The 56,811-nt window shown below is 39.3% G+C and carries 56 protein-coding genes and 2 pseudogenes (2 of these 58 running past the window's edge); 23 read left to right on the top strand and 35 right to left on the bottom strand.

The window, feature by feature from the left end; genetic code table 11:
* On the top strand, positions 1 to 309 hold the 3' portion of the coding sequence (locus EAL44_RS00800) for a hypothetical protein (RefSeq protein ID WP_121073682.1). 123 nt of this gene lie to the left of the window's left edge; 309 of the gene's 432 nt are visible here — the last part of the coding sequence; its start codon lies off the left edge, out of view; its stop codon occupies positions 307 to 309.
* A gap of 186 nt (positions 310 to 495) precedes the next feature.
* Here the strand turns inward: EAL44_RS00800 and metI are convergent, their stop codons facing one another.
* Genes metI through ribE form a run of 4 tightly spaced genes read right to left on the bottom strand, consistent with a single transcriptional unit; the run spans position 496 to position 3,043 of the window.
* Complete coding sequence (metI, locus tag EAL44_RS00795) at positions 496 to 1,143, bottom strand: methionine ABC transporter permease (protein WP_000625450.1); 648 nt, start codon at positions 1,141 to 1,143, stop codon at positions 496 to 498.
* 1 nt (position 1,144) lies between these two features.
* Complete coding sequence (locus EAL44_RS00790; RefSeq protein WP_121073679.1) at positions 1,145 to 2,128, bottom strand: methionine ABC transporter ATP-binding protein; 984 nt, start codon at positions 2,126 to 2,128, stop codon at positions 1,145 to 1,147.
* Between the two features lie 21 nt (positions 2,129 to 2,149).
* Positions 2,150 to 2,422 carry a FlhB-like flagellar biosynthesis protein gene (locus EAL44_RS00785; RefSeq protein ID WP_121073676.1) on the bottom strand — a complete coding sequence of 91 codons (273 nt, stop codon included), beginning with the start codon at positions 2,420 to 2,422 and terminating at the stop codon, positions 2,150 to 2,152.
* The gene (gene ribE / locus EAL44_RS00780; protein WP_121073674.1) at positions 2,423 to 3,043 is read right to left on the bottom strand and encodes a riboflavin synthase; all 621 of its coding nucleotides are present in this window, start codon (positions 3,041 to 3,043) and stop codon (positions 2,423 to 2,425) included.
* A gap of 72 nt (positions 3,044 to 3,115) precedes the next feature.
* On the opposite strand from ribE, the gene EAL44_RS00775 reads away from it, so the two are divergent.
* The 10 genes and pseudogenes from EAL44_RS00775 to EAL44_RS07890 all read left to right on the top strand — a co-directional run.
* Positions 3,116 to 3,880 carry a TatD family hydrolase gene (locus EAL44_RS00775; RefSeq protein ID WP_121073671.1) on the top strand — a complete coding sequence of 255 codons (765 nt, stop codon included), beginning with the start codon at positions 3,116 to 3,118 and terminating at the stop codon, positions 3,878 to 3,880.
* An 87-nt stretch (positions 3,881 to 3,967) separates the two neighbouring features.
* Positions 3,968 to 5,086, top strand: a complete 1,119-nt coding sequence (locus EAL44_RS00770) for a lytic transglycosylase domain-containing protein (RefSeq protein WP_121073668.1) — start codon at positions 3,968 to 3,970, stop codon at positions 5,084 to 5,086.
* Positions 5,086 to 6,030, top strand: a complete 945-nt coding sequence (locus tag EAL44_RS00765; protein ID WP_121073665.1) for a septal ring lytic transglycosylase RlpA family protein — start codon at positions 5,086 to 5,088, stop codon at positions 6,028 to 6,030. Before EAL44_RS00770 ends, EAL44_RS00765 begins: the two co-directional genes overlap by 1 nt.
* On the top strand, positions 6,027 to 6,521 hold the full coding sequence (locus EAL44_RS00760) for a KdsC family phosphatase (protein WP_121073662.1): 495 nt from the start codon (positions 6,027 to 6,029) through the stop codon (positions 6,519 to 6,521). The genes EAL44_RS00765 and EAL44_RS00760 overlap by 4 nt, the downstream gene beginning before the upstream one ends.
* Positions 6,496 to 7,089, top strand: a complete 594-nt coding sequence (locus tag EAL44_RS00755; protein WP_121073659.1) for a hypothetical protein — start codon at positions 6,496 to 6,498, stop codon at positions 7,087 to 7,089. The genes EAL44_RS00760 and EAL44_RS00755 overlap by 26 nt, the downstream gene beginning before the upstream one ends.
* Positions 7,089 to 7,646 carry a lipopolysaccharide transport periplasmic protein LptA gene (gene lptA, locus EAL44_RS00750; RefSeq protein WP_050841499.1) on the top strand — a complete coding sequence of 186 codons (558 nt, stop codon included), beginning with the start codon at positions 7,089 to 7,091 and terminating at the stop codon, positions 7,644 to 7,646. The genes EAL44_RS00755 and lptA overlap by 1 nt, the downstream gene beginning before the upstream one ends.
* Positions 7,643 to 8,269, top strand: a complete 627-nt coding sequence (yihA, locus tag EAL44_RS00745; RefSeq protein ID WP_121073656.1) for a ribosome biogenesis GTP-binding protein YihA/YsxC — start codon at positions 7,643 to 7,645, stop codon at positions 8,267 to 8,269. The genes lptA and yihA overlap by 4 nt, the downstream gene beginning before the upstream one ends.
* A gap of 11 nt (positions 8,270 to 8,280) precedes the next feature.
* Entirely contained in the window at positions 8,281 to 8,724 is a 444-nt protein-coding gene (locus EAL44_RS00740; protein WP_121073654.1) for a hypothetical protein, read from the top strand.
* Positions 8,705 to 10,471, top strand: a complete 1,767-nt coding sequence (mrdA, locus tag EAL44_RS00735) for a penicillin-binding protein 2 (RefSeq protein ID WP_121073651.1) — start codon at positions 8,705 to 8,707, stop codon at positions 10,469 to 10,471. Before EAL44_RS00740 ends, mrdA begins: the two co-directional genes overlap by 20 nt.
* A 209-nt stretch (positions 10,472 to 10,680) precedes the next feature.
* Positions 10,681 to 10,756: pseudogene (locus tag EAL44_RS07890) on the top strand (sodium:calcium antiporter); the annotation flags it as partial.
* 451 nt (positions 10,757 to 11,207) lie between these two features.
* On the opposite strand, the gene EAL44_RS00730 reads toward EAL44_RS07890, so the two are convergent.
* Both EAL44_RS00730 and EAL44_RS00725 read right to left on the bottom strand, forming a co-directional pair.
* Complete coding sequence (locus tag EAL44_RS00730) at positions 11,208 to 12,023, bottom strand: MetQ/NlpA family ABC transporter substrate-binding protein (protein WP_121073648.1); 816 nt, start codon at positions 12,021 to 12,023, stop codon at positions 11,208 to 11,210.
* 146 nt (positions 12,024 to 12,169) lie between these two features.
* The gene (locus EAL44_RS00725; protein ID WP_120868280.1) at positions 12,170 to 12,766 is read right to left on the bottom strand and encodes a peroxiredoxin; all 597 of its coding nucleotides are present in this window, start codon (positions 12,764 to 12,766) and stop codon (positions 12,170 to 12,172) included.
* A gap of 238 nt (positions 12,767 to 13,004) precedes the next feature.
* Between EAL44_RS00725 and EAL44_RS00720 the strand changes: the two genes are divergently transcribed.
* Positions 13,005 to 14,006, top strand: a complete 1,002-nt coding sequence (locus EAL44_RS00720; protein ID WP_121073645.1) for an ABC transporter substrate-binding protein — start codon at positions 13,005 to 13,007, stop codon at positions 14,004 to 14,006.
* Positions 14,007 to 14,204: 198 nt separating this feature from the next.
* Positions 14,205 to 15,212, top strand: a complete 1,008-nt coding sequence (locus EAL44_RS00715) for an ABC transporter substrate-binding protein (RefSeq protein WP_121073642.1) — start codon at positions 14,205 to 14,207, stop codon at positions 15,210 to 15,212.
* Positions 15,213 to 15,235: 23 nt separating this feature from the next.
* Here the strand turns inward: EAL44_RS00715 and EAL44_RS00710 are convergent, their stop codons facing one another.
* Positions 15,236 to 16,402: an FtsW/RodA/SpoVE family cell cycle protein gene (locus tag EAL44_RS00710; protein WP_121073639.1), complete on the bottom strand. Its 1,167-nt coding sequence runs from the start codon at positions 16,400 to 16,402 to the stop codon at positions 15,236 to 15,238.
* A gap of 204 nt (positions 16,403 to 16,606) precedes the next feature.
* Between EAL44_RS00710 and flgB the strand changes: the two genes are divergently transcribed.
* From flgB to EAL44_RS00685, 5 genes are all read left to right on the top strand, one after another.
* The gene (flgB, locus tag EAL44_RS00705; RefSeq protein ID WP_000347750.1) at positions 16,607 to 17,029 is read left to right on the top strand and encodes a flagellar basal body rod protein FlgB; all 423 of its coding nucleotides are present in this window, start codon (positions 16,607 to 16,609) and stop codon (positions 17,027 to 17,029) included.
* Between the two features lie 12 nt (positions 17,030 to 17,041).
* A complete protein-coding gene (gene flgC, locus EAL44_RS00700; RefSeq protein ID WP_000480116.1) occupies positions 17,042 to 17,527 on the top strand; it encodes a flagellar basal body rod protein FlgC in 486 nt (161 codons plus the stop codon).
* A gap of 127 nt (positions 17,528 to 17,654) precedes the next feature.
* Positions 17,655 to 17,984, top strand: coding sequence for a flagellar hook-basal body complex protein FliE (fliE, locus tag EAL44_RS00695; RefSeq protein ID WP_001147918.1), 330 nt, complete (start codon positions 17,655 to 17,657; stop codon positions 17,982 to 17,984).
* A gap of 23 nt (positions 17,985 to 18,007) precedes the next feature.
* Positions 18,008 to 18,133: a transcriptional regulator gene (locus EAL44_RS00690; protein ID WP_097688847.1), complete on the top strand. Its 126-nt coding sequence runs from the start codon at positions 18,008 to 18,010 to the stop codon at positions 18,131 to 18,133.
* A gap of 6 nt (positions 18,134 to 18,139) precedes the next feature.
* The gene (locus EAL44_RS00685; protein WP_121073636.1) at positions 18,140 to 19,987 is read left to right on the top strand and encodes a peptidoglycan D,D-transpeptidase FtsI family protein; all 1,848 of its coding nucleotides are present in this window, start codon (positions 18,140 to 18,142) and stop codon (positions 19,985 to 19,987) included.
* A gap of 194 nt (positions 19,988 to 20,181) precedes the next feature.
* Here the strand turns inward: EAL44_RS00685 and EAL44_RS08055 are convergent, their stop codons facing one another.
* The 18 genes and pseudogenes from EAL44_RS08055 to EAL44_RS00595 all read right to left on the bottom strand — a co-directional run bounded on the left by EAL44_RS08055 (position 20,182) and on the right by EAL44_RS00595 (position 41,533).
* Positions 20,182 to 20,718 (bottom strand): sulfatase-like hydrolase/transferase, encoded by a 537-nt coding sequence (locus EAL44_RS08055; protein WP_340137412.1) that lies wholly within the window; start codon positions 20,716 to 20,718, stop codon positions 20,182 to 20,184.
* Positions 20,715 to 21,838: pseudogene (locus EAL44_RS08050) on the bottom strand (sulfatase-like hydrolase/transferase). Before EAL44_RS08050 ends, EAL44_RS08055 begins: the two are co-directional and overlap by 4 nt.
* A gap of 213 nt (positions 21,839 to 22,051) precedes the next feature.
* Complete coding sequence (locus EAL44_RS00670; protein ID WP_101000073.1) at positions 22,052 to 22,909, bottom strand: cytochrome c1; 858 nt, start codon at positions 22,907 to 22,909, stop codon at positions 22,052 to 22,054.
* Positions 22,906 to 24,144: a cytochrome b gene (locus EAL44_RS00665; RefSeq protein ID WP_000807892.1), complete on the bottom strand. Its 1,239-nt coding sequence runs from the start codon at positions 24,142 to 24,144 to the stop codon at positions 22,906 to 22,908. Before EAL44_RS00665 ends, EAL44_RS00670 begins: the two co-directional genes overlap by 4 nt.
* A 10-nt stretch (positions 24,145 to 24,154) precedes the next feature.
* Positions 24,155 to 24,658 carry a ubiquinol-cytochrome c reductase iron-sulfur subunit gene (petA, locus tag EAL44_RS00660; protein ID WP_000763638.1) on the bottom strand — a complete coding sequence of 168 codons (504 nt, stop codon included), beginning with the start codon at positions 24,656 to 24,658 and terminating at the stop codon, positions 24,155 to 24,157.
* Positions 24,659 to 24,784: 126 nt separating this feature from the next.
* Positions 24,785 to 27,790, bottom strand: a complete 3,006-nt coding sequence (gene mfd / locus EAL44_RS00655) for a transcription-repair coupling factor (protein ID WP_121073628.1) — start codon at positions 27,788 to 27,790, stop codon at positions 24,785 to 24,787.
* 3 nt (positions 27,791 to 27,793) lie between these two features.
* The gene (locus tag EAL44_RS00650) at positions 27,794 to 28,096 is read right to left on the bottom strand and encodes a bactofilin family protein (RefSeq protein ID WP_240448867.1); all 303 of its coding nucleotides are present in this window, start codon (positions 28,094 to 28,096) and stop codon (positions 27,794 to 27,796) included.
* Between the two features lie 26 nt (positions 28,097 to 28,122).
* Positions 28,123 to 29,061 (bottom strand): peptidoglycan DD-metalloendopeptidase Csd1, encoded by a 939-nt coding sequence (gene csd1 / locus EAL44_RS00645; protein WP_121073622.1) that lies wholly within the window; start codon positions 29,059 to 29,061, stop codon positions 28,123 to 28,125.
* A gap of 8 nt (positions 29,062 to 29,069) precedes the next feature.
* Positions 29,070 to 29,996 carry a M23B family cell shape-determining DD-metalloendopeptidase Csd2 gene (csd2, locus tag EAL44_RS00640; protein WP_121073619.1) on the bottom strand — a complete coding sequence of 309 codons (927 nt, stop codon included), beginning with the start codon at positions 29,994 to 29,996 and terminating at the stop codon, positions 29,070 to 29,072.
* Entirely contained in the window at positions 29,996 to 31,165 is a 1,170-nt protein-coding gene (locus EAL44_RS00635; RefSeq protein ID WP_121073616.1) for a bifunctional folylpolyglutamate synthase/dihydrofolate synthase, read from the bottom strand. The genes csd2 and EAL44_RS00635 overlap by 1 nt, the downstream gene beginning before the upstream one ends.
* Positions 31,155 to 31,667, bottom strand: a complete 513-nt coding sequence (lptE, locus tag EAL44_RS00630) for an LPS assembly lipoprotein LptE (protein WP_121073613.1) — start codon at positions 31,665 to 31,667, stop codon at positions 31,155 to 31,157. Before lptE ends, EAL44_RS00635 begins: the two co-directional genes overlap by 11 nt.
* Entirely contained in the window at positions 31,664 to 34,084 is a 2,421-nt protein-coding gene (leuS, locus tag EAL44_RS00625) for a leucine--tRNA ligase (RefSeq protein WP_121073610.1), read from the bottom strand. Before leuS ends, lptE begins: the two co-directional genes overlap by 4 nt.
* A gap of 10 nt (positions 34,085 to 34,094) precedes the next feature.
* Entirely contained in the window at positions 34,095 to 34,433 is a 339-nt protein-coding gene (locus EAL44_RS00620; protein ID WP_121073607.1) for a DUF6394 family protein, read from the bottom strand.
* Between the two features lie 9 nt (positions 34,434 to 34,442).
* The gene (gene secF / locus EAL44_RS00615; RefSeq protein ID WP_121073605.1) at positions 34,443 to 35,414 is read right to left on the bottom strand and encodes a protein translocase subunit SecF; all 972 of its coding nucleotides are present in this window, start codon (positions 35,412 to 35,414) and stop codon (positions 34,443 to 34,445) included.
* A gap of 8 nt (positions 35,415 to 35,422) precedes the next feature.
* Complete coding sequence (gene secD / locus EAL44_RS00610) at positions 35,423 to 37,000, bottom strand: protein translocase subunit SecD (protein WP_121073603.1); 1,578 nt, start codon at positions 36,998 to 37,000, stop codon at positions 35,423 to 35,425.
* Positions 37,000 to 37,293 carry a preprotein translocase subunit YajC gene (gene yajC / locus EAL44_RS00605; RefSeq protein ID WP_121073600.1) on the bottom strand — a complete coding sequence of 98 codons (294 nt, stop codon included), beginning with the start codon at positions 37,291 to 37,293 and terminating at the stop codon, positions 37,000 to 37,002. The genes secD and yajC overlap by 1 nt, the downstream gene beginning before the upstream one ends.
* 47 nt (positions 37,294 to 37,340) lie before the next feature.
* Positions 37,341 to 38,657, bottom strand: coding sequence for a sodium/proton antiporter NhaA (gene nhaA, locus EAL44_RS00600; RefSeq protein WP_121073597.1), 1,317 nt, complete (start codon positions 38,655 to 38,657; stop codon positions 37,341 to 37,343).
* A gap of 23 nt (positions 38,658 to 38,680) precedes the next feature.
* Complete coding sequence (locus tag EAL44_RS00595; RefSeq protein ID WP_121073594.1) at positions 38,681 to 41,533, bottom strand: RecB-like helicase; 2,853 nt, start codon at positions 41,531 to 41,533, stop codon at positions 38,681 to 38,683.
* 250 nt (positions 41,534 to 41,783) lie between these two features.
* Between EAL44_RS00595 and rpsB the strand changes: the two genes are divergently transcribed.
* Positions 41,784 to 42,578: a 30S ribosomal protein S2 gene (rpsB, locus tag EAL44_RS00590; RefSeq protein ID WP_000258276.1), complete on the top strand. Its 795-nt coding sequence runs from the start codon at positions 41,784 to 41,786 to the stop codon at positions 42,576 to 42,578.
* The gene (gene tsf, locus EAL44_RS00585) at positions 42,578 to 43,645 is read left to right on the top strand and encodes a translation elongation factor Ts (protein WP_121073591.1); all 1,068 of its coding nucleotides are present in this window, start codon (positions 42,578 to 42,580) and stop codon (positions 43,643 to 43,645) included. The genes rpsB and tsf overlap by 1 nt, the downstream gene beginning before the upstream one ends.
* Before the next feature lie 326 nt (positions 43,646 to 43,971).
* On the opposite strand, the gene EAL44_RS00580 is transcribed toward tsf, so the two are convergent.
* Positions 43,972 to 44,175 (bottom strand): hypothetical protein, encoded by a 204-nt coding sequence (locus EAL44_RS00580; protein WP_001912263.1) that lies wholly within the window; start codon positions 44,173 to 44,175, stop codon positions 43,972 to 43,974.
* On the bottom strand, positions 44,175 to 45,047 hold the full coding sequence (locus EAL44_RS00575) for a class 1 fructose-bisphosphatase (RefSeq protein WP_121073588.1): 873 nt from the start codon (positions 45,045 to 45,047) through the stop codon (positions 44,175 to 44,177). The genes EAL44_RS00580 and EAL44_RS00575 overlap by 1 nt, the downstream gene beginning before the upstream one ends.
* 70 nt (positions 45,048 to 45,117) lie before the next feature.
* Here EAL44_RS00575 and rpe point away from each other — a divergent pair, with 70 nt between their 5' ends.
* Both rpe and EAL44_RS00565 read left to right on the top strand, forming a co-directional pair.
* On the top strand, positions 45,118 to 45,771 hold the full coding sequence (gene rpe, locus EAL44_RS00570; protein ID WP_121073585.1) for a ribulose-phosphate 3-epimerase: 654 nt from the start codon (positions 45,118 to 45,120) through the stop codon (positions 45,769 to 45,771).
* Positions 45,749 to 46,612 carry a 3'-5' exonuclease gene (locus EAL44_RS00565; RefSeq protein WP_121073582.1) on the top strand — a complete coding sequence of 288 codons (864 nt, stop codon included), beginning with the start codon at positions 45,749 to 45,751 and terminating at the stop codon, positions 46,610 to 46,612. Before rpe ends, EAL44_RS00565 begins: the two co-directional genes overlap by 23 nt.
* A 39-nt stretch (positions 46,613 to 46,651) precedes the next feature.
* On the opposite strand, the gene hcpG is transcribed toward EAL44_RS00565, so the two are convergent.
* The 5 genes from hcpG to EAL44_RS00540 form a co-directional block, all read right to left on the bottom strand.
* Positions 46,652 to 47,629, bottom strand: a complete 978-nt coding sequence (hcpG, locus tag EAL44_RS00560; protein ID WP_121073579.1) for a Sel1-like repeat protein HcpG — start codon at positions 47,627 to 47,629, stop codon at positions 46,652 to 46,654.
* Between the two features lie 137 nt (positions 47,630 to 47,766).
* Positions 47,767 to 48,063 (bottom strand): hypothetical protein, encoded by a 297-nt coding sequence (locus EAL44_RS00555; RefSeq protein WP_000539097.1) that lies wholly within the window; start codon positions 48,061 to 48,063, stop codon positions 47,767 to 47,769.
* A gap of 19 nt (positions 48,064 to 48,082) precedes the next feature.
* A complete protein-coding gene (locus EAL44_RS00550; RefSeq protein WP_121073576.1) occupies positions 48,083 to 49,390 on the bottom strand; it encodes an NFACT family protein in 1,308 nt (435 codons plus the stop codon).
* On the bottom strand, positions 49,387 to 50,961 hold the full coding sequence (locus tag EAL44_RS00545; RefSeq protein ID WP_121073573.1) for a DNA repair protein RecN: 1,575 nt from the start codon (positions 50,959 to 50,961) through the stop codon (positions 49,387 to 49,389). Before EAL44_RS00545 ends, EAL44_RS00550 begins: the two co-directional genes overlap by 4 nt.
* Positions 50,962 to 50,977: 16 nt before the next feature.
* Entirely contained in the window at positions 50,978 to 51,832 is an 855-nt protein-coding gene (locus tag EAL44_RS00540) for an NAD(+)/NADH kinase (RefSeq protein WP_121074150.1), read from the bottom strand.
* Positions 51,833 to 52,016: 184 nt separating this feature from the next.
* Between EAL44_RS00540 and EAL44_RS00535 the strand changes: the two genes are divergently transcribed.
* Positions 52,017 to 52,745: an outer membrane protein gene (locus tag EAL44_RS00535; RefSeq protein WP_121073570.1), complete on the top strand. Its 729-nt coding sequence runs from the start codon at positions 52,017 to 52,019 to the stop codon at positions 52,743 to 52,745.
* Positions 52,746 to 52,755: 10 nt separating this feature from the next.
* Here the strand turns inward: EAL44_RS00535 and EAL44_RS00530 are convergent, their stop codons facing one another.
* The 3 genes from EAL44_RS00530 to EAL44_RS00520 form a co-directional block, all read right to left on the bottom strand.
* The gene (locus tag EAL44_RS00530) at positions 52,756 to 54,501 is read right to left on the bottom strand and encodes a DUF262 domain-containing protein (RefSeq protein ID WP_121073567.1); all 1,746 of its coding nucleotides are present in this window, start codon (positions 54,499 to 54,501) and stop codon (positions 52,756 to 52,758) included.
* A 133-nt stretch (positions 54,502 to 54,634) separates the two neighbouring features.
* A complete protein-coding gene (locus EAL44_RS00525; protein ID WP_121073564.1) occupies positions 54,635 to 55,732 on the bottom strand; it encodes an NAD(P)-dependent alcohol dehydrogenase in 1,098 nt (365 codons plus the stop codon).
* Positions 55,733 to 56,000: 268 nt separating this feature from the next.
* Positions 56,001 to 56,811, bottom strand: partial view of an alanine dehydrogenase gene (locus tag EAL44_RS00520; protein WP_121073561.1) — the 3' portion only. The gene runs 332 nt beyond the window's last position; 811 of the gene's 1,143 nt are visible here — the last part of the coding sequence; the start codon falls outside the window, past its right edge — the gene reads right to left on this strand; its stop codon occupies positions 56,001 to 56,003.

Here is a 56,811-nt window from a genome sequence, read left to right as displayed (position 1 = left end):
ATCCATCAAGCTTATAAAACCTGCATAGAAACCGGGCATGATCGCACCCAAATACGCCTTCAAAGCGCTTTTTTAGAGAACTTGTCTCAAACAGAACAGCAATTTGATGACTATTTTGAAAAGGATTTTAAAAACATAGAAGTTTTAAAAACCTTGCTTAAAGACATCCAATCGTTAGAAAAAGCTTCCAACAAGCTTGCATGCGTTGCCCCAAAAAACGCTAAAAATTTTGAAATTTTAGAGGGAATGATAACGCAAATCATAGACTTAGAAAAACAGATGGATAAATTTATCAATGGTGCAAAATAAAGCCCATTTTCGCATGAGAACTTAATTGAATATTGATTGTAAAAAGCTCTAATTCAGTTTGAATGATAACCTTTTTAAAGCGTTTTTAGAGAGTTGAGTTTCGCCATGAGCAAAGATTAAAAATCCCCTTTAAAAAAGAGCATTAAAGTTGGCTTTGAATATTCGTATTTGATGAAAACCAAATCCCTAATACTTATGCTTTCTTAGGCGTTTCACCACATAATCCCCCGCGCTTTGAATGATTTGCACTAAAACAATAATCACAACCACCGCATAAAAAAGCACATCACCCCTATAGCTTTGATAGCCAATCCTAATGGCTAAATCCCCCAAGCCCCCAGCCCCTAACGCTCCCGCCATAGCCGAATAGCCTATTAAAGAAATTAAGGTGATGGTGATATTATTCACTAAAGAAGGCAGGCTCTCTAAAAGCATCATTTTAATGACCTCTAAGTGAGACGCTCCCAAACTTAAAGTGGTTTCAATCTTGCCATGCTCTACTTCCATTAGAGAATTTTCAAAAAGCTTTGCGACAAAAGGAATGGCTGAAATGGCTAACGGGATAATGCTCGCGCTAGATCCAATGCTTGTGCCAATCAAAAAGCGCGATAAAGGCAGGAGCAAAATAATCAAAATGATAAAAGGGAAAGAGCGAGTCATGTTGATAGAAGTGTCTAAAATCTTATGCAAAAGGGGTTTGTTTAACAAATGCCCTTTTTTACTCACTAACAATAAAACCCCCAAAGGCAAGCCAAAAACAACCGCCAAAAAGCTCGCCACAAACACCATATAAAGCGTTTCTAGCGTGGCTTGAATGAGCATTTGAGAAATCATTTTAATCCTTTAATTTTTCCACTTGTAAGCCTAAAGCGTTTAAATACTCTAAAGCCCTTTGAATCTCTGCAACATTGCCTAAAAACCGCACCACTAAATACCCTATATCTTTAGTCGTAAGCTCTTCAATGTTGCCTGAAATGATACTCACGTCTATTTTAAAACGCCTGATCAAATTAGAAATGATCGGCTCGTCTAAATGCTCCCCTAAAAACACGATGCGATAAATGTCTTGCGATTTTTGATCCCCATGCTCGTTTCTGATGCCAAGCAATTCCTTAGTAACGGCATGTTTAGGGTTAGCAAAAATTTCTTCTACTGAGCCTCTTTCCACGATTTCGCCGCTGCTGATCACACACATTTGATTGCACAATTCTTTAACCACTTCAATTTCATGCGTGATGAAAACGATGCTCAAATCAAGCTTTTTTTGAATGCCGCTTAAAAGCGTTAAAATAGAATGCGTGGTTTTAGAATCCAAAGCAGATGTGGCTTCATCGCAAAGCAACAAATCAGGGCAATTCGCCAAACTCCTAGCGATCGACACTCGTTGCTTTTGCCCACCGCTTAGCTGTTTAGGGTAAAAATGCATTTTATCTTCTAACCCCACTAATTCCAATAATTCATGCACCCTGGATTTAATCTTATTTTTTTCCCATCGGGCGATTTCTAGAGCGAAAGCGATGTTTTCAAACACGTTTTTAGCGCTCAATAAATTGAAATGCTGGAAAATCATGCCTATTTTTTGGCGCGCTTTTTGCAATTCTTTAGGCTTTAAGTTTAACAGATTGACCCCATTGACTAAAACTTCGCCAGAACTGGGGCGCTCTAAACAATTGATTAGGCGAATGAGCGTGGATTTCCCCGCCCCTGAATAGCCTATCACGCCTAAAATATCGCCTTTTTTCAATTCCAAATTCACGCCTTTTAGAGCATGAAACCCGTTTTCATAAATCTTTTCAATGTTTTTTAATTCTACTACCATCGTTTTAACTTTATACCCCGATCACTTGGACATTTGCGCGTTATTTTCCACGCTGTTGAGCCATAAAAACACCTGCACCACGCTTTCATACAATTCTTCAGGTATCGCGCAGTCTAATTCCACCTTTAAAAGTGAATCCACTAGCATGGGGTTAGAAAAGAGCGCTATATCGTATTCTTTTGCTTTTTGAATGATCCTTTTAGCCACTTCACCCACCCCGCTTGCGATCATTTTTGGGGCATGATCTTGCCCCATGTTATAGGCTAGAGCGGCGGCTTTTATGGTTTTATTCATCTAATACCCTAAAGTCAAGGCATCGGTGTCATTCCAAGAGAAATTTTTTTCAAACCCTTTTGTTTTTTTCAAAATAGACGCAACGCTGCGGACTAACATATCCGTTTCAATATTCACGCGCCGTTTGAGTGGGTAAGTTTTAAAAAGGGTGTTTTCTAAAGTGTAAGGGATAATCGTTAGCCAAAACCCCTTTTCTTCTACCTTGCTTAAAGTCAAACTCACCCCATCAACTGCAATGGAGCCTTGCTCAACGCACAACAAAAGCGTTTCTTTAGAAGCGCTGATAAAAAAATCCACTTGATTAGCGTTGTGAATGATTTTTTCAATGACCCCAATAGCGTCAATATGCCCTTGCACAAAATGCCCATCCAAACTCGCATCGGCTTTTAAGGCTGGCTCAATATGGACTAAATCCTTGTAATTTTCTAACGCTACGCTGTTTTGGGTTTTCTGGCTCAATTCCACGCTAAAATGCGTTTTTGAACTTTCTATGGCGGTCAAACACGCCCCATTAACCGCAATGCTGTCGCCAAGCTTGGGATTGAGATCGCTCTCTATACTTAAAATATTGTTGTGGAAACTCTTCACTTTAGCTATTTTGTGGATTAACCCGCTGAACATAATTGATTGTTATTCTCCTTATGTTAGAATGCTTAAATATTGTAACATATTAAATAAAACCATAGGATAAGCATGTTTATTGATACGCATTGCCATTTGGATCACAAGGACTATGAAAACGATTTAGAAGAAGTGTTAAAAGAAAGCCTAGAAAAAGGCGTTACACAATGCGTGATTCCGGGTGCGGACATGAAGGATTTGAATAGAGCGGTAGCAATTAGCGAAAAATTTGAAGGCGTGTTTTTTGCCATAGGCGCTCACCCTTATGATGTGGAAAGCTTTGATGAAAGCCTGTTTGAAAAATTTGTCAGTCATCAAAAATGCGTGGCGATAGGCGAATGCGGACTGGATTACTACCGCTTGCCTGAATTGAATGAAAGAGAAAATTATAAAAGCAAGCAAAAAGAAGTTTTCACCAAACAGATTGAGTTTTCTATCCAGCACAACAAGCCCTTGATTATCCATATTAGAGAGGCGAGTTTTGATAGTTTGAATCTTTTAAAAAACTATCCTGAATCTTTTGGGGTGTTGCATTGCTTTAACGCTGATAGCATGCTTTTAGAACTGAGCGATCGTTTTTATTATGGGATAGGGGGGGTTAGCACTTTTAAAAACGCTAAAAGACTGGTAGAGATCCTCCCTAAAATCCCTAAAAACAGGCTTCTTTTAGAAACGGATTCGCCTTATTTGACCCCACACCCTTTTAGAGGCACCAGGAATAGCCCTACTTATATCCCTTTAATCGCTCAAAAAATTGCCGAAATCATCAACATAGAGACTGAAGAACTCGCTTCTTTAAGCACGCATAACGCTCAAACGCTCTTTAGTTTCCCCTAAAATTAGGGCTTGTTAGAAAGCGTTATTCAAGTTTAGCTATAATCAAGGCTATTTTAAAAGCTGGATAGCTGTAGTTATTAGGATGTGATGCCAAAAAGAATGAAGTGTTTTAGTCAAAAATGGTTGGTTTTTTTTGTTACCCTTTTATTGGCTTCTTTAGGCCATGCGAAAATGGCTTTTGAGTCTAATATTGACACCAAAACGCTAGAGGCCTTTGGGGTTAATGCGAGCTTTTTATCCCAAATGCCCAACGCTTTAAAAAAAATGAATGAAGAAGAAGAATGGAAAAGACTTGTCAAAAGATTTGATGTGAATTACCAATTCATCCCTATCATCAAAAACATGCTCATAGAAGCGAGCGTGCCGCAAGAATTTTTGTTTTTAGCCATGGCCGAGTCTAAATTTTCATCAAGGGCTTATAGCAGGAAAAAAGCGGTAGGGATTTGGCAGTTCATGCCAAGCACGGCCAAAGAGTTAGGGCTTAAGGTCAATCATTACATTGATGAAAGAAGAGATCCCATTAAAAGCACTCAAGCGGCGATCACTTATTTGAAACGGCTCTACAAGCAAACCGGAGAGTGGTATTTGGTCGCTATGGCGTATAATTACGGCTTACGCAAGGTTCAAAACGCTATTAAAGCCGCCGGCACTTCGGATATTAAGATTTTGCTGGATGAAGATAAGAAATACCTCCCTAAAGAGACACGAGAGTATATCCGCTCCATTCTAAGCCTGGCGTTGAAATTCAACAGCCTAGACAACCTCAAAGATAAAGAATATCTGCTCAATCGTGGGGCGAGGGTGAGTTTGGTGGGCGTTCCGTTTAAAAGGCACACTTCTTTAATCCAAGTGGCCAAAAATTTGAATTTGAGTTTAGAAACCTTAAAATCCTACAACCACCAATTCCGCTATAACATTCTGCCCTCTAAAGACCCCACCTACACCATTTATATCCCTTATGAAAAACTCGCCCTTTTCAAACAACGCCAGCTCAAACAAAATAAAAATATTCAAGCTAGCCCTAAAAGCCCTTTTATCACCCATGTGGTCTTGCCTAAAGAAACCCTATCTTCTATCGCTAAACACTATCAAGTCAGTATTTCTAGTATCCAATTAGCCAATGATCTCAAAGATTCTAATATTTTTATCCACCAGCGCTTAATCATCCCCACCAACAAAAAATTACTCGCTACAAGGGAATTTTAATGGGTTTGGCGTTAAAAAAAGTTTGTTTTTTAGGCGTTATTTTTTTGATTAGCGCTTGCGCGGTTAAAAAAGAGGGAATAAAGAATTTGTCTTATAAGCATGAAAGCTTGCGCGCTTATGAAAACGCTAAAGACTATGACCCGACAACCAAAAAAGCCACCTATAAACGCAATTTTTTTGAACGCCATTTCAAACACCACTCCGATTCGCAAGATAGCAATACAAAACAACCCCTAGATAACGGCATGCGCGATTCTAGCGCGATCCAAAGGGCCACCATGCGCCCTTACCAAGTGGGAGGCAAGTGGTATTACCCCACTAAAGTGGATTTAGGCGAAAAATTTGATGGCGTTGCGAGCTGGTATGGCCCTAACTTCCATGCCAAAAAAACCAGTAATGGGGAAATTTATAACATGTATGCCCACACCGCCGCGCACAAGACTTTACCCATGAACACCGTGGTGAAAGTCATCAATGTTGATAATAACTTAAGCACCATTGTGCGCATTAATGATAGAGGGCCTTTTGTGAGCGATCGCATCATTGATTTGTCTAATGCAGCCGCTAGGGATATTGACATGGTTAAAAAAGGCACAGCCAGCGTGCGTCTCATTGTTTTGGGTTTTGGTGGGGTTATCTCCAAGCAATACGAACAATCCTTTAACGCTAACTCTTCAAAGATCTTACACAAGGAATTTAAAATCGGCGAGAGCGAAAAAAGCGTGAGCGGAGGGAAATTTTCTTTGCAAATGGGGGCTTTTAGAAACCAAATAGGCGCTCAAACTTTAGCGGATAAATTGCAAGCAGAGAATAAAAATTACAGCGTCAAGGTTGCTTTTAAAGACGATTTGTATAAAGTTTTAGTTCAAGGGTTTCAAAGCGAAGAAGAGGCCAGAGATTTTATGAAAAAAAATAACCAGAATGCGGTTTTAACGAGAGAATGATTAAATTATTGCTTTTAGATGTGGATGGCACGCTCACGGACGGGTCGTTGTATTTTGATGAAAATTTTCACGAATTCAAGGCTTTCAATGTCAAAGACGGGCTTGGCATGACGCTATGGCAAAAATTAGGCAAAAAAATCGCTATCATTACAGGAAGAACTTCAATCATGGTGAAAAAACGCATGGAGAGTTTGGGCGTTCAGTTTGTTTTTATGGGCGTTGAAAATAAAAGCGTGGTTGTGGAGCGGCTCAAAAAAGACTTGCAGTTAAACGCGCAAGAAATCGCATGCGTGGGCGATGATTATAACGATTTAGGCATGTTTAAGGCATGCGCTTGGAGTTTCGCTCCTTTTGATGCGCACCCCTTGCTTAAAAGCAAGGCCTATAAAGTGTTGCAAAATTCAGGGGGCAAGGGGGCTGTTAGGGAAGCGATTGATTATCTTTTAGAATTAGAAGGCTTGCAAGATGAAGCGCTCAAGCTTTACCTCTAATAGCGTTTTAAACTTTTTTGTGGTTTTATCTTTCATCACTGTGGGGCTAGTTTTTTTCTTTTTGCGTTCCCAACCCACTAGCGTGGTCTCTAAAGAAAATATCCCTAAAATTGAACTAGAAAATTTTAAAGCGTTTCAAATCAACGATAAAATCCTTGATCTGTCCATAGAGGGCAAAAAAGCTTTACAATACGATGATCACGAGATCTTTTTTGATTCCAAAATCAAGCGCTATGATGAAGATACCATTGAAAGCGTTGAGTCCCCTAAAGCCAAGCGGCAGCAGGATTTGTATTTCTTCCCTAATGGGGTTACTTATAAAAGAAGCGATGATTCCAGTTTTTGGAGTGAAACAGGGATCTACAACCATAAGGAGCAAAATTTTAAAGGCAAGGGCCGTTTCATCCTCACTTCAAAGGATAGCAAGATTGAAGGGCTTGATATTTCCTATTCGCATGCTTTAGCCGTTATTGAAGCTCAAAGCATTCAAGCGCATTTATTCTTAGATGAAATCAAACAAAGCCAGAAAGAAAAGAAAAAATTCCCCACTTTTAAAGGAGGTTTTTAATGCGTTGGTGGTGTTTTTTGGTGTGTTGTTTTGGTATTTTAAGCGTGATGGACGCTCAAAAAACAGACAATAAAGGTTTGAAAAAAGAAAGAGAGCTTTTAGAGATTACCGGCAACCAATTTGTAGCGAACGACAAAACCAAAACCGCCGTTATTCAAGGCAATGTGCAGATCAAGAAAGGTAAAGACCGGTTGTTTGCGGATAAGGTGAGCGTGTTTTTAAACGATAAACGAAAGCCAGAGCGCTATGAAGCCACAGGGAACACGCATTTTAACATCTTTACAGAGGATAATCGTGAAATCAGCGGGAGCGCTGACAAGCTCATTTATAACGCGCTGAATGGGGAATACAAATTATTGCAAAATGCGGTGGTTAGAGAAGTGGGGAAATCCAATGTCATCACCGGCGATGAAATCATTTTAAACAAAGCTAAGGGTTACGCTGATGTGCTGGGGAGCGCGAAACGGCCCGCTAAGTTTGTGTTTGATATGGAAGACATTAATGAAGAAAATCGTAAGGCCAAATTGAAGAAGAAAGGCGCTAAGGAAAAACCATGATCGCCATTAAAGACGCTCATTTTCTCACTTCTTCTAGCCAGCTTTTTCAATGCCCCGCAAGCCTGACTTCTGAAATGGTGATTTTAGGGCGCAGCAATGTAGGCAAAAGCACCTTTATCAATACTTTGTTGGGGAAAAATCTCGCCAAAAGCTCAGCGACGCCGGGAAAAACCCGTTTAGCGAATTTTTTTTCCACCACTTGGGAAGATAAAGAAAACGCCTTAACGACCACTTTTAATGTGATTGATTTGCCCGGGTTTGGTTACGCTAAAGTTTCTAAAAGCTTGAAAAAAGAATGGGAGGGGTTTTTATGGGAATTGTTGAGCGTTAGGACTTCAATCAAGCTTTTTATCCATTTAGTGGATGCACGCCATTTGGATTTAGAAATTGATAAAAACGCTAAAGAAAACATTCAAGCCCTTTTAAGGCCTGATCAAGCCTACCTTTCTCTTTTTACGAAATTTGACAAGTTGAATAAAAACGAGCAACACCGCCTTTTTTTAAACGCTCCTAAACCTTTTTTAATCAATACCACCCATTTTAACGCTCTTTCTTCAAAATACCCAACCCTTGAAATAGTGCGCCAAACCCTTTTAGAATACTTGCTCACTAACCCTTTATAAGCCGCAAAACCATGCTCTCTTTAAAACAAGATTCTTTTTTTTTCCTATGTCTAGGGATTTTTGGTTTTTATTTTTATAGCCTTTTAAGAGACTTAATGCCTTTTTTACCCCCTATGATTGGGTTTTTATTCTTGTTTTATGCCAAAAAATACGACCATTTTCTGCCAAACCTAAGCGTATTTGGTTGTTTGCTTTGGTTTGAGAGCATGCATTTAAAGACTTTAGGCGTTTTGGCTTTATTGTTTTTAATCTACCACCAAATCGTCTATAAAAACTCTTTAAAGCTTTTTAATGACGGCTTTTTATTCAAAACTTTGCATGTTTTTTTGGTTTATTACCTCTATTTATCGCGTTTTTTTTCGGTGTCTTTGGATTTGAAGATACTCGGTTTTCTCGCTCTTTTTGCACTCATAGAGAGCGCTTTGTGGGGTTTGTATGAAAAATCTTCGCTATAAGCTTTTACTCTTTGTTTTTATAGGGTTTTGGGGGTTATTGGTTTTAAATTTATTTATTCTAAGCGTTAAAAATCAAGAATACTATGAAAAACTGGCCGAACGCAACATGACCAAAAAGGAATTTTTAGTCCCTACAAGGGGCAACATTACAGACAGAAATGATGAATTTTTAGCCACTAATGAATTGGTGTTTGACGTGTTTTTGCCCAGCAGATTGAAACAAAAAGAGCTTTTAGAAAAAATTGAGGTGATCCAAAAGTTTTTCCCTAATTTTCCCAAAGAAACGCTTTTAAACAATTACCAAAAAGAAAATTCGCTCTATAACCATAACCTCATTAAAGTGGTGGGCTTCATTCCCTATGCCACCATGCAATCCCTTTATGCCAAACTCATTCAAACTCAAGGCATTTTTGTGCTGCCTTTAGACAAGCGCTACTACCCTAATAACGCTTTAGCTTCGCATGTTTTAGGCTATGTGGGGGTGGCAAGCTTGCAAGATCTAAAAGACGATGAAGAGAATCAATACAGCCAGATTGTGGGCAAAACCGGCATTGAAAAAGAATACAACAAGCTTTTACAAGGCAAGGTGGGCTATAAAATCATGCGTGTCAATGCGCTCAATCAAGAATTAGCCACTTTAGAAGTCGTGCCGCCAAGCGCCAATAACCACTTGCAATTGAGTTTAGACAAACGCTTGCAAAAAGAAGCGGACAAGCTCTTTGAAAATAAGAGAGGGGCTATTTTAGTGATGGATGCAGAAAATGGGGAATTGCTCGTTGCAGGAAGCTACCCTGAATACAATTTGAACGATTTTGTAGGCGGGATCAGTCAAGACAAATGGCAAAAACTTCAAGATGATATTTATAACCCCTTATTAAACCGCTTCGCTAACGCCTTGTATCCGCCGGGATCTGTGGTTAAAATGGGCGTGGGCTTGAGCTTTTTAGAAAACCTTCATATCACAGAAAACACCACTATCCCCACCCCCCCTTTTATTGAAGTGGGTAAGCGCAAATTTAGGGATTGGAAAAAAACAGGGCATGGCAATTCCAATTTGTATAAAGCGATTAGGGAGTCTGTGGATGTGTATTTTTATAAGTTTGGGCTTGAAATCTCTATAGAAAAACTCTCTAAAACCTTAAGGGAAGTGGGCTTTGGGGAAAAAACGGGCGTTGATTTGCCGAATGAATTTGTGGGGATTGTGCCGGATAATTTGTGGAAACTCAAACGCTTCAATCAAGATTGGCGCATTGGGGACACGCTCATTACGGCTATTGGGCAAGGCTCTTTTTTAGCCACGCCCTTGCAGGTTCTAGCCTACACGGGACTCATTGCGACAGGCAAACTGGCAACGCCTCATTTTGCTATCAACAACAAACAGCCGCTCAAAGACCCCCTGAATAGTTTTCAAAAAAAGAAGCTCCAAGCTTTGAGAGTAGGCATGTATGAAGTGTGCAACCATAAAGACGGCACCGCTTATCATTCCACAAGGGGTTCTAAGGTTACCTTAGCGTGTAAAACCGGCACCGCGCAAGTCGTGGAAATCGCTCAAAACATTGTCAATCGCATGAAAGAAAAGGATATGGAATATTTCCATCGATCCCATGCGTGGATCACGGCGTTTTTGCCGTATGAAAAACCCAAATACGCTATCACTATTTTAGTAGAACATGGGGAAGGGGGGTCAAAACTAGGGGGCTTGTTAGTGAAAATGAGTAATAAACTCTATGAACTCGGCTATCTTTAATAAAATTCTAAATCTTTTCAAAAACGCAACCTTCTAAACGCTAAAAACCATTAGCCAACTTGTTTCCAAACTTGTTTCAGCGCTCTACAACTCAGTCTAACGGGTGGTTTAAAACTGGCCTTTATTAAAATTTTAGGCATTGGCTGCACTCCACAGATGAAATTGACAATATGAGACTGATTGAGTTCTGCAAAATGATTGATCAAGTTGTGAAACACAACCCTAATGGCACTTATGTGAAGAGGTTTCGTTGCGTTTTCTTCGCAAGTGCGATACAACGAATAATCGTTGTTTGCGAATTGAATGAAAAGCGACACCTTGTTTAAAGGTGTCAGTGAAAATATTATCATGTTAGTGCTAGTGTTAATAATTTCACGCCATGAATGATACCCAAAATACCTCATTGAGTGCAAGCGTTTCATTCCACTAGTGAAAAATAATGTTAAGTATAATTTAAGTATAGTTCCTAGCGGAACTAAAGCATTCATCCCAAACACTAAAGATATTTAGGATTTCTGCTTGGGTGGTTTAAAGGGATAAGGGGGGGGTTATTTTGCTCCATTTCCCCCTTTAAGAAATAACGCTTTTAAGAAATTGCCACTTGATTAGCGCAAGCTCTTTTCGTTTTATTTTAAAAATACTTTTAGCGTTTTTAATACTCAATGAGAAAAGAGCTTTTGATTAGCACCTAAAAGCACCCCCCATTCATCTTAAAGATGAATTTTATCCAAATGGCTTAAAAAGCCGGGATAATCGCCCCTTTATAGGTATCCAAAATAAATTTCCTAGTCTTTTCACTTTGTAAGGCTTCAATCAGCACTTTTATGGCTTCATCTTGCGCATTATCCTCACGAGCGGCTATTAGATTGGCATAAGGCGAGTCCTTGTCTTCTGAAAATAAAGCTCCGGTGAGTTTTGCTTGCAAGGCATAATTCCCTGTTACAATAGCCCCATCCACATCCCCTAAAACTTTAGGCAATAAGGCAGCTTCTAAAGGCTTGATTTTGATGTTGTAAGGATTTTTGACAATATCAAACTCCGTAGCGTATAGATTGCTTGGGTCTTTGAGAGCGATAAGGCCTTGTTTATGGAGTAAAATCAACGCCCTGCCTTGATTGGCCGGGTCATTTGGCACAGCAATCACTGAGCCTTTTTTAAGGTTTTTAATGTCTGTGATTTTTTGAGAATAAAATCTTAAAGGCTCCACATGGATATTGGCCAAACCAACAAGGTGCATTTTTCTGTCTAAATTAAACCGATCCAAATAAGGGCGGTGCTGGAAGTAATTCGCATCTAAAGAGCCGTCATTGAGCGCTAAATTAGGCAACACATAATCGGTAAAAGACACGATCACTAATTTGATCCCTTTCTCTTTCAAATCGTCCACGACTGATTGCAAGATTTGCGCATGCGGCACAGGGCTAGCGCCCACTTTAAGCTCACGAGTGATTTTGTGGTCTTCTTTTTTTTCTTTGTGGTGTTTGGCGTCTAAGAGGTTAAAAAAACCTAAAACAATAGCGGTTACGCAAATAATACGCTTGAATATGTTCATAAAAAACCCTTTATTAAAAAAAATTAATCCAAAAATTATAAAAAGATAAAACGATACGAAAATTTTAAAAACTAGCAAAGAATAAAAAGAAAAGGATTCAACCAAGAAAAACAAAGTTTCTCTTGATCAAACAGCGAATTAAACCATCAAAGGTTAATGGAATTTTCTTTAAGATATTCTGCAACGCCTTTATGGGTAGCTTTCATCCCTTTATCGCCTTTTCTCCAGCCTGCTGGACATACTTCACCATGTTCTTCAAAGTGTAAGAGAGCGTCTACCATGCGAAGCATTTCATCTGCATTCCTACCTAATGGCAAGTCATTGATCACTGCATGTCTTACTTTCATGTTTTTGTCAATCAAAAAAGCTCCTCTCAAAGCGATCGCTTCTTCAAACAGCACATCATAGTCTCTAGAAATGCTCTTAGTAATATCAGCCACCATAGGGAAAGACACTTGACCAATACCGCCTTTTTCTACAGGGGTGTTTTTCCATGCAAAATGCACTTGTTCGCTGTCAATAGACACGCCAATCACATTAAAGCCTTTTTCTTGGAAGTCTTTCACTCTTTTGTCAAACGCAATGATTTCTGTAGGGCATACAAAAGTAAAATCTTTTGGCCAAAAGAAAAGAATCGCACCGCTCTTACCTAAATTCTTAGAAAGCTCAAAGTGTTCATCAACCTCATTGTTTCCTAAAACGGCAGGCGCTTTAAAATCGGGGGCAAGTTTTGTAACTAACATATACAACTCCTTAAGTGTTTTAAAATTTTGTTGGATCAAAATTAAACCTAAAATAGATTCAATTTATTATGCTTTCCACTCAATCAGCGGAAACATAGTGGAGTATAATCTTAAAAAGTTAATGAAAAAATATTTTCTTTAATATTTTAGGATTTTGTGAAAAAAAGTTTCATTTTTACTGCTTGTATTTCCTTAATAGTGTTATAATCGCTTCATAAATCATACGAAAGGAATTGTCATGCTAATCGCTCGCTTTAAAAAAGCTTTAATTTCTTATTCTTTAGGCGTGCTTATTGTTTCATCGTTATTAGGCGTGGCTAACGCTTCTAATCAAGAGGTCAAAGTCAAGGATTATTTTGGGGAGCAAACCATAAAGCTTCCTGTTTCTAAAATAATCTACTTGGGTAGCTTTGCAGAAGTGCCTGCCATGTTCAATACTTGGGATAGGGTTGTAGGCATTTCGGATTACGCTTTTAAATCTGATATTGTTAAAGCCACTCTCAAAGATCCTAAACGCATTAAACCCATGAGCAGCGATCATGTGGCGGCGTTGAATGTGGAGTTTTTAAAAAAGCTTAGCCCTGATCTTGTGGTAACCTTTGTGGGTAACCCTAAAGCCGTAGAGCATGCGAAAAAATTTGGTATATCATTCCTTTCTTTCCAAGAAAAAACCATTGCAGAAGTCATGGAAGATATTGACGCTCAAGCTAAAGCCTTAGAAGTTGACGCTTCTAAAAAACTGGCTAAAATGCAAGAAACTTTGGACTTTATTGCTGAGCGTTTGAAGGGCGTTAAAAAGAAAAAGGGCGTGGAGCTTTTCCATAAAGCCAATAAAATCAGCGGCCATCAAGCCCTTGATTCAGATATTTTAGAAAAAGGGGGTATAGACAATTTTGGCTTGAAATACGTCAAATTTGGGCGTGCTGACATTAGCGTGGAAAAAATCGTTAAAGAAAACCCTGAAATCATTTTCATTTGGTGGATAAGCCCGCTTAGCCCTGAAGATGTGTTAAACAACCCTAAATTTGCTACTATTAAGGCCATTAAAAACAAGCAAGTTTATAAACTCCCCACAATGGATATTGGCGGGCCTAGAGCTCCGCTCATTAGTTTGTATATCGCTTTAAAAGCCCACCCTGAAGCGTTTAAGGGTGTGGATATTAATGCGATAGTCAAAGATTATTATAAAGTGGTTTTTGATTTGAATGACGCAGAAGTTGAACCCTTTTTATGGCATTAATTTTTAAAAAAAGGGCGATATTTTTTAGCCCTTCGTGTATCGCATTAGGATTAGAACAAGCCTTGTAATTAAAATTCTTCTCCATATTTTATCTTATCTTTATCTTTTAAGATTTTATGAAAAATAGTTTCATTTTTACTATTGTTATTTTCTTAATGGTGTTATAATCGCTTTATAAATCATACAAAAAGGATCGTTATGTTAGTCACTCGCTTTAAAAAAGCTTTCATTTCTTATTCTTTAGGTGCGCTTGTCGCTTCATTATTATTGAATGTGTGCAACGCTTCAGCACAAGAAGTCAAAGTCAAGGATTATTTTGGGGATCAAACGATAAAGCTTCCTATCTCCAAAATAGCCTATATAGGGAGTTATGTAGAAGTGCCTGCCATGCTTAACGTTTGGAATAGGGTTGTAGGCGTTTCGGATTACGCTTTTAAAGACGACATTGTTAAAGCCACTCTCAAAGGCGAAGATCTTAAACGAGTCAAACACATGAGTACTGATCATACAGCCGCATTGAATGTGGAGCTTTTAAAAAAGCTTAGCCCTGATCTTGTAGTAACCTTTGTGGGCAACCCTAAAGCGGTAGAGCATGCGAAAAAATTTGGGATATCATTTCTTTCTTTCCAAGAGACAACGATTGCAGAGGCCATGCAAGCGATGCAAGCTCAAGCCACGGTCTTAGAAGTTGACGCTTCTAAAAAATTCGCCAAAATGCAAGAAACTTTGGACTTTATTGCTGAGCGTTTGAAGGGCGTTAAAAAGAAAAAGGGCGTGGAACTTTTCCATAAAGCCAACAAGATTAGCGGCCATCAGGCAATTAGCTCGGATATTTTAGAAAAAGGGGGCATAGACAATTTTGGCTTGAAATACGTCAAATTTGGGCGTGCAGATATTAATATAGAAAAAATCGTTAAAGAAAACCCTGAAATCATTTTCATTTGGTGGGTAAGCCCACTCACGCCTGAAGACGTGTTAAACAACCCTAAGTTTTCCACTATCAAAGCTATCAAAAACAAACAAGTCTATAAACTCCCCACAATGGATATTGGCGGGCCTAGAGCTCCGCTCATTAGTTTGTATATCGCTTTAAAAGCCCACCCTGAAGCCTTTAAGGGCGTGGATATTAATGCGATGATCAAAGATTACTATAAGGTTGTTTTTGATTTGAATGACGCAGAAATTGAACCCTTTTTATGGCATTAATTTTTTAAAAGGGCTAGTATTTTTTAGCCCTTGGTGTATCGCGCTAGGCTTAGAACAAGCCCTATAGCGATACAATTCGCTAAAAGCGAACTCCCTCCATAGCTCAAAAACGGCACCGCTAGGCCTTTAACCGGAAGAATTCCTCCCACCCCAAAAGCGTTGATCACCAAAGAAAAACTGATGAGCAGCACCACGCCCACGCAAAATAGCGAATATTTTGGCTCTTTCAAGCGGTTAGCGATCCTAAAAATCAAAACAATCAAAACAGAAAACAAAATAAAACAAACGCATAGCCCTAAAAACCCCCATTCTTCGGCGATCCCAGCTAAGACCATGTCCGTATGCACTTCGCTCAAAAACCCAAGCTTGATTTGCCCAAGCCCAAGCCCTTGCCCCAACAGCCCCCCATTATGCATGGCATTGCCTGCATGAAAGACTTGATAGGATTCGGGCAAGTCGCTTATTCTAAGAGCGTTCGATAATTTATCTGGCAAGAGCGTAAAAAGCGAGTTTTGCAAATTAGACCACCACAATTTCAGGCGTAAAATCCTATGCTCGCTTGTAACAATCGCTAAAACGCTGATCGCAAACGCCCCTGAAATAATCAAGCCAAACAAATGCGCACTCCCCCCAGAAAAAACCAATAACACCGCTAAAACCGCCCCCAAAAGAACAATCTGCCCCAAATCGTTTTGCAAAACCCCTACCCCAATCGCTAAGGCTACAAACACCACTGAATAAGGCACAAAAGTGATGAGTTCTTCTTTGACATTAGCCTTTTCTTTTGCCACAAAGGTGCGGGACAAACTCCACGCAAGGAAAAAGGTGAAACCAATCTTTAAAAACTCCAAAGGCGCTAGAGAGAAAAACCCCAAACGAATCCAACGCTTCGCCCCCCCTGCGCTGCTAGAAAGGCTTTCTGGCAAAAAAAACATGCCAATAATGAGCAATGGTGGGATAAAAAGAAGAAAAAACCCCAAACGACTAAACCACTTGCTAGGATCAACCCTAGACAACCCCCACATGATAACAATCCCCATGATCGCGCTTAAAAGCTGTCGTATGAAAAAATGGAATTCCCCATAATGATACAGCACCACTGTGGTGTAAGTTGAGAGCGAATAGCTCATCAATACCCCCAAAAAAATCAATAGCGAAGCGCAAAAAAACAGGTTTCTGTCTGTAGTCATTAGGATTTCCTTATTTTGGTTTTTTGAATAGGCGTTATCTTAAGGTATTTTAGGGGTATTTTACACTATAATGGCTCTGAATTGGCTTATCGCTCAAGCTTAAGCATGCTTTGAAATTGATCGCATTCTTTGATGAGAAACAGGCTGATTTTGGAATGTTTTTTGCATGCTTTAATTTTGCAAGGGTTTAAAAAAGGGGTTTTGATGGATTTTTCTAAAGCGTTTGGATTGGTTTATAAAGCGCTAGATTATAGGGCTTTAAGGCAAGATATGATCGCTTCTAACATCGCTAATGTGGATACCCCCTTTTACAGGCCAAAGGATTTGGATTTTGAAAGCGTTTTAGCGGAGAAAAAAGCAGAAATTTTTGAAAACCAGTCTAGTAAAGTTTTGCCTTTAGCCCACACTAACCCTAGGCATTTAGACTTTGAAAATAGCGCTAAAAATGGGGCGAGCCTTTTTTTTAGGGACGGGCATTTGGCTAAAAATGATGGCAACAGCGTGGATTTAGATATAGAAACGAGTGAAATGGGCAAGAACTCCACCATGTATTTAGCCTTGAGTTCAGCCTTAAAAAAGTATCGAGGCGTGATCAATTACGCCATTGATTCCAGCAAGAATTTATAGTTAAGGGGAAGCATGTTTTTATCTTCTTTTGATATTAGCGGTTATGGTTTGTCCGCCCAACGCTTAAGGGCTAATTTGATTTCTTCTAATATCGCTAACGCTAACACCACGCGCACGAGCGAAGGAGGCCCTTATAGGAGGCAAGAAGCGGTGTTTAGGGCTTTTGATTTCAATGAGATTTTGAATCAAAAAATCGCTCAAAACAATCAAATTACCCCCTATGAAGACCCCTTAGATGAAGGCGATGATAACCCCTTAATCCCCATTACAAGCGTGGTGGTGGATAAGATTGTGCGCGATGATAGCGAGCCGTTGATGAAATACGATCCCAGCCACCCTGATGCTAACGCTCAAGGCTATGTGGCTTACCCTAATGTGAATGCGGTGGTTGAAATGGCGGACTTAGTGGAAGCGACTAGAGCCTATCAGGCCAATGTTGCAGCCTTTCAAAGCGCTAAAAACATGGCGCAAAACGCGATTGGCATGTTACAAACATGAATGATTTTCAACAATTTATGGTAGTATAAGGAAATTTAGGTAGTATTAGCCAAAGATCAGTAGAATACAGAAATGAATAAAATATTTAATAGAGTTAAATTTTTAAAAAAGAGCTTAAGGAGGTTCTATGCAAGCCATACACAATGATAAAAGCTTATTGAGTCCTTTCTCTGAGCTTAACACGGACAATAGGACTAAAAGAGAAGAATCAGGTAGCACCTTTAAAGAACAAAAGGGTGGGGAGTTTTCTAAACTCTTGAAACAATCCATCAATGAGCTTAACAACACTCAAGAGCAATCCGATAAAGCCTTAGCCGACATGGCGACAGGGCAAATCAAAGACTTACACCAAGCGGCTATCGCCATAGGGAAGGCTGAAACGAGCATGAAACTCATGCTTGAAGTGCGCAACAAAGCGATTAGCGCTTATAAAGAGCTTTTAAGAACGCAGATCTAGTTTCTTAAGTGGCTTCTCTTTAAATGATCGCTTGGTCCTTTTTAAAGAGAGGGTTTGTTGTTGCTACACCCCCTTTTAACAGATTTTACCATCAAAAATTCATGCTCTCATGCGTTGTGAAAATCCAACGCTACGCCATTTCTAAGTAAGCGTTCATGGATAATAAAAACATTGATCCCAACTTCAACCCAGAGCGATTTTTAGAAACCCAAAAATACAAGGGCTCTGTTACAGCATTAATCTTTTTATTGCTTTTTATCGTTTTTTTAATGGTGGCTTTTAAAAAAGCTTTTTTTTTCCAAGCCAACATGCCCAATCTGGTGATGAGCAAACAAGACACTGCGGCTAGGGGGACTATCTATAGTCAAGACAACTATAGCTTGGCCGCTTCGCAAACCCTTTTCAAACTGGGCTTTGACACGAGGTTTTTAAATCCAGATAAAGAAGATTTTTTCATTGATTTCCTTTCTATTTATAGCAATATCCCTAAAAACTCCCTAAAAGACGCCATCAATACGAAAGGCTATATTATTCTAGCCTATGATCTCACGCCCAATATGGCCGCTAATATTAGAGACTTGAATAAGAAATTTTTAACCTTTGGGGTTTTTCAAAATTTCAAAGACGCGCACGATAAAGTGTGGCAAAAACAAGGGCTAAACATTGAAGTGAGCGGCGTTTCTAGGCATTACCCTTATCAAAATAGCCTAGAGCCAATCATTGGCTATGTGCAAAAACAAGAAGAAGACAAACTCACTTTAACTACCGGTAAAAAAGGCGTTGAAAAATCTCAAGATCACTTGCTTAAAGCCCAACAAAATGGCGTAAGAACAGGCAAAAGAGACGTGAGTTTTAACTTTATTCAAAACCACTCTTACACAGAGGTTGAGCGCCTTGATGGCTATGAGGTGTATTTGAGCATTCCTTTAAAACTCCAAAGAGAAATTGAAACCCTATTAGATAAAACTAAAGACAAACTCAGGGCTAAAGAAATCCTAGTGGGTATCATTAACCCTAAAAGTGGGGAAATCTTATCGCTAGCTTCAAGCAAGCGCTTCAATCCTAACGCCATTAAAACCAGCGATTATGAAAGCTTGAATTTGAGCGTCGCCGAAAAGGTTTTTGAGCCAGGCAGCACGATTAAACCCATTGTTTATTCCTTGCTGTTGGATAAGAATTTGATCAACCCTAAAGAACGCATTGATTTAAACCATGGCTATTACCAATTAGGAAAATACACCATTAAAGACGACTTTATCCCCAGTAAAAAAGCCGTTGTTGAAGACATTTTGATCCAATCTAGCAATGTGGGCATGATAAAAATCAGTAAAAATCTCAACCCAGAGGATTTCTATAACGGGCTTTTAGGCTATGGGTTTTCTCAAAAAACGGGCATTGACTTATCCTTAGAGACCACAGGAAAGATCCCTCCTTTGTCCGCTTTCAAGCGTGAAGTGTTAAAGGGGAGCGTCTCTTATGGCTATGGGTTGAACGCGACTTTTTTGCAACTTTTAAGGGCTTATGCGGTGTTTTCTAATGAAGGCAAATTGACCACCCCTTATTTAGTGCAGCGAGAAACCGCCCCTAATGGCGATATTTACATCCCTAGCCCCAAACCCACTTTTCAAGTCATTAGCCCCAAAAGTGCCAGGAAAATGAAAGAAACCTTAATCAAAGTGGTGCGTTATGGCACCGGCAAAAACGCTCAATTTGAAGGGCTATACATAGGGGGCAAAACCGGCACGGCTAGGGTTGCTAAAAACGGGAGTTATAGCGCAGAGTCCTACAACAGCTCTTTTTTTGGGTTCGCTGAAGATGAAAGGCAGGTTTTTACTATCGGCGTGGTTATCTTAGGCTCGCACGGCAAGGAAGAATATTACGCTAGCAAGATTGCAGCCCCCATTTTTAAAGAAATCACCGAAATTTTAGTGCGTTACAATTACCTATCGCCCTCTATTGCGATTCAAAACGCATTGGAGAAAAACCGCTTTAAGATAAAATAAAAGGCTCTTTTTAACCCAAACCCCAAAAAGGAGTCTTAAGTTGCCGGCTCTGCGATTTGGAGCCAAACTTAGAGAACAGATTAGAAAAAATCTGTTTGAATTAGGTTGATCCCAATTTTAATATTTACCCATACCATAACAAGCAAAGCTTGATTGCTTTTTTAAACTCAAAGATCAAACAATGATAATACCGCTCATTTATTCATGGGATAAACCTTGTTATCGCATGGCTTCCTTGTGCGTTTATCGTTATAACTCTCATTAAATAAATCCCTCGTTTTTTCATAATCTTTGGTTATTATTCCTGCTAATGGCAATACGGTGTGCAATAAATCATCGCTCATGAAAGGCTTGTGTAAAGCTTCTTCAAAGCTTTTTACCATTTGGGGGTGTTTTTGTTTGAATGTATCGCTCATATAAATTAAAAATGGGATTTCTACGCTGGCATTTGAGCATTCATGGGTATTAAAAGTGCTTGATTCAAACATGTCATCGCCATGATCGCTTAGATAAATAACGAGACTATCCTTATCTTTAAACAATTCAATCAAAGAATGCAAAACATAATCATTATAATAAACGCTGTTAATATAATCGGTTACAACTTGCTTATCAGCATTGTTTTTAACCCGCAAAGACTTGTTTTTTGAAAAGTAAGAAGTGTTGTTGAGATTGAAGCGGGAAAATTCTTTAGGAAAGCGATTCTTGTATTCAAAATGATTGCCAATCAAATGAAAAACAACAAAATTTTTACGCTTTTTACTCTCTCTCGTTATCATAATAGCGCTTGAAAAGAGCGGCTAAGTTTTCATCATAAGGCTTATCATTTTCTATATAAGTATCAAAATGCTTAGCTACTTGATAATAGCTATTGCCCCACATGAGTCCATAGCCTTGAGAAGTTATCCAAACGCTTTTATAATCGGTCAGTTTAAGGATATGGGCTAAATTTTTATATTGATACCATGCTTTTTGGTTGAGATTATCCCTATTGGCGTAAGTTAAAAGCATTGTGAAACTTTTATCCGTATAAAAAGCCGGGCTGATCACATTGTCAAACGCTAAAAGCGAACCTTTTTCTTTTAGAGCGCTTAAATAAGGGGTTGTAGGGGCTTGATAGCCATAAACACCCATAAAATTTCTATTCAAACTCTCGCCAAAAACCAACACCACATTTTCAATATTTCCTGTATTTTTGACTAAGTAATCTTTAGGATAAGAAGCTTTTTCTAAAGCTTGATTGGAGTTGTTGCTCTCTCTCAAACTGCTGATATTCCTACCAAAATAATACGCTCCTTTAGCCAAAGCAATATATTCCATCGTCCCATCAGCGTTCAACAACGCTTCATCTTCTTTATATTTTTTGATGGTTTTTATAGCGTGTGGCGCCTCTACAATCAAAAATAAAACGCTTAAAATACTAGCCATTTTTAAAGGAATTGGTTTATTAGGAACGAGACTGAATAGTTTTAGAGAACCTATGGCCATTAAAATAAGTCCTATCACAAAATACCAGTGCGGATAAACATAAGCATGGAGGAATTCTAAACTCTCTTTGTAATGCGTGGTGAATAAAATATTACCCAGCTCATTAGACAAAGGCAAATGAAAATAATACGAACCAAAAATATCTATACAGCTAAACACAATCCCTAAAACTAATATAAAACTTTTTAGGCTTTCTGTTATGAGCTTGTTCTTAATAAAACTAATCGCATAATAAATAATAAAAAGCCATATAAAACTATACAAAAATGCTTTGAAAATAAAGCCGGCACTCACTGAAGAGAGAAAGCATGCTGAAAGTGCATTAAAAAGAATGAACACAAAAAACTTAGAATCTAAAATCATCAAACCACTCCATTAAAGCATTAAGCAACTTGAGCAAGTTTTCTCATATCAATTTCAATCAAACTTGATATAAGTTTTTTCTTTGTTATCATGCCGTCATGCTTAGAAAATACAATTCCAATCATTCCCCCTAATTTAAAAGCCTAAATCAAAGGAAATTCTAAACCCCACCATAAATCAAAATCATAAAACCATGCCCCCCCTTTTTTTAATTCAATGCACTTCGCTCCAAACTTTTCTTTTCCACGCGTAAGCCAAGAACGATAGCACCGCAAAGAAAATCATGATTTTGATCCCTAAAGTATTCCTTTCATGCTTTTTCCTATCGCCCGCTTTTTCCAAATAAGAAATGACTTGTTTTTGAGCCTGTTCATTCAATCCCACTCTAGGCATGGCCGTGCCAGGCAAAAGCTTTTGCGGATCGTTGATGAAAATATTCAAGCCATGTTCGCCCTTAGCTCTAATCATCATGGACAAATCAGGTGCATGAGAGCCTAAATAATTGGCTAAATCTTTAGGATCGCTAAAGGCCTTGTCTTTAGCATAATCCAGGCTATGACACCTTTGACAGCTTTGCGCAAACACTTCCTTATCGCTCAAATTTTTAGGCAAAATAGAAGTGAGATACGCCACAATATCGCTCAAATCTTTATCGCTAAATTGAGAAAACGCCGGCATAGGATAGGGTCTTTCATCGTTGAACTTATGGCTCAATTTCGCCGTTTTCACGGGGTCTTTGATGAAGTGGGCTAAGAAATTCGCGTTCAAAACCCCCGCCACATGGCTTAAATCCGGTGGCACGACCCCAAAAGAGTTGCTCGCGCTAAGGCTGTCCATAGGGGCTGGAATGTTTTGGGATTTAATGCCATGGCAAGCGGTGCAATTTTCGGCTACAAGCTGTTTGCCTTTATTGGCATCGCCATTTTTTAAATCCATCGGCTCTAAATCCTTGAAAGCAAAATCTGCCGGAGCGACTTTAGGGTGCATCACCGAATGCGCATAAGGCTCAACCCCATAATAAATCACGCCTACCACCACAATAAGGATGATTAGAATCTTAAATTCTTTCATCTAACACCCCCTTGTTTCTTGCTCTCAGCGATAGTGATAATGGGCAACACCACAAAGAAAAGGGCTAAAAAAGTGATTGAACCCACTAAGCCAATGTATTTACCAATCCCAAGCGGAGGCAATTTACCATAGATCGTTAAAACAATCATATCAATGATTACAAGCCAAAACCACACCATAAAAGCTGGCCGTTTGTGTGCGGGAGCGACGACTGGGCTTCTGTCTAAAAAGGGCAGTAAGAAGAAAATCACTTGCGCCACGCCAAAGGCCATTAGCCCTAAATCAGCGCTAAAGAAAAAGCCTCTTAAGACTTCATAGCTCCATAAGAAATACCATTCAGGGTAAATGTGAGGCGGCGTTTTAAGGCTGTTAGCCCTTTCAAAGTTGATAGGATCCATCGCAAAATCATAGTGGTAACACACCAAGTAAAAGAAAAAGACCATGAATGCGCAAACCACAAAAATATCTTTAGACAAGAACACCGGCCAAAAAGGAATGACTTTAGATTCTTTTTTCTTGCCTTCAATGAATTTCTTTTCTTCTAGTTCAAAGTCAATCTCTTCGCCTTCTTGGTTATTGACATGCGGGATGCGTAAAGAATAAAAATGCACCCCAACAAGTAGGATAATCGCAATAGGCAGTAAAAACACATGGAGCATGAAAAAGCGCGTTAAAGTGGAATCCGCCACAACATAATTGCCCCTAATCCACTCCACCACATCAGCCCCAATAAAAGGAATGCCTCCAAATAAATTAGTGATAACCGCTGCGGCCCAATAGCTCATCTGCCCCCAAGGCAACATATACCCGCTAAAGGCTTCGGCGCTAAAGACCACAAACAAAATCATCCCGCTAATCCAAATCATCTCACGGCCCTTTTTGTAAGAGCCATAATAGATACCGACAAACATGTGGATATAAATGATGACAAAAATCATGCTCGCTGCCGTGGCATGCATGTGGCGCCAAAGCCAGCCATAAGCCACTTCTTGCATGATGGTGAAATTCACGCTATCAAACGCCATTTTCGCATCAGGCTTGTAATACATGAGCAAGAAAATCCCTGAAACTACAAGCACGCCAAAAAGGGTCAATAAAATCACCCCCATAGCCCATAAGAAATTGATGTTTTTAGGGATCCAATATTCTGTCATTAGCACTTTAACAAGCTTGTTAGTGCCAAGACGCATGTCCAGCCATTCGCCTAAATTCTTCGCTTTTTTTATCTCTGCCATTGGACTCTCCTTACGCTTTAGCCATCATTTTCTTGTATTCAGCCCCAGCTTCACCAAAAGTGATTTTAGTGCCTTCAATTTTAAAAGGCGGAATATCAAAAGGGCGTGGAGGGGGGGTGCCGGCAATATTCACGCCATCAGCAGTGAAACGCCCCCCATGGCATGGGCATAAAAAGCCTTTTTCTTCATCTTGATAAGTGGGGATACACCCTAAATGCGTGCAAATTTGAATGGCTGTGGTAAAAACGCTCTCGCCAATTTTAAAATCGCGCTTTTCATTAAAGCCCTCTTTTTTAGAACGCTTGAGGATATAGACCGGTTTCCCACGCCATTCCACCGTGGAAAACTGCCCTTCTTGCATGTTCGCCACATCTATGGTTGTAAAACCGGCTGAAACAACGCTTGGGAGCGGATCCCAAGTCTTTTTCATCGCTACCAGACTCGCTATCGCCCCTATAGCTGTAACGCTAGCAAGGCTCATTCCTAAAAAATCACGCCTTTGAATATCTGCCATGATTAAAAAACTCCTTAATGAATAATTACCTTTTAACGACTAAAGGCATAGCAAATCCCTATTTTACAACAAACTCTCTTAATAATTTTTTTAAAATAACAAAATTGAGGCTAAAATCAAACGCTTTTAACGCCGTTTTAAAGAAATTTGAGCGCGCAAATGTTTCAAAAGGGTTTCTAAAATATCGTTATCGTCTTTGCTTGGGGCTTTCAGGCTTTCTTTTTTTTCATCGTTATAAGTAATAGTGATGTTCTGATTGAAATTAGAAAGTTTAAGGATGCCAAGCTGGTTGGCTAAGATTTTAAGCGTAATGATTTGCAAAAATTGAGCGCTCAAATCGTCCATTTTACCAAACCTGTCTTCTATTTCTTCATGGATTTGCCCAACCTCATCTACATCCTCACACAAACTCAAACGGCGATACAAATCCAACCTCAAACTATCGCTTGCAATGAGTTCAGGGTTTAAAAAAGCGCTCACGCCAAGTTGGATTTCTACGCTTTTTTCAAGCCTTTTCTTCCCCCCACTCAATTCATAAATTGCGTCTTCAAGCATGCGCGTATAGAGCGCATAACCAATGTTTTTAATATGCCCGCTCTGATCTTGCCCGAGCAAATTCCCGCCCCCTCTGATTTCTAAATCATGATAAGCGATACTCTCCCCACTACCCAAATACGAATTTTTTTCTAAAGCGAGCAAGCGTTTTAAAGCCTGTTCATTCAAACTTTTTTGATCTTCTATGAGGAAATAACAAAAGCCTTCTTTTTTGCCTCTCCCCACACGCCCTCTCAATTGGTGCAAATCAGCCAGCCCGAAATTTTGCACGTTATCTATAATAATCGTGTTAGCGTTAGGCAAATGAATCCCTGATTCCACAATAGAAGTGCATAATAAAACCTGATAGTTCCCCTTAGCAAACTCTAGCATGACTTCTTCGCTCTCGTTAGCGTTAATCTGGGAATGCAAAATAGCGATTTTAAGCTTAGGGATCAACTCTTCTAGCTTGGTTTTGACTTTTGAAATGCTAGCGATGTGGTTATGGATGTAAAAAATTTGCCCGTTACGGCGTAATTCCCTATGAATAATCTCTTTTAAGAGTTCGTCATTTTTTTCTTTCAAAAAAGTGCGGCTGGGCTTTCTGTCTGTGGGTGGGGTTTTTAAAGAGCTAATGCCTTTGATTTGAGAGAGCGCCATGTTTAGAGTGCGCGGGATAGGCGTGGCGGACATGCTTAAAAAATGCACGCTTTTACTCAATTCTTTTAAAGCTTCTTTTTGTTTCACGCCAAATTTATGCTCTTCATCTACGACCATTAAGCCCAAGTTTTTAAATTTCGCGCCTAAAATCGCATGCGTGCCTATTAACGCATCAACTTGCCCTAATTCCACCGCCTTTAAAAGCTTGCTTTTTTCGCTGGTTTTAATATACCTGTCCAAACGAGCCACTTTAACGCCAAATTTTTCAAAACGCGTCCTTAAAGTCTCAAAATGCTGGTGCGCTAATAAAGTGGTAGGCACGACTAACGCGCTTTGAAAGCCGTTCAAAAACGCGCAAAAAATCGCATGCATCGCCACTTCTGTTTTCCCAAAACCCACATCCCCACTCAATAACCTATCCATCACTCTGTGAGAGCTTAAATCCTTTGAGATTTCAGCGATGGCTTTTTCTTGATCGCTGGTGTATTCAAACCCCGCATGCGATTTAAAGACTTCCAACTCCGCTAAATGCACATCCATCTTTTTACCCAGGATCAAATTGCGTTCAGCCGCTAATTCAATGATCTTGCCTGCAATCTCTAAAAGCTTAGTCCTGACTTTAGCTTTTAATTTGAGAAAGCTCCCTTTCCCTAGCCGGTCTTTAACCAGCACGCTATCGCTTTGCGCCACATAGCGAGCGATGAGATGCAAGTTTTCTACCGGTAACAGCAGTTTGTCTTCGCCCAAATAAGCGATTTCTAAAAAATCTCTCTTGCTCCCTAAAACGCTGTGCTGGACTAATTGAGAAAACACGCCCACCCCATAATCATCATGCACCACCCACTCGCCCGCATTCAACTCGTTCAAAGCGAGCTTGGATTTTTGGCGTTTTTTCTTCCTTTTAAAAGAATTGAGCGAAATAAAAATCTCATCAGGGGTTTTAAAATTTAACACAAAGGGGGCGATGACGCATTGAATATGGCTTGCATCAATCGCGCCTAAGGCATTGTCTAAAATCGTTTTATTGGGGGCTAGGAGCGTGATTTTACGATTTGAATGCAAAGCGATAAAGCCTTCTAGGGCATGCGCATGGATTTCTAAATCTTCATAGCCTTGCGCGTTTTCTAAAACCTTTAAAAATTTGAAACGCTTTAAATCCAATTCGTTTAAACTCGCTAATTCTTGAATTTCTTCTAAAGCTCTAGGGCTTATGATGCTTTTATAAACGCTCAGCAAGTCTTGCGCTTTTTCGTCTAAAAACCACAAACCAAAACTGGTTAAATCTTTAGAAAAGCTATTTAGGGGGCTTTGCTCTACTTTTGCTTTTAGATCCTTATAAGATGGTTCGTCCAAACTAAAAAGCGTGGGAGGGATTTCAATTTCTAACAAATCTTCTTTGAGGCTCATTTGCGTGGTGGGGTCAAATTCCTTAATACTCTCGCACTCCGTGTCAAAAAAACTCAAGCGATACGCCTTAGAATTAGGTATATAAATATCCACAATATCCCCCCTAAAGCTCGCTTCGCCCTCCACTTCCACCAAGTCTAAAATTTCATAACCATAATAAAAGAGCTTGTCTTTCAAATCCTTAAGGTCATATTTTTCTAAAAGAGTGATTTTAAAGCTTTTTAAAAGTTCTTTTTTGGGTAAAGGGTGCAATAAAGCGCTAATAGGGGCAATGATGATAACTTCTTGCTTGTTTTCTAAGGCCTGATAAAACTCCCTCAAACCCCCTAAAAGCTGTAAAAATTCTTCAAAAAACGAACGCAAATCGTCGTTTTTTTTAGCCCTAAACTCCGGGAAAAGAATGGCTTTAATATTTGGCTTAAAATAGTTTATGACTTCTTTAGCGAGCTTGGCTTCTTTAAAATCCTTACAAGCGAGTATTTGATAATCAAAGCCTTTGTTTAAGGCTCTATAAAGACTAGATTGGATCATTCCCTATTTATTTTCAATTTTCTTTTCTTGCTCATTGATTAACAACGCCCCCCCTTGAATATTCTTAGGGCGAGTTTCCCCAATCAAAATCCCCTTCCTTTCCACCACAAGCTCCTGGCTAGAGATCTTACCATCAAGGCACCCTAAAGGCATGATTTCTACCACTTCCGCTTCCACCGTGCCAGCAAACTTGCCATTGACCACTAATTTATTAGCAAAAATCTCACCCACCACTGAGCCGGTTTGCCCGATCACCACCGTGCTTTTAGAATGCACCACCCCTTCTAATTCGCCATCTACATGCAAATGGTAATCTAAATGAAGCTCCCCCTTTATTTTTGTGCCTTGAGCGATGATAGTCGCTGGTCCTGTTTTTGCATTAGCTGATTTATTATTGTTATCAAAGATTGCCATCTGATGCTCCTTTCTTTATTGAAAACTTCTTCAAAATTTTTCATGTTCCATTTGGTGAAACTCATGGGGTTTATGGGTTGATCTAAAAACCGCACTTCATAATGCAAATGCGGCCCTGTGCTCATTCCTGTGTTACCACTATACCCAATCAACTGACCTTTTTTGACAAATTCGCCCGTTTTCACGACGATTTTATTCAAATGGGCGTAGTAGGTTTTAAAGCCAAAAGGGTGGAAAACTTTAATCAAATTCCCATAACCCCCATTCCACCCCTTGCTCGCTAACCCCACTACCCCGCTCGCGCTCGCATACACAGGGGTGTTAATAGCGGTGCTTAAATCAAGCCCGGTATGGTTGTGCAACACATGCAAAATAGGGTGGATTCTTTTATTAAAGGCGGCTGAAACGCGCCGATAGGATTCTAGCGGGTAGTCATTGGGGATAAGGCGCATGATAAAGCTTTTTTGAAGCCCGGTAATCCCAGCGACATCCAAGCGGCTGGAAAAATTACCCTCTTCTTTTTCTTCTTCAGGCCTATTCACTCCCACCACTTCTTCTAAATCGTTGATGCGCTCCCCTGAAAGCTGCAAATCGTCTAAAAACTCATCCATTTGCAAGGAAAGCTTTTCATTAGTCTCTCTTTTTTTCTCAAATTCTTTAGTGATTAAAGCATGCTGCTTTTCAATATTTCTAATTTCTTTATTTAAAACCAGTAACGAAATGCCTAAAAACAATAAAGATCCCACAACGCTCAAAAGCGCATACAAACCAATTTGACGGAATAAGATATGAACATTAATGTAACGGCTCCCTTTAGAGTCCGTAACCATCACAATCAAACGCCTGTCTAAAAACACCAAAATCCTTACTGGCTTATGAGCGCGTCTTTATCCACATGCTCTTGGAGCTGGACAATGTCTTCTAAAACCCAAAACAAATTCTTCCATTCAATAAATTTATTTTCTTCTAAAGCGCTTTGAAAATGATCCAAATCCCATGCCAGAAATTTTTGCGCGTCTAAAATTTTACCCAAAAAGCGCACTTCATAATGCAATTTTTCGCCACCGCTATTACCGCTCTTCCCACTATAGCCAATCAACTGCCCTTTTTGGATAAAGCTTTTAGGTTGCACATTGACATGATCTAAGTGCGTGTAAATGGAGCTAAAACCAAACGCATGTTCAATGCGCACCAAGTTCCCATACCCCACATTAGAATTGGTCTTCACAAAATCCACAATCCCATCAGCACTCGCATAAACAGGCGTGTTTAATGGCGCGATAAAATCAATCCCGGATTCAACGCCCTTAATTTTTTTAATGGGGTGGTTTCTTTCTTTGGTGGGTTTGATCGCGCTATAAGTTTTTAGGGGCATGCCATTAGGAATGAGCATGAGCGCTAAATGTTTTTGAGCCAAATTCAAATTTGCTAAATCCACTTCATCATAAAGATGCACGCCCCCATTAGCCCCTCTTTTGACTTCAATCAAGGATTCTATTGTGCGAATCTTTTGCCCCACAATAAAAAGCTCTTCTCGCTTGTTTTTAATCTCTTTTGTCAAAGTGTAATTTTTTTGATACAAATCCCTAAAATCCCTTAAAACCGCATTCCTCTCGCTTGTCATCGTATCCATTTTAGCGATTAAAAATTTTAAAAACCCTACGCCAAGCCCCACGATCAATAAAAAAATGACAACAGAAATGATGAGATTGCGTTTTAAATTTTTAGAAAATTTGAGCTGTTTAGAGCCTGATTCATCAATGATGGTGATCACAAGCTGGTTTTGCGGCATCAATCCCTCTTCTTTTGATAGCGTTCATAAAAAGCGTTGGCTACTAGAAATGAGCCATACACCAAATAATTTTCATTTTCTTTCAGTTCTTCAAACAAAGCGTGTTCTAACCCTAAAGTTTCTAAAATCCCTTTAAGTTTTTCTAATTGGATAATTCTTTCATTATGCAATTCTAAAATCAAAACCTTTTTAACCACAGGCTTTAAAATTTCTAGCACCAAAAAAGCGTCTTTATCTTGATAGCAATTATAAATCAAAATGATTGGAGTATTAAAAACGCGTTTGATTTCTTCTTTTAAGGCTTTGGCGCTATGGGGGTTATGCCCCACATCTATTAAAATGTTAGGGCTTAAAAGCTCGCAACGTCCGATTAAATCCAAAGGCTTTAGATGTTGTAAAACTTCTTGTTTATTGCATGGCAATAGCGTTTCAAACGCTTTTAGAGCCACTTCTAAATTCATCGCTAAAAAATGGGCTAAATGGTAGCGTTCAATATAGGCTTTCACTTCTTGTGAAATCTCGTTTTTAACCACAATCAATTGAGCCTGTTTTTCTTTGGCGATTTTTTGAGCGATATTTAAAACCAGTTCTTGTTGGGGAGCGATGATACTAAGAGAGCCCATCGCTTTTAATTTAGTAGTCGCAATGCTTTCTAAACTATCCCCTAAAAATTCCTTATGATCGTAATCAATGGGGGTGAAAACGCTTAGGGTTTTTTCTAATGCGTTCGTGCTGTCAAACTCCCCCCCAAGCCCTGCTTCTAAAACCAAATAATCGCAATCTTTAGCGAGCATGACAGCTAGTAAGGTAGCGTATTCAAAATACGAGCAAGCGCTGCTGAAAGCGTGCGGTTGCAATTGCTGGTGGGCGTTTTCTAAAACGCTTTCTTTAACAATAGAATCATTCAAAAAAAAGCGCTCCCTAAATTCAAAAACATGAGGGGAGGTGAAATGCAACACCTTAAAATTTTGATCGGCTAATAAAAGGGTTAAAAACCGCCCTGTGCTGCCCTTGCCATTAGTCCCTACCACATGAATGACTTTCGCTTGAATCTCAAAAAAAGCGTTTTTAAAATCTTTATAAATTTGAATGAAACGGCTAGGGTCAAACTTATGGTATTCTTTAGGCTTTGTTTCTAAAAACGCCTTCAATCTAGGGCTATTTTTCATTATTGAATTTCCCTTCATAAGCGATTTGCGCGACGAATTTAGTCAAAGTTTGCTCCACAGCCTGATTGATAGCGTAATAGCGGTTCTGGTAGGTGTTAAGGGGGTCTTGCAAATTCACAGCGTAGTTGTAATACCCGCTATTTTGAAAAGTCTTTTGTGTGCCTCTTTTATTATCATAGGTGTAATTCACAGACACGGTTGCACGATAGAAAGTCGTAAAGCCTTCTTTATTTTGCGTGATGCTCGTATCGGTTACATTCGTGATTTCTATGATAATAATGGAATCCGCATCTTTTTCACTCGCTAAGCGGCTTTGGAAGCGTTGCACCACCAAACGATTCATCAAGTCTTTAAACTCTACAGAGTTTTCAGGGTTAGGCAAATTCACAATGAGCTTCACATACACGCTATCACCTAAAGCGTTTTGAGCGTAAGCGGCGATGGGCTTATACCCACAACCCTTGAACCAAAACAATAAAATCAAAAAAAGTAAAGCCCTCATGCGATAACAAAATTAACAAGCTTATTAGGCACATAAATTTCTTTTTTAACGCTCGCATTCTCTAAATATTTCTCTAATTCTTTTTTAGCCAAAACAATAATTTCTTCTTTGCTGGCGTTAATATTGACTTTCAATTCCGCACGCCTTTTGCCATTAATGGTAAGCCCTAAAGTCATAAAGTCTTCCATCAAAGCGTTTTCATCGATCGCTATAGGCTTAAAATTCTCTCTTTTAAAAAGCCTTTCACTCAACTCCCATGCGGTGTGTGGGATAATAGGCTCTAAAATTTGCAACAACACAAAATAACCCTCGCATAAAATTTGCTCATTATTTTGCGCACTCAAAGCGTTTAAAGCCTCCATACAACTTGCGATCAAAGTGTTAAACGCGTAAGCGCTTTCAGCCTTATTGAAAATTTCATGCGATTTTTTTAACGCTTCATAGACTTTTTTACGAGCTAGTTTTTGTGCTTCATTCAGGCCCACTCCTTTAAATTCAGGCTTAGAAGTGGTAGGGGTAATGGCGTTCGCTTTATCGTATAAGCGCTTGATAAACCGGTGCGCACCCTCTAAAGCGCTGTCATTCCATTCCAATTCTTTAGCCGGTGGGGCAGCAAAAAGGATAAAAAGCCTTGCAGCATCAGCCCCGTATTTTTTAAGTATCTCTTTAGGGCTAACGACATTACCTTTAGATTTGCTCATCTTAGCGCCATTTTTTAAGACCATGCCTTGAGTGATAAGCTGTTTGAAAGGCTCATCTAAATGAAGATAGCCCAAATCCCTTAAAGCCTTAGTGAAAAAGCGCGCGTATAACAAGTGCAAAATCGCATGTTCAATGCCGCCAATATAAGTGTCCACCGGCATGAAATACTTCAAGTAATTTTGATCAAACGCTTGATTTTCACGCTGATTTTTGGGGGTGGTGTAGCGCAAGAAATACCAACTAGACTGAATGAAAGTATCCATGGTGTCTGTTTCTCTTAAAGCGTCTTTGTGGCATTTGGGGCATTGAGCGAATTTCCAGCTCGCATGCTTTTCTAACGGATTGCCTTCCCCATCAATCACAATGTCTTCAGGTAAAGTTACCGGCAGTTGGGTTTCAGGCACAATCCCGCAATTCTTGCAATGAATCATAGGAATGGGCGCTCCCCAATACCTTTGACGGCTCACTCCCCAATCTTGCAAGCGGTAGTTGATGACCCTTTTACCGAGGTTTTCTTTTTCAAAATAAGCGATGATTTGCTCTCTGGCCACTGAGCTAGAAAGATCGCTCCACTCCCCGCTATTTTTTAAAACCTCTTCTTTGGTGTGGGGCAAATTTTGAGAACTTTGAGTGATCACTTTAATAGGGATATGATACAGATTAGCGAATTCAAAATCCCTTTCATCGCAAGCTGGCACGCCCATTAACGCCCCAGAGCCATAATTAGCTAGGGCGAAATTAGCCACCCAAACAGGGATTTTTTGCTTCGTTAAAGGGTGGATAGCATAAATTCCTAAAAACACCCCTTTTTTCTCCAAAGATCTTTCTCTTTGAGTCGTGTTCAAAATCGCTTTAATCATCTTTGAATCTTCTTGGCTCACTCGCTTAATGGCATGCTCTACTAAAGGGTGTTCTGGGGCGATTGCAATGTAAGTTACGCCATAAATGGTGTCCGCTCTTGTGGTAAAAACTTCAATTTCTTGAATGTTATTGCAAGCTTTCAAGCACTCATCAGCGATTTTAAAGCCAAACTGCAACCCGCTAGATTTCCCTATCCAGTTTTTTTGCATGGTTAGGACTTGAGAAGGCCAATGGTTTTCTAAAATCTCTAAGTCTTTTAGCAATTCTTCAGCGTAGTTTGTGATCTTCAAATAATATTGATAGAGTTCTTTTTGAATGACTTCCGTATCGCAACGCCAACACCTCCCATCAATGACTTGCTCATTAGCTAAAACGGTTTTGTCGTTAGGGCACCAATTGAGCATGGCTTTCTTGCGATAAATTAGCCCCTTTTCCCACAAATCAATGAAAAATTGCTGTTCAAATTTCGTGTAATCCGGATCTGAAGTGGCAAATTCCCTGTTTTTAGAAAAAGAAAACCCTAAAGCTTCAAACTCTTTTTGCATGGCTTCAATGTTTTCATAAGTCCAGGTTTTAGGGTGGATACCATGCTTAATGGCCGCATTTTCTGCAGGCATCCCAAAAGAATCAAACCCCATAGGGTGTAACACATTGTAATGGTGCAAACGATAATAACGCGCCAACGCATCGCCAATGGTGTAGTTGCGCACATGCCCCATGTGGATTTCCCCACTAGGATAAGGCAGCATGCTCAAAATGTATTTTTTAGGGAGACTAAAATCGTCTTTAGGCTCAAAACTCTTATTTTTCCACCAAAATTCTTGCCATTTTTTTTCTATATTGATAAAATCCATCAACTACCCCTTAATCCGTTTCGCTCGTTACAACGCTTTCAACCAACAAAAAGATGAGGCTGAAAGCGTTACTGATCAACGCCCCAATCATGAGCATGTAAGCTGTAACCAAATTGTTTAAAATCTGTAAAAACACAAACGCCGGTATGAGATGCAACACGGTGGCTAAAGAGCTGGCTAACAGCTCTGAAGCGAAACGCTTGATCACCCCAATTTTAAGTGTAACAGAAATAAGGTTTAAAGCTAACGCTACAAACAACACCACCGTATTAGGCTCATACAAAAACCCTGCAATGGTGGTTAAAGAAATAAGGCTGAATAGCACATGAATGACTCGACCCCAATCCATAGAAACTCCTTAAACTTGACCGCCCTCATACAAACGGCGCATTTTTTCTTTCTCTTGAGCTTTTTTGATTTTTCTAGCCTCATTCTCATAATATTTACCCATATCAAAGCCTAACAATAACGCTACTTTAGGGGCAATGAAAATAGAGCTATAAGTCCCTACAATCGTGCCTATTAGCATGGGCAATGAAAAGCCAATAATAATCTTACTCCCAAACACACACAAAATCAACACCACAAAAAACACGGTTAAAGAAGTTAAAAGCGTGCGCGTGAGCGTGCTGGAAATGGCTTCATCAATGGCTTGAATGGCATTTTTGGTTTTTTGAGAGAGCATCTCTTCTCTGATCCTGTCAAAAATAATGATCGTATCATTAATGGAATACCCGATCAATGTGAGCAAGGCCGCAATCACTTCCAAATTCATATCAATCTTAAAAACAATCACCGAGCTTGCCACTAAAATCACATCATGCACAAGCGCAATAACACTCGCTAAAGCGAAACGCCATTCATAGCGGAAACTCACATAAACCATGATCGCCATTAGCGCTAAAATCAGCGACAAAATGCCCTTTTCTTTCAATTCGCTCCCCACTCTAGGGCCCACGGTGTCAAATTTACGGATTTCAAAATCGCCACTGGGTTTTAGAATGTTAGCCACGATAGCGTTCAAATCTTCATTTTCGGCCGTTTCTACAAAAGGGAATTTGATTAAAATCTCTTCTTTAGAGCCAAATTCGCTCACTTGCACGCCTTTAAAGCGAGCTTCTTTTTCAAACAGATTGCGCACTTCTTTAATGGGGGCGTTTTGAGTGTAACGCGCTTGCACCAAACTCCCCCCGGCAAAATCAATCCCTAAAGAAAACCCTTTGAAAAACAAAAGCCCCAACGCCAGAAGCACCAAGATCGCTGAAACAACCACCCCATAATTGGAATAGCGCATGAAGCTTAAGATTCTAGTTTGTTTGAATAATTCCATAAAACCTCCTAAGCTCTTTTATTCACGCCAAACCAAAAGTAAAGGCTTTTTGTTTGAGTGAGTTTAGGTAAAAGGGCTTGATAAATCCCTTGCGTGCCTATAATAGCGGTGATGATAGAGGCTAAAATCCCAATGCCTGTGGTGAGAGCAAAGCCTTTAATCGCTCCTGTGCCATAAGCGTATAACAACACCGAAGCGATCAAGGAAGTGATATTGGAATCAAAAATCGCTCTACTCGCATTGATATAGCCCAAATGGATCGCTTTAGCGATGCCCTCATTCTCTCTTAAAACTTCTCTAATGCGCTCATTGATAATGATATTAGCATCCACGGCAATCCCCACGGTTAAAACAATCCCTGCCATTCCCGGTAAAGTCAGCGTCGCTCCAAAAATCGCCATGACCGCCACAATCAAAAAAAGATTGACCACTAACGCCATGCAAGCGATCACTCCCGCCATAGAGTAATAAAGCACCATAAAGCCCATCACCAAAATAAAACCCCCAATGAGGGCGATAATGGAGGTTTTAATGCTGTCTTTCCCTAAACTCGGGCCTATAATCCTTTTTTCTAAAACCTGAATGGGCGCGCTCATCGCCCCACTCCTTAAAGCGATCGCTAAATCGCTCGCTTGAGCCACGCTAAAATTCCCGCTAATTTGCCCGCTCCCTCCGCCAATACGCTCTCTGATCACCGGGGCTGAATAAACCTTATTGTCTAAAACGATCGCCATGCGTTTGCCCACATTCGCACCTGAGAAATCCCCAAAAATCTTAGCCCCTTGCGCATCCAGCGTGAAGCTCACCACCGGCTGGTTGTTTTGATCATACACCACTTTCGCATCTGTAAGCATTTCGCCATCTAAAATAGGGATCGCTTTGAGCAAGATTTTACCCCCCATTTCCACATCAGACAACAACACACTGCCTAATTTTTGAGCCTCTAAATCCGTCATTTTCATCGCATCTTTATTGTGCTCTTCATCCACTGCCATCATCTGCAAATGAGCGGATCTTGAAATCAAATCTTTAGCGCGCCGCTCTTCTTCTAAAGTCTTAATGCCAGGCAATTGCACCGAAATTTCTTCTTTACCTTGCTGGATAACTACAGGCTCTGCCAAACCAAATTGATCCAAGCGGTTACGAATGATCCCTATCACTTGCAAAATCGTGTTTTTACGCAATTCTTCTTGCTCTAAAGGGGTGAGCTTCACGCTATAAAACTCCGCTTCTTTTTTGATTTCAAACTGGCTATGGCCTTGCAACTCCACTAAAAGCGCGTCTAATTTTTGCACTTCATCTTCATCTAAAAGCTCAAAACTGATCCCTTCTAGGCTGGATTTGATGTCTTTAAGCAAGATATTTTGCTTTTTAGCGTTGTATTCTAAAGCGGATGCCAAGCTTAAATACTTGTTTTTTAAAGCTTCATCGGTTTGCACCCCTAAAAGCATGTTCAACCCCCCCCTTAAATCCAAACCTAAAGTGATTTTAGGGCCTTTAGTTTCTAGCAAAGAAGGCACAGAAAACCCTACCCCTAAAAGAAGCGCAAAGATAAAAACGATTAAACGAGGGTTAAAAAGTTTCATTAGTTGCTGTTTGGCGTTGTTTCTTCGTCTAGTTTGAACGCTATATAGTTTTTAGAAAGTTTAGCGGTGGTGTCATCATTGAGCTTCACGCTAAAAAAATTCGCTTCCGCTTTAAGCACCTCAACAATCAGCCCTCCTTGAGTAACGATTTTATCGCCCTTAGTCAAGCCCTCTATCATTTCTTTGTGCTTTTTTTGTTGCTGGCGTTGCGGGCGAACAATCAAAAAATAAAAAATAAGAAACAACACCACAAAGGGTAAAAGCGTTGTTAGAATGTCTCTAATTTGTCCCATTTAATTTCCTTAAAAGATGTTCTAATCTCAAATTATAGCATTTTTAGCTATTTCTTTAAAGCCGCTCTTTTATCTAGCGCGAATAAATACAAAGCCCCTATGATCCCAGAAATCAAAGATCCGAGTAAAATCGCAATTTTTGCCACTTCCATAGCGTCCTTATGCTCGCTCGTGAAAGCCAGATTAGAAATAAACATAGACATGGTAAAGCCAATCCCTGCTAAAAGCCCAGCCCCTAAAATATGCCACCAGCTGATGCCTTTAGGGCGCGCGGTGATTTTAAGCTTTTCGCTTATAAAAGTGATTAAGAAAATCCCTAAAGGCTTGCCCAAACAAAGCCCTAAAATGACCCCTAAAAGCACCTTATCCACTTCTAAATTGATGCTAGAATCAACGCTCACCCCAGCGTTTGCAAACGCGAATAAGGGCATGATGAAATACCCGCTAATGGGGGCTAAAAAATGCTCCAATCTTTCTAAGGGGCTTTGTAAAGCGCTCGCTTTTTCTTCAATAGAATGCAAGATTTCTTGCTGCTCTTTGGTCAAAAGCGCTCCTGAACTCGTCTCTGCGTATCGTTTGCCTAATTCCAAAAGCTCTACATTTTTAGAATCTTTAGGGATTTTTACCGGTATCATAAAAGCTAGAACCACTGCAGCGATTGTCGCATGGATACCGCTTTGATGCACGCAAAACCAAAGCAACACCCCTAAAAGCAAGTAAGGGACAAGCGAGCGGGTATTCAAGCGGTTCAATAGCGCTAAGATAAGAACCACCCCTAAAGCCCCTAAAAGCCATGCGAATTTTAAATTCGTGGTATAAAAGAGCGCGATCACGATAATAGCCCCCAAGTCATCGGCCACCGCTAGAGTGATTAAAAAAACCTTTAAAGCGGTTGGCACCCTCTTGCCTAAAAGCATGATCACGCCTAAAGCGAACGCAATATCCGTCGCCATAGGGATCCCAAAACCATGTTGAGAAGGCGTGTCAGCGTTAAGGAAAAAATAAATCAACCCTGGAGCTATCATGCCCCCAAGAGCCGCAATCACAGGAAAAGAAGCCTTTTTAAAACTGGATAACTCCCCAAACAACAATTCTCGCTTGATCTCTAAGCCTATCATTAAAAAAAATAACGCCATTAAAACATCATCAATCCAATTATGCAAACTAAAGCCGATAAAAAAATCCCCTATTTGAAACCCAAAAGGGGTGTGCCATAGCGCAAAATAACTTTCTTTTAAAAACGAATTAGCCACCACCATCGCTGAAACAGCGTTTAAAAAGAGGAAAATCCCTCCAAAAGACTCGCTTTTAATGAAGTTTTTAAGCGTCAAACTGAGCGCGTTTTCTGTTTTTTTGAGATTCATAGACAACCTTAAAATTTTTATTTTCAAACCCATAATTTTTCAAGCAGTCTTTTATGAGCGTAAATAATGCCCGCTTGTATCTTAAAATGGGGGGCTTGAGTTCGCAAAAACTCGGCGTAATGAGACACTTGAGCCTTATGGCTTTGCTGGTAATTTTGAGAGCTTTTATAATCTAAAACATACAAATTTTGCCCCCTATCCCACAACAAAACATCAATCCTAGACACAACCCCTTGGAATAAAAAAGCCACTTCACCCCTTAAGGCATGATTTTTAAAAAGAGCTTGTATCTCTGCATCGTTTTCAAAAAGCTCTAAACTTTCTTCTAACGCTTGGTAATCCAAACCATAAAAACCATGATGGTAGTTTAAATATTCTAAAACGCTTTTTTTAGGAATGTTATAAGCGTATTGGTATTCTAACCCCTTGTGCAAAGCGATACCAAAATTGATCGCTTCCTGGTCGTTATTCTTTTCATAATCGCTATCTGGCTCTTCTTCTATCTCTTGGACTTGCTCGCCATAGGCATGGGGCTTGATGAGAGCGCTTGTAATTAAAGGCTCTTTTTGAGGAGAAACAACCGGCATAATTTCTCCCTCTTCTAAAGGCGCAAGATCCAATTGTTCGCGCATTGTTTTGTTTTTGCTTTCTTTTTTACTTTCTTTTTTGCTTTCTTTTTTGTCTTTGGCCACGACAATTAGCCCTAACTCAGCCCTAGTGAATGCGACATAATACACATTAATTTCTTCATGATCTTTGGCCGCTTCTTCTTTGTCTAAAGCCCTAGCGTAATCTTTATCCACGACCTCACGATTTTTCATTCTGTAATAAAGGCACGTAAGCTCTGCGCCGTTATATTCTTCAAGGAGTTGATTGGAGTGATTGGATTTAGGATTGCCCAAGCGTTCGCACACGATCACATAAGGGAATTGCATGCCTTTAGATTTATGAATGGTCATGATCTGCGCGCCTTTTGCATTGAAAGAAGCGATCGATTTAGCCTCTAATTTTTCTAAAAAATCATTGGTGTCTTCGCACCCAATAGCCAACTCCAAACAGCTTTGCGCGCACTCTCCATAAAGCTCAAACAATTCCATCACCTTCCACACAAAGCCTGCCACGCTCTCTTTTTTGGGGTTAAAACCAGGCAAAGCGATCACATCATCATGCAAGTATCCAGCGAGTTTTAAAACGCTGTGCTTATAAAAGGGCTTGTAAGGTTCTTCGGCTAGAGCGTATTCTAAAGCGTTCTTAATGATTTTAGACTCTACAAATTGAGACAATCTCGCGCTAGATTCCGTGCTTGGGTGGATTGCACTCAAACGCTCTTGCAAATGGCGTTTGATCTCTAAAGCGTCCTTATTGGTGGCGCATAAAATGGTAATGTCTTTAGGATCAATATGGTGTTCTAAAAGGTTTTGAGCTTCTTGTAGGACTTGATTTAATAACAATTCCTTTTCATTAGCCACTAAAGAGACTTTAACATAGCCCTCTGTGGCATGTTTATTGTTGGAAGTTTTAGGGTATTTTTGCTCCAAGTAAGCGGTGGGGAAATTTTGATAAGCTTTTTTAAAGATGGTGTTCACATAATTAATGATTAAAGGCGCACTGCGGTGGTTGAATTCCAAATTATCGTGGTAAAAATCCTTAGAAACGCTTTCAAACAAGGAGCTAAAACTCCCCCTAAAGGCATAAATGCTCTGCTTGACATCGCCCACAAAAAACACGCTCCTGTGCCATTTTGCTTGCCCTATCCCGGCTTTAATCTCATCAATAAAAGGGGCTAAAATCTTATAATCGTTCAAGCTCGTGTCTTGAAATTCATCAATCAATATGTGCGCGATCTTGCTGTCCAATCTGAAATAAAAAAACTCTGCCGGCATTTCTTCATAACCATTCAATAAGACATGGACTTTATCTTTAATCGCATCAAAATCTAGGGCTTGGATTTTAGAAGTGGCGTTATCATAAAGCTGGATGAATTTAGGGAATTTTTTAAATATTGCGGTTTCTTTGGCTTCATAATAGCGTTTTAAATCGTTTTCAATCTCTTCGCATTCGCTCTCTAAAGTAGGGATTTCATTTTTGAGTTTTTTAAAATAGAGATATTCGCTCTTTTTTTCAAGCCAGGTTAAAGAGCTGTTTAAAAATCCCCTAAAACTATCGCATTTAATGGCTTTTTTAGCCTCATTTGACGCTGTTTCTATGTTTTGGATTTGGTGGTTTAAATCCCTTAATTTTTTTAAAAAACCCTCTTCATCAAATGCAGGCTCTTTTTTATTAGGATCAAATAAATAGAGCTTGTTTTTTAAAAAACGCAACCGCTCTAAAATAGAATCGCTTGTGTAATTATCATAACTTAAGCATTGAGCGATAAAAGCGCTCAATTCTTCAAGCTGTTCGTTGTTTAAAGCGCTCAAAAAACCCTCATTAAGCTGTTGCTGGTGCGCTTCTGCGTCTTCATTGACTTCAAAATTCGCGCTCAACCCCACAAACCAACAAAATTTCCTTAAAATGCTTTGAAAAAACGCATCAATGGTGCTGATTCTCACTTCAGCGTTTAAAAAGCGTTGGTAGATTTTTGGAGCGCTGTTTCGCACTAAATCAGGTTTTAAATGGTATTTTTCTTCTAATTCTTTCAGGATATTTTGGGATTTTTCTTTTTCATTTTCAAGGTTTTCTTTTTGCAAGATTTTTAAATAGTCTAAAATACGCTCTTTCATTTCGGCGGTGGCTTTTTTAGTGAAAGTGAGCGTTAAAATCTCGCTAGGATTAGCCCCCTTAAACAATAGGGCCAAAAACCGCACGCTCAAAGCGAAAGTCTTCCCACTCCCTGCTGAAGCCTTTAAAGCCATGCATTGTCTTTTTGTATCCATTGAGATCTATCCTAAAATTCTAATTTTGTCTTTATTATAACCTAAAAGCCTTTTTTACTTAAGCTAAAAAACCTTAATCTTTTGCTATAATCATAGGGTTTTGTCATTTTTCTATCATTTTAATAGGAACAAGGCAAAGACAGCGTCAAATTCACACATGCTAATCCTTGTATTTAGGTGTTCTTAAGAATTTAAGAATCAAATGAGCATGGAGGAAGAGAACCAAAATAACTTTAAGGAGAATATTCTCATGGTAACCATGAAAGATTTATTAGAATGCGGTGTGCATTTTGGACACCAAACAAGGCGTTGGAACCCTAAAACCAAAAAATTCATTTTTGGCGTTAGGAAAAATATCCATATTATTGATTTGCAAAAAACCTTGCGCTATTTTAGATACACTTATAATATCGTGCGCGATGCGAGCGCTCAAGGCAAGAGCATCATGTTTGTAGGCACTAAAAAACAAGCCAATGAGACTTTGAAAGAATTTGCTGAAAGCATTCAAGTCCCTTATGTCAATTACCGCTGGCTTGGTGGCATGCTGACTAATTTTAGCACCATTAGAAAATCGGTGAGAAAATTAGAAATCATTGAAGAAATGGAAAATAGCGGTCAAATTGATCTATTGACTAAAAAAGAAAAACTCATGATTTTGAGGAAAAAAGAAAAGCTGGATAAATATCTTGGTGGGGTGCGCCACATGAAAAAAATCCCCGATATGATTTTTGTGATTGATGTGGCTAAAGAAAAAATCGCTGTCGCTGAAGCAAGGAAACTCCATATCCCTATCGTGGCTCCCTTAGACACTAACTGCGACCCTGATTTGGTGGATTACCCCATTCCTGGAAATGACGATGCGATCCGCTCTATTAGGCTATTTTGTAAAGAAATGAGCGAAGCGATTTTAGAAGGGCGAGAACTCATGCAAGAAGAAATCGTCCATGCGGATGAAAATAGCGAAGAGATAGAGTTTGTGAGCAATGAAGAAAAAGAAGAAATGCTCGCTGAAATCCAAAAAGAAATCACTCAAGGAGCCGAATAATGTCAGGAATTAGCGCTCAACTAGTCAAAAAATTAAGGGACTTAACCGATGCGGGCATGATGGATTGCAAAAAGGCTCTTGTGGAAGTGGCTGGGGATTTGCAAAAGGCCATTGATTTCTTGCGCGAAAAAGGCTTGAGTAAAGCCGCTAAAAAAGCCGATAGGATCGCTGCTGAGGGCGTAGTCGCTTTAGAAGTCGCGCCTGATTTTAAAAGCGCAATGATGGTAGAAATCAATAGCGAAACGGATTTTGTGGCTAAAAATGAGGGCTTTAAGGAATTGGTTAAAAAAACTTTAGAAACGATCAAAGCCCACAACATTCATACCTCAGAAGAGTTGCTTAAAAGCCCATTAGACAACAAGCCTTTTGAAGAATATTTGCATTCTCAAATCGCTGTGATTGGTGAAAACATTTTAGTGAGAAAAATCGCTCATTTAAAAGCCCCTAGCTCTCATATTGTCAATGGTTATGCACATTCTAACGCCAGAGTGGGCGTGTTAATCGGTATAAAATACGATAATGAGAAAAACGCTCCAAAAGTGGTTGAACTAGCCCGAAACATCGCTATGCATGCCGCAGCGATGAAGCCTCAAGTGCTAGATTGCAAAGACTTTAGCCTTGATTTTGTCAAAAAAGAAACCTTAGCCTTGATCGCTGAAATTGAAAAAGACAATGAAGAGGCTAAACGCTTGGGCAAACCTTTGAAAAACATCCCCACTTTTGGGAGTCGCATTGAATTGAGCGATGAAGTTTTAGCCCATCAAAAAAAGGCTTTTGAAAACGAACTAAAAGAACAGGGTAAGCCTGAAAAAATCTGGGATAAAATCGTTCCTGGAAAGATGGAAAGATTCATCGCTGATAACACCCTTATTGATCAACGCCTGACTCTTTTAGGGCAATTCTATGTCATGGACGATAAAAAAACTATCGCTCAAGTGGTTGCTGATTGTTCCAAAGAATGGAATGATGATTTAAAAATCACTGAGTATGCGCGTTTTGAATTGGGCGAAGGCATTGAGAAAAAGGCAGAGAATTTCGCTGAAGAAGTGGCTTTGCAAATGAAGTGAGATTTTAGCAAACAACCTTTAAGGTTGTTTCTTCTAACTTTTCAACTTTCTTTATTTAGTCTCGTTTTTAAGACTAATCATCAATTTCTTCACATTAAAAATAAACTCGTGTTTTACGAGAAATAGATAAATGGGCAATAAATCAGTGGTTGAAATAATCATTAAGAAAAACTTGATAAAAACTTTCCTTACTATCTAAATTCACATTCCTTTAAACTTATGATGAGATTTATAATCCGCAAGCAAAATCGTGCGATTTTGGGGTGGGTGTAAAAAGCGTCTAAATTCTTTTGCAAGAGAGCATTACTAGCCATTTTCATCCCATTTTAATTGAAATCAAACCCACCCGCTTCGCCTAAACTCATGCTCTCATAAGCCGCATCCACATAGCTGTTGCGGATCTTGCAATTCAAAACCTTCTCGCATTTCAAGCAACTCGTTACCTGCTTTTCTTCTTGGCATGCTTGTAATTTCAAAAGAGCGTCATTGAAACGCTCTTCATATTCTAATTTTTTAGCGCTATTTTGCATCATTCTCCCTTTAAATATTTTTCTAAAATCTGAGCTTCATGCTGGCTGGCTAAATAGCATTCGCTTTTTTCATGGTAGCTTTCTACGCTTTGATCTAGCAAACGCTTTTTAACCCCCTTATCAAAATAAAACGCTTCCCCTTTAGCTTTTTCAATGATCAAGGCTAAAGGAAAGACTTCAAAAAGCTTGCGTAATTTCTTTTGCGGATAGGAAAACATTCCGCCCTTTTTGATTAACACATGATGGACATCAGCCACCATAGATCCTGAGTATCGTAAGCGGTAATTTTCTGCAAAAAACCCTTCTAAAGCCTTTTTCAAGCCCAAAGAAAAATCCTTTTGATTGCCCCCACTAGCGACGATTTTACCCTTATTTTCTAAAACGATGGTTTCTATAAAATGAAACTTGTTCTGATAAAAAGCGTAACGATAAACTTCTTCTAAAGCCACCACTAATTCTATTTTATGCCCAAAAACCACATAAAGGCTTGCAACTAAATTTTGCGCCTTATAATCCTTTTCATAAACCCCTATAATCGTGCCTACTAAGAAATTCGCCTCCATGACTGAACTCCCATCTAAGGGGTCATAAGCGATCAAGTAAGAGCCGTTTTCTTTAGTAACAGGTTTTTCTTTTTCTTCGCTAAAAACGCTTTTGATGTTTTCTAAACTCAAAAAATTTTCTTCTAAAAACTTATCTAGGGCTAAATCCGCTTTAATAGGCGTATCCCCGCTGCTGTTTTCTAACTTCGTGTAACTCCCAGCGTCCGGCTTTTCTAAAATCTCTTGGGCTTTTTTAACCCCTTTTTCTAAAAGACTGATGATTTCTATAACGATGTTTGCATGCTTGCCTTTAAAATGTTTGTAATCCATAAAAACCCTTTTATGATTTGATTAAAGATGCTAATATTTTACTTGAAAACATTGAAAATAGGGAAGTATTTTGAAAGTAGCTCCGAGCCTTTTGAGCGCTGATTTTATGCATTTAGCCAAAGAGATAGAGAGCGTGAGTAACGCTGATTTTTTACATGTGGATGTGATGGATGGGCATTATGTGCCTAATTTAACCATGGGGCCTGTGGTTTTAGAGAATGTTACTCAAATGAGCCAAGTGCCTTTAGATGTGCATTTAATGGTAGAAAATGCGGGCTTTTTTGTAGAATTATTCGCTCCTTTAAACCCGCAAATCATCAGCATTCATGCAGAAAATGAAAAACACCCCCATAGGGTGTTGCAACTCATTAAAAGTTTAGGCATCACGCCAGGAATTGTTCTAAACCCCCACACGCATGAAGAGAGCGTTAAATACTTGCTAGAAAGCGTGGGGCTAGTGCTTTTAATGAGCGTGAATCCGGGCTTTGGCGGGCAGAAGTTTTTAGATCTGGTGCTAGAAAAGTGTTTGAAAGTTAAAGAATTGATCAAACGCTACAACCCTAGCTGTCTTTTAGAAGTGGATGGGGGCGTGAATGATAAAAATATCTTTGAACTCCAACAAGTGGGCGTGGATGTGGTGGTTTCAGGGAGTTATATTTTTAAATCCAAAGATCGTAAGCTGGCTATTGAAGGCTTACAGAATGCTAGACAGTCTCTTGCATAAAGACATTCAAGCCCTAATCGCTCGCTTAAAGCACCAGGATTTAAGCTTAAGCATGCTAGAAAAATCGCTCTCTCGCCTTATTTATGATGAAGTCAATTTGGAGTATTTAAAAGCATGCGGGCTTAATTTCATAGAAACGAGCGAAAATTTAATCACGCTCAAAAACCTTAAAACCCCCCTTAAAGATGAGGTTTTTTCCTTTATTGATTTAGAGACCACCGGCTCTTGCCCCCTAAAACATGAGATTTTAGAAATCGGGGCCGTGCAAGTGAGGGGGGGGGAAATTATTAATCGTTTTGAAACCCTTGTGAAAGTCAAAAGCGTGCCTGATTATATTTCTGATCTTACAGGCATCACTTATGAAGACACCCTAAACGCCCCAAGCGTGCATGAAGCTTTGCAAGAATTGCGGCTTTTTTTAGGCAATAGCGTGTTTGTAGCCCATAACGCTAATTTTGATTACAATTTTTTAGGGCGTTATTTTGTAGAGAAATTGCATTGCCCCTTATTGAATTTAAAGCTTTGCACTTTGGATTTATCCAAACGCGCTATTTTGTCCATGCGTTATTCTTTGAGCTTTTTAAAAGAGCTTTTAGGGTTTGGCATAGAAGTCAGCCACAGAGCCTATGCGGACGCTTTAGCGAGCTATAAGCTCTTTGAAATATGCCTATTAAACTTGCCCAGCTACATCAAAACGACGATGGATTTGATTGATTTTTCCAAATGCGCTAACACTCTCATCAAAAGACCCCCAAGATCCAGATACCAGGAGATCCCATCGCCATTTTCTCTTTTTGAGAGGACAAAGGGCTTGTTCAATATCATAAAAGCAACCAGTTAAACGAAAGCTGTTTAATGGGGCTTGGTTAGGGCTAGGATTTTATTGTTTTTGTTCTTTGAGAATATCGCATGCTTCTTTTAATCCTAGCTTGCAACTCTTTTCAAGGTTTTCTGTCGTTTGCTTTTCATCCTTTGCTACGCCTTTACCCTCATTATAAAACTCTGCTAGAGCGTAACACCCTTTAGCATCGTTCAATTCACAAGCTTTGGCAGAATATTCAAAAGCTTTTTTAAGATCCTTTGCTACGCCTTCACCATCACGATAAAACTCTCCTACAAGCGTGCATGTTAGAGCTTCGTTTAATTCGCAAGCTTTAGAGTAATATCCAAAAGCTTTTTTAAGATCTTGCGTTACGATTTCACCAAAAAAATAATCCCCTCCTAATTTAGAACACCCTTCACCATTATTTAACTTGCAAGCTTTAGAGTAATATTTGAAAGCTTTTTTAAAATTTTGTGTTACGCCTTCACCATTATGATAAATATCCCCTAAAATCGCACAGCCATCACCATAGTTTAACTCGCAAGCTTTAGAATAATATTCTAGATCTTTTTTATCTTTTTTCAAACCCTTTATCATATCGTTATAAAAAGTTGCTGAAAGCATACACCCTTCAACATTATTTAACTTACAAGCTTTAGAGTAATATTCTAAAGCATTTTTAAGATCGTTTGCATTAAAATAAAACTCTGCTAAGTCCTTGCATTTTTCAGCATCGTTTGATTTGCAAGCTTTAGCAGTAGCGGTGTGTTCAAGAGCTTTTTCAATGCTTTCTCTTGCGTTTTCGCTCGCTATGGCTTTAGAATAAGCCTCTCTTAAGATTGCGCAACCATCAGCATCGTGTAATTCGCAAGCTTTTTCAAAGTATTCCTTAGCCCTAGTGAAATTTTTATCCGTGTAAATAGTGATACCTGAAAATATAAGCTCTTTAGAGTCTTGCTCTGCCATTAACCCCCCTAAACACAACGCCCCCAAACCTAAAACCCTAAAAACCGCTTTTTTGACACCCCTTAACATGACGCATTCCCTTTTATTAAAAATATAAGATTCTATTGTGATTGATATTGATAGCTAAAATCTTTTAATGTTTAAAAAACGGGGACTTGATTATTTTATTTTAAACTCATGAAAGGATAGGGGTTATTTGCGACACCCTACCCCACAATATCCAGCAAATGTTCTTCATGCCACAATTCAATTTCTTCTTCTTCCAAGCCAAACGCCTTAGCCCTTTGGCTGTTTGGATAGCGGTTTTTAGAGCCTTCTTTAGGATCTTTATCGCTAATGGCTTGCATGTTTTCTAACGCTCTTGTTTCTTGGGCTAATTCAAGCTTACTTTGAAAGCTTTGCGCTAAATCCAGCATATCACTTCTTGCACCCTGTTGGATAGCCGAATTTAAAGGAGCGTTTTGGTTGATATAAGTTACATTGCCTAAAGCTGAAACACCCATGCTAACCTCCTTAGAATGTTTAAGTGTCCTTTAGACTAATAGTTCGGTATTTTGAGTAAATGACATGAGCTCCTTTGATGATTTTGACAAATTTTCGCTGCGTGTAGTCAATTTCGTAACTATTAAACACATCTTTTTGCATTTTAATCAACATTTTGGCTAATTCCATGATGACCTCATCTTTGGGCGCGTTCTTTTGGCAGAAAACGATCAAATGCGATCCGGGAATATTTCTTACATGCATCCACAAATCATTCGCTCTTGCGTCTTGTAAAAGCTTGATATTTTCTTTTTGGTTTTTCCCTAAGCCGATTTTAAAATCCTTATAATACAGCACTTCATACCCGCTCATCGGGCGTTTGATTTTAGAATTTTTAAAGGGCATAAACATTTCTAAAACGCTTTCTTCTTGCGCTCCTTTAACATAGTTGATTTGATTTTCTTTAAAAGCGATTTTTTCTTTTAGATTCTCTTCTTCTAAATACAAGAATTGCGATTTTTGTTTCTTTTTTTTGCTGAGAGTGAATTTTTTATTGATAAAAGCGTTTAAGGGCATGCTCTTATCAATTTCAATCGCACACTCCTTATCTTCAAAATCCTTTAAAACCACGCGGCTTTCATGCTTATGGATTAAATGCTGGTAAGTGAGTAATAAAGAGGCTTGAGTTTGCAATTCTTTCGCTTCCAATTGTAAATTTTTAGGATCTTCTAATTTTTCTAATTTTTCTTTCAAGCGTTCTTTTTGGGCGTTTAAGCGTTTGATGATTTGATTTTTTTTGTGTTCCAATTCTTTGTGCTGATAGGATAAAAAATCTTTTTCTAAAATTTCTAACAATCCCTTAAAATCCAAATCCTCCTCTTGATGCTCGTAAATATTAGGAGGCAATGCCCCTAAAATATCGTTTTTAGCGACCCTGTCATTAAAACGAAAGGCCTCTATCACGCATTTTTCTTGATCTAAAATCATGAGGTTGGTTTTTTTAGGGATCATTTCTAAACGCAAAATAAAATTTTCACTCTTATAAGCTAAATCTTTAGCGCCCTTGATTTCCAAAATCCGATCGTTATCAATGATGTTTGCTTGTAAAATTTTGGCGTTTTTAGTGAATTTATTCAAACAAAAATCTAACGCTAAAGTGTTTTTCAAAACGCTTTCTGGGGGTTTTTTGGACAAACCGATATAAGGCGCGTTCAAATCCACAACAAAGGCGTGTTTTTCTTTAGAAAAAGCCTCTAATAAAAAGCTAGACGCGCTCAAGCGTTTGAGGTTAAAATGCGTTTGGGTGTTTAAAAATTCGCTGAATTTCTTTAAAAGAAAAAATTTCATTCTTGCGCCTTTAATTTTTCTTTAGCGAAAGAAATCGCGCTCTCAATGTTTTCGCTCCCCCCTATCATGCGCGCGATTTCTAAAACCCTTTCTTCGTTATTAAGGGTTTTTGCAAGGCTTTTGTGGTTTTCTTTGAAAACTAAAATATGGTTTTTAGCGAGCGCTGGGATATGGACTTGGTGCGAAATGGCAAAGATTTGCGAATGGCTGCTTAAGGTTTCAAGGGCTTTAGAGACCGCCAAACTCTCTTCACCGCTCAAATTGGAATCCATTTCATCTAACACCAACACGCCTTTAAAATCCTTTAAAAACTCCATTTCTAAAAGCATGAACGCCAACCTCAAACGGCTGTATTCTCCAGAGCTTAAAGTTTCTAATTGGGAATTTTGTAAATGTAAAACGAGTTTTTGAGCGCCTTTTTCGCTCATGGGGGCTTCTTCTAAGATCAAACTAGGGCTTTTTAAGAGCAAATCTTTAGCCTTATCGCTTAAAAGAGCGTTAAAACCGGCTAAATGCTCTTTTCTAAAGCCGCTTATTTCTTCGCACAATTTCAAGCATTCGGTTTTCAATCGCTCTATTTCTTTGTGGTAAGTTTCACAATGAAGGTCAATCTCTTCTAAATTATGAAGCTCATTTTTAACATGCGCTAAGCGTTCTTTAGCATGCGCAATGCTCCCGTAATCCTTAATGATCCCGCTCAGCATGCCAAGCCTTTCTAACACCTTTTCAATATCCAAATTCTCGCACTCTTCTAATTTAGCCTGCTCTTTTTCCAATAGAGTGCTCGCTTCTAATAAAGCGCTTTTTAAAAATTCAGCGCTATGGCCCACGCTCTCTAAAGCATGCGTGATTTTATGGGTATTTTCTAGCACGTCTAACGCCAAAGCGATTTTATCGTTCAATTTTTCCTTACTAGAGAGCAATTTTTTTTGCTCTAAAAGGCGTTCGTATTCGTCTTCTTTTAAATCCAGCCTCTCTAATTTCATTTTTTCAAAATTCAAACGCTCTTCTAAATCCTTTTGGAAACGCTTTTTATCCTCTAACGATCGCCTTTCTTTTTCTAGCTTTTCTAAATGGGTGAATTTTTCTTCAAGCGCGCCTAAAAGGGGGCTAAACGCCTGGTTTTCGTTTTGAATATAGCCATCTAGTAAGGAGAGCATTAAAGTATCATTGAGTTCATTCTGGCTGAATCTGTCGTTAGATAGGCGTTTGATCAAACCTTTTAATAACGCTTTGAGCATGTTTTTAGACAGGCTCGTTTGGTTTAAAAAATAGCGCGTTTTTTCTTTTTTAATCACGCTGATGACTAAAGGTTCGTGGTTATCTTCTCTAAAAATGCCGTATTCTTCCGTGTCTAAAAAAGGCGCGATCAATTCCACTTCAATGTTTGAAGCGTTGCTTTCTTTAAGCCCAAACGCCCCTAAAAGGCTCGCAATAAGAACGCTTTTTCCCACCCCACTAGCCCCACTAATCGCGCTCAAGCCGTCTTTAAACTCCAGATCCAATTTTTCAAAAACAGCGTTTTGACGCACTTTTAAGCGTGTGATTTGAGCGTTATTGAAATCTCGCATGTTTTTTACCCTTTTTTTATCTCTTTTTGCTAGGGCTTTCCCCCCATAATAGCTTCTCTTTAAGCACCTTAAAATAATCCCTTGAATTTTTTTGTAAGAGCTTGGTGGTGGTGGGACTTTTTTGAATGTATAGGGGTTGGTTGGCTTCTAAATCATAGGTGGCTTGCCCGTCAATAACCACAAGAGCGTCCTCATGAGCGCAAAAATTCAAACAAAATTCCGCTCCTAACACTAAAGGGCGTTGCGTTAAAGAAAAATCGCACAAGGGCGTTAAAATATAGCTTTGGCTTAAGGCATGCACAATGGGCCCATGAGCGCTCAAATTATAAGCGGTCGAGCCTAGGGGCGTGGCAATGATAAGCCCATCGCCTTTATAGGTGTTAAAGGGCGTATGGCCCGCGCATGCTTTGATGTCTAAAACCCCTAAAGCTTTTTTTTTAGCGATCACGATTTCATTGATCGCATAAAAAGAGGTGTTTCCAATACGGCCCTCTAAAGCCAAATGCTCTTCTAATTTGATCCTGTTGTGCTTGAGATCTTGTAAGAAATCTTTCAACCCGTTCAATTCAACCGCGCTCAAAAACCCTAAATTCCCAATTCTCACCCCAAAACATGGCTTGTTGTAAGAATGCGTCATTCTTAACGCTCCTAAAATCGTGCCATCGCCCCCTAAACACAAAAACGCGTAAGCTTTTTCTATCAATCGTTCGTCTTTTGCCCCATCAAGGCTATCAATCATAAAGCTTCCAAACCCCTCATCTTCTAAAAGCTTTAAAACCCATTCTTTAGCCTGCTCTAGCTCTTCAAAAAGAGGGTTTTGATAATGGGTGGGCCGCACAAACACGCCGATAGTTTGATGTGAATCTTTCATGCGTATATTGTAGCTTAAAGCTTGAAACAAAATTTTAAAAAAGGGGTTTTAATTGCTTTTTTATCATCTTATGTGAAATTCATGAAAAGTTTTTATTTTTATTAATGTTTCATTATTTAATCGTTTTTAATTGTTTTTTGGGTATTCTTTTTAAGAATGTAAACATTATGTTAAGGAATCACACATGAAAAAATTTTTTTCTCAATCTTTATTAGCTTTGATTGTTTCTATGAACGCGCTATTAGCCATGGATGGCAATGGCGTTTTTATAGGGGCGGGTTATTTGCAAGGGCAAGCCCAAATGCATGCGGATATTAATTCTCAAAAACAAGCCACTAACGCTACGATCAAGGGCTTTGATGCGCTTTTAGGGTATCAATTTTTCTTTGAAAAACACTTTGGCTTGCGCCTTTATGGGTTTTTTGACTACGCTCATGCTAATTCTATTAGGCTTAAAAACCCTAACTATAACAGCGAAGTGGCGCAATTGGCGGGTCAAATTCTTGGGAAACAAGAAATCAATCGTTTAACGAGCCTTGCTGATCCCAAAACCTTTGAACCCAACATGCTCACTTATGGGGGGGCTATGGATTTAATGGTTAATGTCATCAATAACGGCATCATGAGTTTGGGGGCTTTTGGTGGGGTGCAATTGGCCGGCAATTCATGGCTTATGGCGACGCCGAGCTTTGAGGGCATTTTAGTGGAGCAAGCCCTTGTGAGCAAAAAAGCCACTTCTTTCCAATTTTTATTCAATGTGGGGGCTCGTTTAAGGATCTTAAAACATTCTAGCATTGAAGCGGGCGTGAAATTCCCCATGCTGAAGAAAAACCCCTACATCACTGCAAAAAATTTGGATATAGGGTTTAGGCGCGTGTATTCGTGGTATGTGAATTATGTGTTCACTTTCTAGGGGCGCGTCCCTAGAGCTTAAGCACGCTCTCAATGATTTGAATTAACTTTTCTTTTCTTTTTTCTAAGCTTTTGGGCGTCCATTCTGTGTATTGTGCAACATCTATGGTCATCTTATAACAAGTCATCACCCTAAAAGTTTTTTCCCTACCTCGCTTGTCCTTACCTATCTTGACAGCGTGTCCCATATAGATTTCTTTTTTCTCTTTGAAATCCAAATTTGAAGCTTGGCTTAAAGCTTGGCTTAAAGCTTTGGTGTTTTTCTTGCCCCCTAAAAGCGTGAGGTTGGCTAAAGAATGCGTGTATAACCCTCTTTCTTCTTCGCTAAAGTCTTTAACCCATTGGCTTGAAGGATCGGGGTTTTCGGGCAAAATGCATTCAACATGCAAATCGTCATCCATTTTAATATAAGTGGGGTTGGCGTTATCGCTCATGAAGTAATTGACTAAAATGAGAATGGGCTTGACCCATGAATTTTTTTTAGCCGTTTTACCATTGATAAAGTAGAATTTCGTGTATAAATGGTCATCTTCTAGGTTTTCTTTAAAGTGTTGTGTTACATTATTATTATCTAAATATTTTTTCACAATAGAAGCGATATTTTCAATGCTTTTCTTTTCTTTCAAGGCATTAATAATGTTGCAACAAGTTTGGCTGCGTGTGGATCTTGTCTGCCCTGCAACCCAATCTTGGTAGCAAAACTTGACTAATAACTCCTTTAAAGCCTCTAGGTCTTGATCGCTATAGTGGTGCAACAAACTAGCGCACAAAACAACGCGCCAATAATCAGCGGCCACATAAGAGAGCAAGTAGGCGTGGCGGTCTTGCATTCCTAACACCTCACCATAAGCGTTGTAAAAATCTTCTACGCCCTTAAGGTATTCTAAGGGGGTTTTGTTAAGCTTGTTAAACCAAGTAACGAGCCTTTTTTCCGTCTTTTCTTTAGAAGTTACCGGATTGAGATAGGTTAAATACCAACTGAATAAGGTTTCTATCTTTAAATCATTGTCTGAACATTTTTGGCTTAAATCATTCCAACGAGACACAAATTCTTCTTGTTCATGTTCTTTAGCGTGTTTTAACAATTCCCCCTTAAAAATATCCGTCGCATTCAAAGCCAAACCCCTAGCGTTTAAAACACTAAAAATCCTTAACGCCATACTTACATTGGGGCAAGTGGTTTTGATAAATACGACCTTAAAATATAACCACTTAATGAAATCGTTAATGTCTTTAATCTCTTTCTCTTTAAGATAGTTTTTTAAACAGATCGCATTCTTTAGGTAATTGTTCTTGTTGTTGCTTACAGGAACATCATTGAAAGAAGTTAAGGCGTATTGAAAATCTTTTTTAGAATTAAACCCTACGGCACTAAAATTCAACCGATCTTTTTTCCCATACTTAGTGATCAAGCTTTCTTGCAAATAGTCTTTGCTCTTTTCGGTTAAACGCTCAGAATAGAGAGCGGCTAAAACTTTTGCCAGCAGAATGAAAGTGCTTAAGCGTTGCTGGCCATCTACAATATCATAGGTTTCAGCGTTAGTTTCGGAATCTGTGTTAATTACGATTAAAACTAATGATCCGCAAAAATAACCGCTTTCTTTATAATATTCATAGCTAGAAAACAAATCGTCTAAAAGCTTTTCGCAGTTTTCTTCTGTCCATTGATAAGGGCGTTGGTAGATCGGGATTTGATAGTAGAGTTCGTCTTTTAAAATATCCCTTAGGTTAAGATCGTTGCTTTCAATTTTTGCCATAAAAACCCCTTGTATGGTTTAAGGTAGATTATAACATTAAAAAGTGTTTTTTTTTTTTTTGAAATATTTCTACGCATTAAAACGCATGGTTTTTGTTGGAAAAAAGAACCCCTAATTTAGGGGTTTTTGGGGTTTATTTCTTAAAATTTTCCATGGATTTTTTCATATCAATCACATAGCGGAAATTCCCTTGCCCGTTTAAGAGTTTGTCCCAAGTCGCATCAATTTCTTGACCGGTAACTAGCTCAATCTCAGGGTAAATGCCATGCTTGATGGAAAAATCCATCATTTCTTGGGTTTCTTTCACGCCCCCAATCCAAGAGCCATAAACCTTATGATTGCCTGAAAACAGCACCAAATCGCCAAAATCCAAATTCCTTTGCGGATCTTTTGGGGGGATACCCACAACCGCCACTTCACCGCCATATTTTAATAATTTCGTGTAAGCGAGCAAGTCATATTGCGTGGGAATGCTAGAAATGATTAGATCAAATTTTTCTTTGCATTCTTCCACGCTTGTATAAAAGTTAGTCGCGCCTAGTTTTTGAGCCATTTGTTTTTTCTTGTCGTTCCTTGCGAACACGCTCACTTGCGCTCCCATAGCCACGGCGTATTTTAAAGCCATGTGCCCCAACCCGCCAAAGCCAGCGATACCCACTTTAGAGCCTTTAGTAACTTTAGAAAATTTCAAAGGCGAATACACGGTAATGCCCGCGCAAAGCAAGGGAGCCGCTTTGTCTAATGGGGCTTCTTTAGGGATAGAAATCACAAAGTTTTCGCTCACCACAATATTGTTAGAATACCCGCCATAAGTAGGCTCATTATTGTGGAAAGAATCTTCCCAGCTGTAAGTGTAAATGGTTTTGTTGTTTTCGCACCATTGTTCTTGGTGTTCATGCTTACAAGTATGACACTCACCGCAAGAATTTACCATGCAACCCACTCCAGCGTGATCGCCTACTTTAAACTTCGTTACCTTAGAGCCAACCGCGCTCACCACCCCAGCAATCTCATGCCCAGGCACCATAGGATAAATTCCAGGCAACCAATCGCTATGAGCGAAGTGGATATCCGTATGACAAATTCCTGAAAAATGGGTGTCAATGACAACATCGTATTCGCCCATGGCATGGCGGCTATGCTCCCATTCGTGGAACTTCCCGTCTTTGTTGTCTATCGCAAAACCTTTAAAAGGCACTCGTTGGCTGTTACAATTACAAGTATTGCTCATAAAAACTCCTTAAAACATCAAAATAACATTCAGTCTTATTTGTAGTTTTAACAACAAGGAAAAAAGGGATTTTTGTGTGTTTCTGTAACCGTCAAACAGGTTCAAAAGAAGAGTGTTTGTGTGTTTCTGTAACCGTCAAAAATTTAACAAAAACTATTTAAAGGCTAAATGTGGAAAGATTTTAAGGGATTTATGCTTAAAGCTTTCTTAAGCTAAAGAAAAACCTTTACCCTAAAGCGGCCTTTAAAACCCTTGCTAAAGCTTATTTTTAAAGCTCCTTTAAAATCTCTAAAGGCGATTTGAACGCCAGATTGAACGCTTTAGCGATGCCTTCTTGGGTGATATAGCCGTTATAAGCGCTCAAGCCTCCAAGGGTGTTTGTCACGATTTTAGTGTTGGCTGTTAAAAAACCCTTCAAGCCATGCTCTAAATAATACAACAAATACGGCACGCTCGCATGGCTATAAGCCGTAGAGCTCGTTTTAGCGACAATCCCTGGCATGTTCGGCACGCCATAATGCAACAAATCCTCTTCCACATACACCGGGTTAGAATGGCTTGTCTGGCGTATGGTCTCTATGCACCCCCCTAAATCGCAAGCCACATCAATGACTACCCCTTGTTTTTGCATGTGTTTTAAATGCTTTCTTAAGATCACTTTAGGGGTTTGGCTCGCTGTAACCAGCACCGCTCCCACTAGCCCCACCGCCCCATTTAAGGCTTGAATGATATTGGCTTCATTCACGCTCAAAACTTCTAAATCATACAAATGATAATAGGGGTGGTTTTGTAATTTAGCGTAGTCTAATTCTAAAATCGTTACTTTAGCCCCCATTTGGCTTAAGACTTTCGCGCTCTCCATGCCAACCACACCGCCTCCAACCACAACGATTTTAGCCCTTTGCGCACCCGATAAACCCCCTAGCATGACCCCCTTACCCATAAACCCCTTAACATGCTCTAAAGCCAATAAATAATGCTGGACTAAATGCGCGGCCAACCTCCCAGCCACCACGCTCATAGGCGCTAAAATAGGGTAGTCGTTTTTAGGCCCGGCAATGGTTTCAGTGCAAATAGAA

The organism is Helicobacter pylori (genome assembly GCF_003637685.1).
Taxonomy (GTDB): Bacteria; Campylobacterota; Campylobacteria; order Campylobacterales; family Helicobacteraceae; genus Helicobacter; species Helicobacter pylori_CJ.
The sequence above is the reverse complement of the archived record's forward strand: the minus strand, read 5'-3'. Positions and strand labels throughout refer to the sequence as shown.

What these genes read in the sequence shown, in the direction of transcription:
- EAL44_RS00715 (WP_121073642.1), top strand. Translation starts at nt 14,205, where the DNA reads ATGTTAGTCACTCGCTTTAAAAAAGCTTTCATTTCTTATTCTTTAGGT.
- EAL44_RS00530 (WP_121073567.1), bottom strand. Translation starts at nt 54,501, where the DNA reads ATGGCAAAAATTGAAAGCAACGATCTTAACCTAAGGGATATTTTAAAA.
- leuS (WP_121073610.1), bottom strand. Translation starts at nt 34,084, where the DNA reads ATGGATTTTATCAATATAGAAAAAAAATGGCAAGAATTTTGGTGGAAA.
- yajC (WP_121073600.1), bottom strand. Translation starts at nt 37,293, where the DNA reads ATGGGACAAATTAGAGACATTCTAACAACGCTTTTACCCTTTGTGGTG.
- EAL44_RS00775 (WP_121073671.1), top strand. Translation starts at nt 3,116, where the DNA reads ATGTTTATTGATACGCATTGCCATTTGGATCACAAGGACTATGAAAAC.
- EAL44_RS00730 (WP_121073648.1), bottom strand. Translation starts at nt 12,023, where the DNA reads ATGAACATATTCAAGCGTATTATTTGCGTAACCGCTATTGTTTTAGGT.
- EAL44_RS00540 (WP_121074150.1), bottom strand. Translation starts at nt 51,832, where the DNA reads ATGAAAGATTCACATCAAACTATCGGCGTGTTTGTGCGGCCCACCCAT.
- secF (WP_121073605.1), bottom strand. Translation starts at nt 35,414, where the DNA reads ATGGAATTATTCAAACAAACTAGAATCTTAAGCTTCATGCGCTATTCC.
- tsf (WP_121073591.1), top strand. Translation starts at nt 42,578, where the DNA reads ATGTCAGGAATTAGCGCTCAACTAGTCAAAAAATTAAGGGACTTAACC.
- EAL44_RS00670 (WP_101000073.1), bottom strand. Translation starts at nt 22,909, where the DNA reads ATGAAAGAATTTAAGATTCTAATCATCCTTATTGTGGTGGTAGGCGTG.
- EAL44_RS00720 (WP_121073645.1), top strand. Translation starts at nt 13,005, where the DNA reads ATGCTAATCGCTCGCTTTAAAAAAGCTTTAATTTCTTATTCTTTAGGC.
- EAL44_RS00555 (WP_000539097.1), bottom strand. Translation starts at nt 48,063, where the DNA reads ATGGGTGTTTCAGCTTTAGGCAATGTAACTTATATCAACCAAAACGCT.
- EAL44_RS00565 (WP_121073582.1), top strand. Translation starts at nt 45,749, where the DNA reads ATGCTAGACAGTCTCTTGCATAAAGACATTCAAGCCCTAATCGCTCGC.
- lptA (WP_050841499.1), top strand. Translation starts at nt 7,089, where the DNA reads ATGCGTTGGTGGTGTTTTTTGGTGTGTTGTTTTGGTATTTTAAGCGTG.
- ribE (WP_121073674.1), bottom strand. Translation starts at nt 3,043, where the DNA reads ATGTTCAGCGGGTTAATCCACAAAATAGCTAAAGTGAAGAGTTTCCAC.
- EAL44_RS00740 (WP_121073654.1), top strand. Translation starts at nt 8,281, where the DNA reads ATGCTCTCTTTAAAACAAGATTCTTTTTTTTTCCTATGTCTAGGGATT.
- mrdA (WP_121073651.1), top strand. Translation starts at nt 8,705, where the DNA reads ATGAAAAATCTTCGCTATAAGCTTTTACTCTTTGTTTTTATAGGGTTT.
- EAL44_RS00790 (WP_121073679.1), bottom strand. Translation starts at nt 2,128, where the DNA reads ATGGTAGTAGAATTAAAAAACATTGAAAAGATTTATGAAAACGGGTTT.
- EAL44_RS00535 (WP_121073570.1), top strand. Translation starts at nt 52,017, where the DNA reads ATGAAAAAATTTTTTTCTCAATCTTTATTAGCTTTGATTGTTTCTATG.
- yihA (WP_121073656.1), top strand. Translation starts at nt 7,643, where the DNA reads ATGATCGCCATTAAAGACGCTCATTTTCTCACTTCTTCTAGCCAGCTT.
- rpsB (WP_000258276.1), top strand. Translation starts at nt 41,784, where the DNA reads ATGGTAACCATGAAAGATTTATTAGAATGCGGTGTGCATTTTGGACAC.
- EAL44_RS00710 (WP_121073639.1), bottom strand. Translation starts at nt 16,402, where the DNA reads ATGACTACAGACAGAAACCTGTTTTTTTGCGCTTCGCTATTGATTTTT.
- EAL44_RS00685 (WP_121073636.1), top strand. Translation starts at nt 18,140, where the DNA reads ATGGATAATAAAAACATTGATCCCAACTTCAACCCAGAGCGATTTTTA.
- nhaA (WP_121073597.1), bottom strand. Translation starts at nt 38,657, where the DNA reads ATGAATCTCAAAAAAACAGAAAACGCGCTCAGTTTGACGCTTAAAAAC.
- secD (WP_121073603.1), bottom strand. Translation starts at nt 37,000, where the DNA reads ATGAAACTTTTTAACCCTCGTTTAATCGTTTTTATCTTTGCGCTTCTT.
- EAL44_RS00760 (WP_121073662.1), top strand. Translation starts at nt 6,027, where the DNA reads ATGATTAAATTATTGCTTTTAGATGTGGATGGCACGCTCACGGACGGG.
- hcpG (WP_121073579.1), bottom strand. Translation starts at nt 47,629, where the DNA reads ATGTTAAGGGGTGTCAAAAAAGCGGTTTTTAGGGTTTTAGGTTTGGGG.
- EAL44_RS00785 (WP_121073676.1), bottom strand. Translation starts at nt 2,422, where the DNA reads ATGAATAAAACCATAAAAGCCGCCGCTCTAGCCTATAACATGGGGCAA.
- EAL44_RS00595 (WP_121073594.1), bottom strand. Translation starts at nt 41,533, where the DNA reads ATGGATACAAAAAGACAATGCATGGCTTTAAAGGCTTCAGCAGGGAGT.
- EAL44_RS00620 (WP_121073607.1), bottom strand. Translation starts at nt 34,433, where the DNA reads ATGGATTGGGGTCGAGTCATTCATGTGCTATTCAGCCTTATTTCTTTA.
- EAL44_RS00525 (WP_121073564.1), bottom strand. Translation starts at nt 55,732, where the DNA reads ATGAGCAATACTTGTAATTGTAACAGCCAACGAGTGCCTTTTAAAGGT.
- EAL44_RS00545 (WP_121073573.1), bottom strand. Translation starts at nt 50,961, where the DNA reads ATGCGAGATTTCAATAACGCTCAAATCACACGCTTAAAAGTGCGTCAA.
- EAL44_RS00770 (WP_121073668.1), top strand. Translation starts at nt 3,968, where the DNA reads ATGCCAAAAAGAATGAAGTGTTTTAGTCAAAAATGGTTGGTTTTTTTT.
- flgB (WP_000347750.1), top strand. Translation starts at nt 16,607, where the DNA reads ATGGATTTTTCTAAAGCGTTTGGATTGGTTTATAAAGCGCTAGATTAT.
- petA (WP_000763638.1), bottom strand. Translation starts at nt 24,658, where the DNA reads ATGGCAGATATTCAAAGGCGTGATTTTTTAGGAATGAGCCTTGCTAGC.
- metI (WP_000625450.1), bottom strand. Translation starts at nt 1,143, where the DNA reads ATGATTTCTCAAATGCTCATTCAAGCCACGCTAGAAACGCTTTATATG.
- lptE (WP_121073613.1), bottom strand. Translation starts at nt 31,667, where the DNA reads ATGAGGGCTTTACTTTTTTTGATTTTATTGTTTTGGTTCAAGGGTTGT.
- EAL44_RS00755 (WP_121073659.1), top strand. Translation starts at nt 6,496, where the DNA reads ATGAAGCGCTCAAGCTTTACCTCTAATAGCGTTTTAAACTTTTTTGTG.
- EAL44_RS00580 (WP_001912263.1), bottom strand. Translation starts at nt 44,175, where the DNA reads ATGCAAAATAGCGCTAAAAAATTAGAATATGAAGAGCGTTTCAATGAC.
- EAL44_RS00665 (WP_000807892.1), bottom strand. Translation starts at nt 24,144, where the DNA reads ATGGCAGAGATAAAAAAAGCGAAGAATTTAGGCGAATGGCTGGACATG.
- mfd (WP_121073628.1), bottom strand. Translation starts at nt 27,790, where the DNA reads ATGATCCAATCTAGTCTTTATAGAGCCTTAAACAAAGGCTTTGATTAT.
- EAL44_RS00765 (WP_121073665.1), top strand. Translation starts at nt 5,086, where the DNA reads ATGGGTTTGGCGTTAAAAAAAGTTTGTTTTTTAGGCGTTATTTTTTTG.
- EAL44_RS00635 (WP_121073616.1), bottom strand. Translation starts at nt 31,165, where the DNA reads ATGAAAAATAGCCCTAGATTGAAGGCGTTTTTAGAAACAAAGCCTAAA.
- fliE (WP_001147918.1), top strand. Translation starts at nt 17,655, where the DNA reads ATGCAAGCCATACACAATGATAAAAGCTTATTGAGTCCTTTCTCTGAG.
- flgC (WP_000480116.1), top strand. Translation starts at nt 17,042, where the DNA reads ATGTTTTTATCTTCTTTTGATATTAGCGGTTATGGTTTGTCCGCCCAA.
- EAL44_RS00690 (WP_097688847.1), top strand. Translation starts at nt 18,008, where the DNA reads ATGATCGCTTGGTCCTTTTTAAAGAGAGGGTTTGTTGTTGCTACACCC.
- EAL44_RS00725 (WP_120868280.1), bottom strand. Translation starts at nt 12,766, where the DNA reads ATGTTAGTTACAAAACTTGCCCCCGATTTTAAAGCGCCTGCCGTTTTA.
- csd2 (WP_121073619.1), bottom strand. Translation starts at nt 29,996, where the DNA reads ATGCCGCAAAACCAGCTTGTGATCACCATCATTGATGAATCAGGCTCT.
- EAL44_RS00575 (WP_121073588.1), bottom strand. Translation starts at nt 45,047, where the DNA reads ATGGATTACAAACATTTTAAAGGCAAGCATGCAAACATCGTTATAGAA.
- EAL44_RS00550 (WP_121073576.1), bottom strand. Translation starts at nt 49,390, where the DNA reads ATGAAATTTTTTCTTTTAAAGAAATTCAGCGAATTTTTAAACACCCAA.